Below are 54763 nucleotides of genomic sequence, written 5' to 3'. Positions count from 1 at the left end.
AGGCCGGCTTCGCGACCTCGCAGAAGGCCTATGAAGAGGCCGTCGGCCCGCTGTTCGAGACGCTCGACTGGATCGAGGAGCGGCTTTCGAGCCGGCGCTACCTGATGGGAGACCGGATCACCGAGGCCGACTGGCGGCTGTTCACCACGCTCATCCGGTTCGATCAGGTCTACGAGTGCCACTTCAAGTGCAACAAGCGCCGTATCGTCGACTATCCGTCGATCTGGGGCTACACGCGCGAACTCTACCAGTGGCCCGGCGTGGCGGACACGGTACATTTCGACCACATCAAGCGGCACTACTACTACAGTCACGACATGATCAATCCCGAGCGGATCATCCCGGTGGGGCCGGACCTCGACCTCATGGCGCCGCACGGCCGCGACCGGCTCGCCGCCGCCTGACCACGGCGCGCGCGTCCGGCCTCAGGCTCCGGGCGTGCTCTGCCCGTAATGCTCGACCATCGTGGCGAGATCGGCGGGCGGTGTCGCGCTCGGCAGGTAGGCGCAGGCATTCGCGCAGTGCCGGAAGATCGACCCGTCCGAGAAAAACGACGTGTTGGTCACGAAGATCACACGCGTGTCCGGCTGGCGGTAGCTCGCGAAATCGGCGACCGCCAGCGCGCTGCCGTCGTCGAGCACGAGATCGAGAACGATGATCTGGAAGTCGACCTCGTGCAGGAGCGCGGTCGCGGCGTTCTGAGACACCGCGAGATGCACCCGCGCACCCATCCTTTCGAGATGGCGCTGCCAGAGCGTCGCAAGCTCTTCACGGCTTTCGACAATCAGAACGTTCACTGCACCCTCCGCAGTCCGCGGTCCTTTCCGCATACTTCCCTTGTCAGATCGAGTTATAAATAAATGTTTAACGCTATCGTAAACTCTGTGAACAAAACGCAAACATAAGCGGGATCCCGCTTCTTGCGCCACCTTCCCGGGCTGATACTGTGCCCTCGACCATTGCGGAGGCTCCGATGCGCTTACCCCTTCTCCTTGCCGTTCTGGCCCTGCCGGGCGCCGCGCTGGCACAGGATGTGCCCTGTGGTGGCGACTTCCGGGATTTTATCGAAGGGCTCCGCGAAGAGGCCGTTTCGATGGGGCATGACCCGGCCGAGGTCGACCGGTTTCTCTCGGGCGCCGAAATCGACCGCAAGGTGCTGCAACGCGATCGCGGGCAGGGCATCTTCCAGACGCCGTTCATCGACTTCTCGCGCAAGCTCATCAGCCAGTATCGCCTCGACAAGGGGCGGGAGCTGGCCAATCGCTGGGACGAGGTCTTCGACCGGATCGAGCGGGACTACGGCATCGCCCGGGGGGTCTTGTTGGCGTTCTGGGCATTCGAGACCGACTACGGCGCCTACCAGGGAGATTTCAACACGCTGGACGCGCTGGTGACGCTGGCACACGATTGCCGGCGGCCCGAAATTTTCCGTCCGCAGATCTTTGCCGCGCTCGAACTCTACGAGCACGGGGACTTCGATCCGGACCGCACGACCGGGGCCTGGGCAGGCGAGATCGGCATGGTGCAAATGCTGCCGCGGGACATCCTCGAAAGCGGACTTGACGGCGATGGCGACGGGCATGTCCTGCTGAAGTCGTCCGCCCCGGATGCGCTCATGTCAGGGGCGAAGATGCTCTCGGGGCTGGGCTGGCGGCCCGGCGAGCCCTGGCTTCAGGAGGTCGTTCTGCCCGAGGATCTCGACCTGTCGCTGACCGGGCTCGAAACCGAGATGACCGTGGGCGAATGGGAACAGCTGGGCGTGAAGGGCCGCGAAGGGCGTCTCGACGATGCGCGGCTGCCGGCGTCGATCCTGTTGCCGCAGGGCAAGGGGGGGCCGGCGTTCATCGCCTATCCCAACTTTCGGGTCTACTTCGAGTGGAACCAGAGCTTCGTCTACGTGATGACCGCGGCCTATTTCGCTACGCGCCTCGAGGGGGCCCCGGTCTACGAGGCGGGAAACCCCGATCCCGGGCTCTCGGGCGAGCAGATGATGACCTTGCAGAAGGCGCTGCAGGACCGGGGCTACGACGTCGGCGGCATCGACGGCATCCTTGGTGCGGGCACTCGTGCGGCAGTGCGCGACATGCAGGCCAAGCTCGGGCTGCCGGCCGACGGCTGGCCCACGCAGGCGCTGCTCGATCGGCTCTGAGCCACCTTCGGGCTGGGCCGAAAAGTTTTCTGCGAAAACTTTTGCCGGGAAAATTCCTCTGCGAGGAATTTTCGCCGCCAGCGGCCGGGCTAGGTGTCGCACCATGAGCGATACAAGACCTTCCCGCCCGCAACCGGCCCCTGTCACCCGCCTCTTCGAAGGCGGAGCGGAGAGTCCGAACAACCCGACGCTGCCCGTGGTGATCCACCGGGACGTGCTTGCGGGTCGAACGCCGCAGGCCGTCTGCGCCGCGATGGAAGCGAATGGATGGGGCGGAACATGGGTGTGGACCGTCTTTGACTACCATCACTACCACCCCGACGCCCACGAGGCGCTGACCGTGGCATCGGGCGAGGCCCGGCTGCGGCTCGGTGGACCGGGCCCGGAAGGCGAGGACGTGGACGTTGCTGCAGGCGATTGCCTGATCCTCCCGGCGGGGACCGGTCACTGCCGCCTTTCGCAGAGCGACGATTTCCGCATATGCGGTGCCTATCCCCCGGGACAGCAAGACTTCACGACACGCCGGGCCGGCCCCGATGCCGGCCGCGATGCCTCGGTGATCGCGGCGGTGGCGTTGCCTGAAACGGACCCGATCTTCGGTAGGGACGGGCCGTTGCCCCGGCTTTGGGCAGAGGCGATCAGCCGGGGATGATCTCGAAGGTCGTCACGTCGACCATGCCCCGATCGGTGATCTTCAGCGCCGGGATCACCGGCAGGGCAAGGAAGGCGAGCTGCAGGAAGGGTTCCTCGAGCGTGACGCCCAGACCGCGTGCCGCCGCGCGCAGATCGACCAGCCGGTCGCGCACCGTCTCGAACGGCTCTAGGCTCATCAGCCCGGCCACGGGCAATGCCAGCTCGGCGAGGATCTCGCCGCCCTTTGCCACCACGAAGCCGCCCTCGAGCGCCTCGAGCCGGTTGGCCGCGAGCGCCATGTCGTCGTAGCCGACGCCGACACAGGCGATGTTGTGGTGGTCGTGGCAGACCGTCGATGCAATGGCCCCCGCCTGCAGTCCGAAGCCCTTCACGAAGCCGGTCGCGATGTTGCCGTTGCGGCCGTGACGCTCGACCACGGCGATGCGCACGAGGTCGCGCGTGCTGTCGGGGCGCTTGTCCCCGTCTTCGATCGCGATGCGCTCGTGCAGGTGATCGGTGAGGATCTGGCCCTCTCGGATGCCGATGACATCGGTCTCTTCGCGGTTGCCGGTGGCACGGAACTGAGAGGCAGTGATCCGCGGCGCCTGCACCGATCCGCGCCCGACCGGCGGGAGGGTCTCGCGCGCGGCAAAGGCGGCGTCATCGGCCCGCACACCGGCTGCCAGAACCAGCTGCGCATGGCACCCTTCAAGGCTGTCCACGGCCACGATGTCGGCCCGCTTGCCCGGCGCGATCATGCCGCGGTCCTTCAGGCCGAAGGCCTCGGCCGCCGACAGGGAAGCCGCACGGTAGGCGGCGAGCGGCGGCGTTCCCAGCGAGATCAGCGTGCGGATCATGTAGTCGAGATGCCCGTGCTCGGCGATGTCGAGCGGGTTGCGGTCATCGGTGCACAGGCACATGTAGGGCGCCGTGCGCTCGGTCAGCACCGGCTGCAGCGCGTGCAGGTCCTTCGAAACCGAGCCCTCGCGGATCAGCACCCGCATCCCCTTGCGCAGCTTCTCGAGCGCCTCCTCGGCGCTGGTGGCCTCGTGCTCGGTGCGGATGCCGGCGGCGACATAGGCGTTGAGATCCCGGCCCAGCAGCAGCGGGCAGTGCCCGTCGACATGGCCACCTTCGAACAGCCGCAGCTTCTTCATTGCCTCGGGGTCGCGATGGATCACGCCGGGGTAGTTCATGAATTCCGCCAGCCCGATGCCGGAGGGGTGCCCCATCAGCGGCGCGAGATCCTCGGCGAGAAGCTCGGCGCCCGCGGTCTCCATGTGGGTCGAGGGCACGCAGGAGGACAGCTGGACGCGGATGTCCATCACGGTGTGTTCGCTGGCCCGCTGGAAGTAGCGAATTCCCTCGGCGCCGATCACGTTGGCAATCTCGTGCGGGTCGCAGATCGCGGTGGTGACGCCGCGCGGCGTGACGCAGCGGTCGAATTCGAACGGCGTGACCAGCGAGCTTTCGATGTGCAGATGCGTGTCGATGAAGCCGGGCACGAGGATCAGGCCGCTCACGTCGATGACCTCTTTCCCCTCGTAGCTGTCGAGCGTCCCTACGATGGTGTCGCCGCAGACGGCGACATCGCCCTCGAGCAGATCGCCGGTCATCAGGTCGAGGATGCGCCCGCCGCGCAGCACGAGGTCCGCCGGAGCATCGCCGCGCCCCTGTGCGATGCGGGTTTCGAGATCGGCCATGCGCAGCCTCCTTGTGGGTGTCCTTGGCCGACTGTCGCACAGCGCGCCGGGGCAGGCGAGGGGCGAAGGTGTTGAAACGGCGCTGGTCTGGCGGCTTGGCGGCGGCCCGAGGTTCGGGCGCGCCAGGCTGACCGGAGGTGTCAGCCTTCGGCTGCTCCCCTACGGGCGTCGCTCGAGGAGCCGATCCCGCTGCGCGGGCCGCCCTGTGCCTCCACTCTCGCGACAAGGGCCTTGCGGCTCATGGCCCAGATCGGTTTCAGCGCGCGCAGGTCGTCAGGCGCGGGGAGGGTCTCGTGTTTCAGGCTGGCTTCGATCTTCAGCAGCGCGGAGCGCATCGCCCCGACCCCGAAGGTGCCGCAGGAGCCTGCGCAGCGATGTGCCCGCGCCGCGAGGTCGGGCGCGTCCGGTGCGGTCTCTGCAAGCGCGGCGATCTCGCGGTCCGTCTCCTGCAGGAAGCGTGCGAGCAAAGGCTGGGCGGCGCCATCGGGAAGCGCATCGAGAAACTGGTCCAGCAGGCGATCATCTAGCAGGGACAGGGGCGATGACCGCTGGTCGTTCGGCTGCGGTTTCGCTGGCGCAATTCCGGCGACACTTCGGGCAAGCGTGTCCCGCAGGCCCATGCGGTCGACGGGCTTTGTCAGGAAGGCCGTCATGCCCGCCTGACGAAAGGTCTCGCGTTCTTCTGGGAAGGCGTGGGCCGTGAGCGCGATGATGGGGGCGCGTGCGGACGGGCCGCCGCCACGGCGGATTGCGCGCGTGGCTTGCGTGCCGTCCATGACCGGCATGGAGATGTCCATGAGGATGACATCGAACCGCCGGGATGAGGCTTTTTGCACTCCCATCTGCCCGTTCTCGGCGATGGTGACGTGATGACCGTCGCGCTCCAGCATCCGCTGCACGATGAAGCGGTTGATCTCGTTGTCCTCGACGACCAGCACCTCCAGGGCCGAGATCGGCGGGACGGTTGCCGGGTGGGGCGGCGCTTCGGGCGCGACTTCAGCGGCCGGCGGCAGGGGCAGGCGGATCCAGAACAGGCTGCCTTGACCGGCTTCGCTCTCGGCGCCGATTTCGCCACCCATCAGCCGGGTGTAGCGGCGCGCGATGCCGAGACCCAGACCGGTGCCACCGGCTTCGCGCGCGTAGGAGGAATCGAGCGTCTCGAAATCCTCGAAAATCCGGTCGAGCTGCTCTTCCGCGATGCCGATTCCGCTGTCGATAACGCGAAATTCGATCATTTCCCCGGTGCCGGGAAGCTGCTCGACCTCGATCTCCACCTTGCCGTTTCGCGTGAACTTCAGCGCGTTACCCGTCAGATTGAGCAGAACCTGTCGCAGCCGCCGGGCATCGCCCTCGACCAGCGGACGTGGCGCGCCGCACCAGTGCCATGACAGCCGGTTGCCGTAGCTTTCGGCAAGAGGGATCGCCGTCGCGACCAGCCCGTCCAGCAGATCTCGCAGCGAGAAAGGCGCGGGGTCCAGCGCCAGCTTGCCGGCCTCGACCTTCGTGAGGTCGAGAACGTCGTTCACCAGATCCAGCAGAAGCTGGCCGGAGACCTGCATCCGGTCGAGAAGACCTGCCGGGGACGAGCCGAGGTCATGGTCTCGCAGAAGTTGCATCGTGCCCAGCAGTCCGTTCAGCGGAGTGCGCATCTCGTGGCTCATCACGGCGAGGAATTCCGATTTCGCGCGCTCTCCGGCAAGGGCGCGGTCGCGCGCCTCGGTCAGTTGCTGCTCGGCCTCCTTCCACGGCGTGATGTCGCGGATATAGGCCACGTAGAGCGGTTCCTCGGTCTCGGCCCGGTCGACGCTGAATTCCGCGGGAAAGCAGCGCCCGTCGCGGGCCTGGAGGGTGACCTCGAAATTGCGTTCCTCAGGGCGGGGGCGCCGGCGTTCCTCGGCGAAGGCGAAGACCGAGACAAGCGCGTGATCCGATGCCTCGGGCGGTGCGAAGAGATGGCGGGCGGGTCGTCCGCAGGCTTCGGCTCTCGTGTAGCCGAAGATGCGTTCGGCCGCAGCGTTGAAGGCGCGTATCTCGCCGGCCTCATCGGTGACGACGATGGCATTCGGCGAGGTCTCGACGATGGTGCGCAGCCGGACGCTCGTGCTTTCGACCTGGTCTGCGCGGTCGCGCGCCAGCCGGAAAAGTCGAAACAGGGTGACCGCCAGGAGGGTGAGCCCGAGAAACAGCGCCATCAGCACGGCCGCCATGTAGATCAGCAGCCGCGTGATCCCCTCCCGCCGCCGGTCCGAAAGCTCGGCGAAGCTGGAGAGGGCAGCCAGCGAGAACGCGCGAATATCCTTGCCGACCGTCTCCGTCTGTGCGGTCAGCATCGGCAGGGCCTCGGCCAGCGCGGCCTCGGGCCCGTCGATCAGCGGGGTGGTGGCGCCGAGAAAGTCCTGCACGCGGGTGTAGGGATTGGTGAACCCGGGCGTGTCGTCGAGCGCCCGGAACAGCCTGCCGTCGCGCAGGGTGACCATGCGGCTGTAGAAGATGTCGAAACGCAGCCGCACCGTGTCGAGCGCACTCGGGTCGGCCTCTGCCTGCTCGAGGGCCAGCTGGAACCTCAGGAACTCGACGTCGGCCTGTGCGAGGGTCCATTGCAGGTTGTCGGAATTCGCCGTCGAGAAGGCATCGATCTCGCGCTGGACCATCATGCCGAGCCAGATGACCAACCCGCCCCAGCACAGGAGGATCAGGCCACCGAGCGCACTTCGGGCGCGTGTCGTGCCGGTGAGGTGGCGCAGGGGCAGCAGGACGCTCATCGGACCATGCATCAGTCGAGCACGTCGATGCGGTCGAACTGCCAGATGCTGCGCGCATGGATATGGCAGGTTCGGACGGCGGGATCGGCATCATGGGGATACATGAGCCCGAGCGTGCCCTTGTCGCGCACCGACACGGCTGCGCGACGATCGTGATGGGCGATGACCGGCGCCTTCGCGGGCGCGTCGATGCAATGACCCGTCGCCCCGACTGCTTCGAGCAGGGAGCGCAGCGTCACTCCGGTGAGTTGCGGCGGCGTGCCCGTCCGGATCGTGCGGGTTTCGCTCTTCCGTTTCTCCAGCCTTTCGAGCCCGACACGGTCGAAAAGGGGGCGCGCGCCTTTGGTGACGTGCATGGTGCTGCCGCCGACGCTCTGTACACTCACGTTGGACGGGACGGAAAACTCCGTCGCCGTGCCAGATGGGTGGGGCTGGGCAAGCACGGCCAGCGTGCACAGAAGGGTCGGCAGGAATAGCATGGATCCGGTCCTCGGGGTGGGGCCAGATGTAAAATTCGCATCGCCGGCGGCCTCGGGTCACTCGCGCATGCGGACAGGGCGCGCACCCAAAGGGCGAGATCACGAGCGCGTTCGTAGTGCAGGGCTGGGGCATTGCGGCTTCCGGCGGTGTTGTCGATGCCCGGGGAATACCTGCCATCCGTTAACAAACTGGAGAGATCGGGCGGATAATCTGCCCTTCACGCTTCCAGGACCCGGGGGCAGCACCTGATTCGATTTCTTTCCGGTCGCATGCCGGGGGCGATGTGCAGACCGAAGCGCGCCTTGCGAAGGGAGACAGATGTGACGGCCATTTCGAACCCGCGCCAGGCAGCGGGCCGCCGCGGCGCACTGCGTATCCTGATCGCCGACGACCACGAGCTTCTGCGCGATACGCTCGAGCTGTTCCTGGCCTCCGAAGGCGACTTCGAGACAGTCACCGTCGCCAGCTACTCCGAGGCGGAACAGCTCGTCGCGTCGGGCGAGCGGTTCGATCTCGTGTTGCTGGACTATTCCATGCCGGGAATGAACGCGCTCGAGGGGTTCGAACGAATGAGCGCCCTCGAGGGCGCGAAGCGTGTGGCCATCATCTCGGGCACGGCCAGCCGCGAGGTTGCCGAGCGGGTGCTGGCCACCGGCGCGGCGGGCTTCCTGCCCAAGACGCTCTCGGCGAAGTCTCTCGTGAACGCGGTGCGCTTCATGGCGATGGGCGAGCAATATGCGCCGCTCGACTTCATGCGCAGCGATGACCCGGGGCACCGCAACCCGCTGGCGGAGCAGCTGTCACGCCGCGAACTGGAGGTGCTCGAGGGGCTGACGCGGGGCAAGTCCAACAAGGAGATCGCGCGTGACCTTCAGATCCGCGAGCCGACGGTGAAGCTGCACGTCAAGACGCTCTACCGGAAGATCAACGCCGCGAACCGCACGCATGCGGCGATCATCGCGAAGGAGGCCGGACTTTTCTGACACGCTGACCGATGCAAGGGGCGCGAGCCCCCCGGTGCATCGATCGGTCAGGTCAGTCGCCGGTCAGACCCATTTCGCCATCGGCGGCAGGCTCATAAGCACTGCGTTGGCGTCATGTCCGGTGGCGAGGCCGAACTTGGTGCCGCGGTCGTAGACGAGGTTGTACTCGGCATAGAGCCCGCGGTGCACGAGCTGTGCGTCCTTGTCGGCATCGGAAAAGGGCTGCACGCGCCGTTTCTCGACCAACGGCAGGTAGGCGGGCAGGAAGGCGCGGCCGATGTCCTGCGTCAGCGCGAAATCGGCCTCCCAGTCGCCGGTGTTGCGGTCATCCATGAAGATGCCGCCGACGCCGCGCGCCCGCTTGCGGTGGGGGATGTAGAAATACTCGTCTGCCCAGGCCTTGAGCTCAGGGTAGACCGTGGCCCCGTGCGGATCGAGCCAGGCCTTCTGGGTGTCGTGGAAATGCGCCGTGTCCTCGGCATACTCGATGCACGGGTTGAGGTCGGAGCCGCCGCCGAACCACCATGCGTTGGGGGTCCAGAACATCCGGGTGTTCATGTGCACGGCGGGCGCATGCGGGTTCTGCATGTGCGCGACCAGGCTGATGCCGCTCGCCCAGAAGCGCGGGTCGGTCTCGATGCCGGGAACGCCGCGCGCAGCCATGGATTTCTGCGCGGCCTCGCCCAGCGTGCCGTATACCGTCGAGACGTTCACGCCGACCTTCTCGAAGACGCGGCCGCCGCGCATCACGCTCATCAGGCCTCCGCCGGCGTCGCTGCCGTCCTCGGTGGAGCGTGTCGTCGGCGTGACTTCGAAACGCCCGGGCTCTGAAGCGGAGAAGGGGCCGGTGGCATGGGTGGCCTCGAGCCCCTCGAAGGCGGCCACGATCTCGTCGCGCAGGCTGCGGAACCAGTCCGAGGCCCGGGTCTTGCGGGCGTCGAAGTCGGTCGTCTCGGTCATGGTCGGGGCCTCCTGGTCTGCGACGGCCCCCGTGTTAGCCGAGGGACCGGCCGGGAGCAATCAGTGCGCCGGGGTCTGCACCGGGTCAAGCAGGGTGCGGCCGCCGTCGACGGTCAGGATCTGGCCGGTCATGAAGCCGGCCGCCTCGGACGCGAGGAACTGCACCGCTTCGGTCAGCGCGGCCGGCGAGGCGATATGGCTCAGCGGCGTGTTGTCCTCGATCTCCTTGCGGACGTTGGGCTCGTCCTTGAGGATGTCCTTGAGCTTTGCCGACATGACCGAGCCGAAACTGATGCCGTTCACGCGGATCCGGTGCGGCGCCATGGCGACCGCCATCGAGCGGGTCATCTGGTCGAGCGCGGCGCAGGAGACCGAATAGGCCATGAGCTGGGGCTGCGCCCGCCGCGCCGCGATGGACGACAGGTTGATGATCGAGCCAGCGGGCCGGTCGCCGGCGCTCTCGGCCTGCTTGATCATGCGTTTCGCGACGATCTGGCTCAGGCGCAGCGCCGGCATGAGGTTCTGCCCGATCAGCGTCTCGACGGTGCCGTCGTCGATGTCGAGCGGATCCGCGGGGATCATCTGCCGTGCCCCGTTCACCAGGATATCGACCCGGTCGAAGGAATCGATCGTGGCCGACAGCAGGTTCGCGAGCGTCAGCCGCTCACGCAGGTCGCCGGCGAAGTAGCGCATGTTGTTGTCGTCGTCCTGCTTGCCACATTCCTTGGCAAGCCGGTTTTCGTCCATGTCGGCGAACATCACGTTGGCGCCCTTGTTGGCGAAATGCCGGGCGATGGCGAGCCCTACGCCGTTGGCGGCGCCGGTGACGATGGCGGTCTTGCCTTCGATCGAATAGCTCATGCGGAGGATCCTGCGATCTGGCCCCGCTCAGGGGCGATGACGGCGTTCAGCGATGCGGACGCGTGGCGTGGAGGATCTTGAACCGACCATCACCGGCAATCTCGTCGCTGTTTCGGAAATGCGCCTCGAGCGCGGTTTCGTAGGGCAGGTGACGGTTGGCGACGAGCCAGAGCGCCCCCGAGGGTTTCAGCACCCGCCGCGCGGCAGCGATGAAGGCCCGTCCGAGCGCCGGGTCGGCCTTGCGCCCGACGTGGAAGGGCGGGTTCATCACCACGGCGTCGAGCAGCACGGGCGGCTGCCAGGTGGTCGCATCGGCCCAGTGGAACCGGGCGCGCGTGTCGTCGATGTTGCGGCGGGCGCAGTCGAGCGCGGTGGCGTCGGCCTCGACCAGGTGCAGGCTGGCGATCTTGTCGCGCTTCAGCAGGCCCATGGCGAGCCCGCCCCAGCCGGCACCCAGATCGGCCACGTCTCCGCCGACCTTGTCGGGCAGGGCGGCGAGCAGAGCTTCGGTCGCGGGGTCGGGCGCATCGGCCGAGAATACGCCGGGTGCAGTCCAGTGACCGTGGGCGTTGACCTCGGCGTGGCGCGTCCAGTCGGCGAAATCGGCCGTGGCGTCGATCCAGATCGTCTTGCCGTGCGCCTTCGAGACCTGCCCGAGCAGCGGGACGCGGCGCTTGATCGCCTTGATGATGGGCTCGATGCCGTCGGTCTTCTGTCCGTCGATCACGATGAGCCCGCCTGTCGCGGCTGCGCAGGCCTCGGCCACGCGCGCCTCGGCAAGGTCGCGGGCGCGCGGCAGGAAGACGATCGCGGCGGCGAAGGGGCCCTCGGGCGTGCGGGTGACGGAGACGCCGCGCCGCTCCCAGGCGTCGAAGTCGGGCTTGACGTGCTGCAGGACGACACAGCGGTCGAGCGGGAGCGCATCGGCGACCAGATCACCGGGCGCGCCCAGCAGCAGGATGCGCCCCTCTTCGGGCAGGGTCATCCCTGCCTCGGTTGCGAAACTCAGTCTGTCGGCTGTCATGGCAGGGCCGCCGGGGTGGGGCGGCTCACTCCTTTTCCATGGTACATTGGAGCGGGTGCTGGTGGCGGCGGGCGAAATCCATAACCTGCCCGACCTTGGTCTCGGCGATCTCGTGGCTGAAGACGCCGACCACGGCGACGCCCTTCTTGTGCACGGTCAGCATGATCTCGAACGCCTGCGCGTGGGACATGCCGAAGAACCGCTCGAGCACGTGAACGACAAATTCCATCGGGGTGTAGTCGTCGTTGAGCAGCAGAACCTTGTAGAGCGGCGGCCGCTTGGTCTTGGGCTTGGTCTGCAGGACCACATCGGCATCGCCCTCGCCACCCCCGGGAGAGGACGGCGTGTTCGCGAGGCGGATGGTGTTTTCCGTGATGGGTAGGGGCATCTCGGGCTCAAGGCGCTTTGCGGTTGAAGGTTTGAAGCGTCTATATAAAGCGGGGCGCCCCATGAGGAAAGGGGCGCAGAAGGGAGTCTTGCCTGTATGACCCGCAATTTGCAAACGATAGGTTTCGACGCGGACGACACGCTCTGGCACAACGAGCGGTTTTTCCAGCTCACGCAGGAGCGTTTCGCGGCGCTGCTGAAGGATCACGCAGAGGCGGATCACCTGGGCGAGCGGCTGCTCGAGGCCGAGAAGCGGAACATCGGTCACTACGGATTCGGTGTGAAGGGCTTCGTGCTCTCGATGATCGAGACCGCGATCGAGGTCACCGACGGCCGGGTTCCAGGAAGCGTGATCTCGGAGCTGCTGAAGGCGGGGCAGGACATGCTCAACCATCCCATCGAACTGTTGCCCCACGCGCGGGAGGCGGTGGAGACGCTCGCCGAGAAACATCATCTCGTGCTCATCACGAAAGGCGACCTTCTGCACCAGGAGCGCAAGCTCGCGCAATCCGGTCTGGGAGAGCTGTTCGACGCGGTCGAGATCGTCTCGGACAAGCAGGCGGACACCTATGCGCGTATCTTCGGGCGCACTCCGGGCGGCCCCGAAGCGGCGATGATGGTCGGAAATTCGCTGAAATCCGACGTCTGCCCGGCGCTTGAGGCAGGCAGCTGGGGCGTGCATGTGCCGCAGGATCTGCTCTGGTCGCTCGAGCACGCCGACGTGCCCGATCATCCGCGTTTCGTCGAACTTGGGGATCTCGGCACGCTGCCAGACCTTGTCTCACGCATCGGTTGAGTCGGGGTCGCGCAGGCTGGGTGTCGCAAATTTGCCGCAATCGCCGTTTTGGTGTGCCCGTTGACGCCTCGACGCAATATATGGGTTTGCCTGCCTTCGAAAAGGGCTGTAAATCAACAGATTGCAGTCTTTCCTTGAAGCACTTTCCGTGCTAGCTTGTCTGACAATCAAAAATGTTCACCGGCGAAAACAGTCGGGAACGCGAGGCAGACAGAAGGCGGATACCGTGAAGGAACGGCGTAGGCAGTGGCCGGGCCGAGCAGGCCTGTTGCACAGAAATATCCTGTATCTCGTTACAACGTTGTGTTTTCTCATCGCGATGCCGATGAGCGCGACCGCGGCCCCGTATGCGGCCATGGTTCTGGACGCCCGCTCGGGCGAAGTCCTCCATTCCGAGAATGCAAATACGCGGCTGCATCCGGCCTCGCTGACGAAGATGATGACGCTCTACATCACCTTCGAGGCGGTCCAGCACGGCGAGATCACCATGGACACGATGGTGACGGTGTCGCGCAACGCCGCATCCGAGCCGCCCTCGAAGCTGGGGCTGCGAGAAGGGCAGAAGATCAAGCTGCGCTACCTGGTGCGCGCGGCGGCGGTGAAGTCGGCCAACGATGCGGCCACCGCCATCGGCGAGGCGATCTCCGGGACCGAGATGGCCTTTGCAGCGCGCATGACCCGCACGGCCAAGGCGCTTGGCATGAACGCCACGACGTTCAAGAACGCCAACGGCCTGACCCAGTCGGGGCACCTCTCGACGGCGCACGACATGTCGCTGCTCGGGCGGCACATGGTCTACGACTACCCGCAGTATTATAACCTGTTTTCCCGGGTCTCGACCGACGCGGGGATGCGCGAGGTCTACAACACCAACCGCCGCTTCCTGAGATCCTACAAGGGCGCTGACGGCATCAAGACGGGCTACACCCGCGCCGCCGGTTTCAACCTTGTCGCCTCGGCCGAGCGCGGGCGCGAGCGGATCATCACCACGGTCTTCGGCGGCCGGTCGACCTCGACCCGCAACGCCAAGGTTGCCGAGCTGATGGATCTCGGCTTCAAGCGCGCCAAGACGAACGTCGCGCTGCGCAAGCCATCGATGCCGGCCTACCTCGGCAACCGGGGGCTGTCGGTGATGGTCGCGAAGAGCGCCGATCCCTCGCCCGAGGGGGCGCGTGGCAAGACCGTGCGTGTCGTCGCCGCGGCGGTCACACGCAGCCTGCGGCCGCAGGCGCGTCCGGGCACGGGCGAGGTCGATGTCGCGCCGCTGGTGGCCGAGATCGAGGGCGACATCGAGACGGTCCTTGCCCAGGTGCAGACCGCCGAAGAGACCGCCGTGGCCGAGGTGCCCGCGCCGCCGCAGGTCGCGGATGCGTCGAAGACCGCTCCGGACATGTCGATCAAGCCGATGCGTCGTCCGCAGCAGATCGTGCTGGCAACGGCTGCCGCCGCCGCTGTCGAGCCGATCGTCGAGACCACCGCCGAGGCCGCGCCGGCATCGCAGGAAGTGGTGACCCGCGTCTCCACCTCCGGTGGGCGTCACTGGGGCATCAACGTCGGTCGCTATCCCAGCCGCTACGCCGCCGAGAAGGTGCTGCTGAAGACCGCGCTGATGGAGACGACGACCCTCGATGGCTCGCTGCGCAAGGTGGTCAACCGCAGCAGCGGCTTCGATGCCAACTTCATGGGGCTGTCGCGCGAGACCGCGGACCTTGCCTGTCGCCGGCTCCAGGCCCGGCAGGTGACCTGCTTCATGATCGGGCCGGGCTGACACAGCCCGCGCCTTCGGAACGTGACCGGCCCGGAAGGGGACCGGCGTGCCTCACAGGATACTGGCCCTCGGAGATTTCCGGGGGCCTTTTCCTTTTGAAGGGGTCTTTCAGGAAGGGAAAACGGTATTCGCCGGGATGGCGAAACGCCGGAAATGACAAACCCCCGAAAGGCCGTCTGCCCCGGGGGTTGCCGTATCGTATATGGACGCTCGGGCGGCCGGAGCCGCGTCTTGCGTCGATGTGCCGGAAGGTCAGCTGCGTGACCGGCGGCGTCAGGTCTTAGAGGAGACCTTCGCGCTGGGCCTTCTTGCGCGCCAGCTTGCGGGCACGGCGGATGGCCTCGGCCTTTTCGCGCGCTTTCTTCTCGGACGGTTTCTCGAAATGTTGCCGGAGCTTCATTTCACGGAACACGCCTTCGCGCTGCAGCTTCTTCTTCAGGGCGCGGAGCGCCTGATCGACATTGTTGTCGCGAACACTGACCTGCATGTGGTTGTCACCACCTTTCTAGGTTTGAGTTGCAATGATTGCAGGAGGTGGCCGTATAGCAAGGCCGAACTAAATTGTCTAGGGTTCAGAAATAACTGAGTCGAAGGAGAGGCCCCATGACAGACGATACAGCTGGGCGCCTGCTGGATGCGGCGCTGAACCATGTCGCCTTCGACGGGTGGTCGGAAACGACCTTCCGCGCGGCGGTCAAGGATGCGGACGTGGACCCGGTGGTGGCACGCGGCCTGTTTCCCCGAGGGGCGGTCGACCTGGCCGTCGCGTTTCACAAGCGCGGCGACGACGCAATGGTCGAACGCCTGAAGGAACTCGAAGCAAACGACGAGGGCGGCCTGCGCTACCGCGACCGCATTGCGCGCGCGGTCCGCACCCGGATCGAGGTCGTGAAGGACCGCGAGGCGGTGCGCCGCGGCTCCACGCTGTTTACCCTGCCGCCCTATGCGCCGGATGGGGCCAAGCTCGTCTGGGGCACCGCCGACCGGATCTGGGAAACGCTCGGAGACACCGCGCGCGACGTGAACTGGTACACCAAGCGCGCCACGCTGAGCGGTGTCTACTCCTCGACGGTGCTCTACTGGCTGGGCGACGATTCGGTCGATCACCAGGCGACATGGGATTTCCTCGACCGACGGATCGAGGACGTGATGCGCTTCGAGAAGACCAAGGCCAAGATGCGTGAAAACCCTGTTCTCAAACGGGTTCTTGCCGGTCCCGAGAAGGTTCTGAGCAACATCCGTGCGCCGCGTTCGGTGCGCGAGAACGACCTGCCGGGCGGCTGGACCGCCCCGCGATAGAAACCAACAGGAAGACCACATGACCGACATGATGCGCGCCGTCGAGATCTCCGAACCCGGCGGCCCCGAAGTGCTGCGCCTGACCGAGCGCCCGGTGCCCGAGCCGGAGCACGGCGGCGTGGTGATCCGCGTGGCCTGGGCCGGGGTGAACCGTCCCGACGCCCTGCAGCGGGCCGGCAACTACGCGCCGCCGAAAGGAGCGAGCGACCTGCCGGGCCTCGAGGCCTCGGGCGAGGTCGTCGCGGTCGGCCCGGACGTCACGTGGCCTGCTGTCGGCGACGAGGTCTGCGCGCTGCTGCCCGGCGGCGGTTACGCGGAATACGTGGCGACGCCCGCCGCGCACTGCCTGCCGGTGCCGCGCGGGATGGGCCTGCGCGAGGCGGCCTGCCTGCCCGAGACCTTCTTCACCGTCTGGTCGAACGTCTTCGAGCGCGGCGGCCTGCAGGCCGGCGAGCGGTTCCTCGTGCATGGCGGCAGTTCGGGCATCGGCACCACGGCGATCCAGCTCGCCTCGGCCTTCGGGGCGCGTGTCTTCGCGACCGCCGGGTCGGCCGATAAATGTGCCGCCTGCGAATCACTCGGGGCCGAACGCGCGATCAACTACCGCGAGGAGGATTTCGTCGAGATCCTGCGCGGCGAGGGTGGTGCGCATCTGATCCTCGACATGGTGGGCGGCGATTACATCCCGCGCGACGTCAAGGCGCTGGCGGACGAGGGGCGGCTGGTGCAGATCGCCTTTCTGCAGGGCCCCAAGGTCGAGCTGAACTTCGCGCAGGTGATGATGCGCCGGCTGACGATCACCGGCTCGACGCTGCGGCCGCAGAGCGACCTTGCGAAGGGCCGGATCGCCGAGGCGCTGCGCGCACAGGTCTGGCCGCTGCTCGATGCGGGCCGGGTCGCGCCGGTGATGGACTCGGATTTCCCGCTCGCGGATGCCTCGAAGGCCCACGACCGGATGGAGAGCTCCGGGCACATCGGCAAGATCGTCCTCAAGGTCGCCTGAGCTTCCCCTGCTTTTCCCCGGCGGTCGCCGTGAGCGCCTGCCGGGCCAGAGGGTCCGCTGCCCCCTTGTGCTGATGTCCCCGGCGGCGCAGTCTCGGCGCCGAACAGGACTGCACGCAGAGGAGCGAGACATGGCCGACACGGCGCGAACGGTGATCATCGAGGAACACGGCGGGCCGGAGGTGCTCCGCGTCGTCGAGCGCGAGGTGGGCGAGCCGGGTCCGGGCGAGATCCGCATCCGGCACGAGGCCTGCGGGCTGAACTTCATCGACTGCTACCAGCGCTCGGGGCTCTACCCGATGCAGCTGCCGCAGGCGCTGGGGATGGAGGCCTCGGGCGTGGTCGAGGCCGTGGGCGAGGGCGTGACGCATCTCTCGGCCGGTGATCGCGCGGCTTATGCGGCGTTGCCGCCGGGTGCCTATTGCGAGGCGAGGGTGATGCCGGCCGCGCAGGTCTGCCGGCTTCCGGACGCAATTCCCTTCGACGAGGGCGCGGCGATGATGCTGAAAGGGCTGACGGTGCAGTATCTCTTCCACCGCACGACTCCGCTCAAGGCCGGCGACACCGTGCTCTTTCATGCCGCCGCCGGGGGCGTCGGGCTGATTGCCTGCCAATGGGCGAAGTCCGAGGGTATCCGGCTGATCGGCACCGCCGGGTCGGACGAGAAATGCGCGCTGGCGCTGGAGCATGGCGCCGACGCCTGCATCAACTATGCCACCGAGGACTGGGCCGCGCGGGTGCGCGAGCTGACCGACGGCGCGGGCGTCGACGTGGTGATGGATTCGGTCGGCAAGGCGACCTTCGAGGGTTCGCTCGACTGCCTGAAGCCGCTGGGCATGATGATTTCCTTCGGCAATGCCTCGGGGGCGGTCGAGGCGTTCAACCTCGGCATCCTCGGGCAGAAGGGCTCGCTCAAGGTGACGCGCCCGACCCTGTTCACCCACATCGCCGATCATGCCGCCTGCCAGGAGATGGCCGGGATGCTGTTCGGCAAGGTGGTGTCCGGGGACGTGAAGATCCGCATCGGCCAGCGCTTCCCGCTGGAAGAGGTTGCCGAGGCGCATCGCGCGCTCGAGGCGCGGCGCACCACCGGCCAGACCATCCTGACGTTGTCCTGACGCGGGCCTGATCCCGCGGTGCGCCCTTGCGGGCGCGCAGGGGAGCCCGGTGCCGCCTTGCGGCAGCCCCGGGCCGTGTGGGGGCTCTGCCCCCTTTGCGGCTGCGCCGCAGTCACCCCCGAGGGTATTTGCCGAACCGGAGAAGGGTCAGCCGCGCCACGCGAAGAAGCCGGGTCCGGCCTCGGCCAGCAGGGCCTGCGCGAGGTCGCGCCCCATGGCGGGTCCGTCGGCGGCGGGGCCGCTGCGTTCGCCGGCGTGGGCGGTGCGGCCGTCGGGCGAGAGGATTTCGCCGCGCAGGCGCATCTGCGTTCCGTCGAGCTCGGCGAGGCCGGCGATCGGGGTCTCGCAGGAGCCGTCGAGGGCGGCGAGGAAGGCGCGTTCGGCCGCGAGTTGGGTGGCGGTGGAGGCGTCGTGGATGGCAGCGAGCATCTCGGCGGCGCGGCTGTCGTCGGTGCGGCGCTCGATGCCGATGGCGCCCTGTGCGACGGCGGGCAGCATGTCGTCGGGCGACATGGCGGTCATCGGGATGTCGGTCATGTCCATGCGCCGGAGGCCGGCCATGGCGAGGAAGGTGGCGGCGGCGACGCCGTCCTCGAGCTTCTTCAGGCGCGTCTGCACGTTGCCGCGGAACTCGACGACCTGCAGGTCGGGCCGGCGGTTCAGCAGCTGGGCGCGGCGGCGCAGCGAAGAGGTGCCGACGACGGTGCCCTCGGGCAGGGCGTGCATGCCGGCGTGGCCGGGCGAGATGAAGGCGTCGCGCACGTCCTCGCGCGGCAGGTAGGTGTCGAGGATCAGCCCAGCGGGCTGTTCGGTCGGCATGTCCTTCATCGAGTGCACCGCGAGGTCGATGCCGCCCGAGGCGAGCCGTTCCTCGATCTCGCGGGTGAAGAGGCCCTTGTTGCCGATCTCCTTGAGCGGCCGGTCGGCGGCGATCATCGCCCGGTCGTCGCCGGTAGTGCGGATCACCACGACCTCGAAGGCCTCGGGGGCGAGGTCGAAGGCGGCGGCGAGCCGGTCGCGGGTCTCGTGGGCCTGGGCCAGCGCCAGCGGCGAACCGCGGGTGCCGATCCGGAGCGGCTGGGCGGGGGTCGGGAGCGTCAGGGTCATGGGCCTGAGCTTTATGTCGCGCGTTCGGCTGTGGCAATGGGGCGCGAATTGACATATTGCCGCCTGCGATACCGAATGTGGGAGGCCGCGACATGACGAAGACGATCCTGCGGGCGCTGGCGGGCGAAACGCTGCCCGTGCCGCCGATCTGGATGATGCGGCAGGCGGGACGCTACCTGCCGGAATACAAGGCCACGCGGGCCGAGGCGGGCGACTTCCTGTCGCTGTGCTACAACCCCGAGCTTGCCGCCGAGGTGACGATGCAGCCGATCCGGCGCTACGGCTTCGACGGGGCGATCCTCTTCGCCGACATCCTGCTGCTGCCGCAGGCGCTGGGGGCGGACCTGTGGTTCGTGACCGGCGAAGGGCCGCGGCTGTCGACGATCACCACCGACGCCGAGTTCGACAGGCTCGGGCGTGGTGAGATGATCCACGACACGCTGAACCCGATCTACGAGACGGTGCGGATCCTGAAGCGGTCGCTGCCGCAGGAGACGACGCTCATCGGCTTCGCCGGGGCGCCGTGGACGGTGGCGACCTACATGATCGCCGGGCGCGGCACCAAGGACCAGGGGCCGGCGCATGCGCTGAAGGCGGAGAACCGGCCGCTGTTCGAGAAGATCATCGAGCGGCTGACCGAGGGCACCATCGACTACCTCTCGAAGCAGGTCGAGGCAGGCGCCGAGGTGGTGAAGATCTTCGACAGCTGGGCGGGCTCGCTCTCGGGCGAGGATTTTCGCCGCTACGCGCTCGAGCCGGCGCGGATCATCACGCAGGAGCTCAAGGCGCGGCATCCGGGGCTGCCGGTGATCGTCTTCCCGCGGCAGGCGGGCGAGGGCTACATCGGGTTCCACGAGGCGACCGGCGCGGATTGCGTGGCGGTCGACGACAGCGTGACACCGGAGTGGGCGGCCGAGCACGTGCAGGTCAGCGGCTGCGTTCAGGGCAACCTTGCCTCGTCGCACATGGTGACCGGCGGGCAGGCGCTGATCGACGAGACCCGGCGGGTGGTGAAGGCGTTCTCGAAGGGGCCGCATATCTTCAACCTCGGTCACGGGATCACACCGGACGCCGACCCCGAGAACGTGCAGCTGATGATCGACACGGTGCGCGAAGGCGCCTGAGGTTCGGGTAGGGTGGGCATTATTGCCCAGCCTACGCGCCATTCAGTCGAAGAGGGTTGCCTGACCCGGTGCCTTGGGTGCCGGAAGGCCGAGGTGATCCCAGGCGCGCTGCGCCAGCATTCGCCCGCGCGGCGTGCGCTGGATCAGGCCCTGCTGCAGCAGGTAGGGCTCGATCACCTCCTCGATGGCGTCGCGGCTTTCCGAAAGCGCCGCCGAGATCGTCTCGATCCCCACCGGGCCGCCGGCGTAATGCTCGGCGATGAGCGTGAGATAGCGCCGGTCGGCGCCGTCGAGGCCAAGGCCGTCGACGCCGAGGCGGGTCAGCGCGCCGTCGGCCAGCGCTTGCGTGACCACCCCGTCGCCCTCAACCACAGCGAAATCGACGACCCGCCGCAGCAGCCGGCCGGCGATGCGCGGCGTGCCTCGGGCGCGGCGGGCGATCTCGCGGGCGCCTTCGGGGTCGGCGTGCACGCCGAGCTTGCCGGCGTTGCGGGTGATGATGCTGTCGAGCTCCTCGACGGTGTAGAACTGCAGGCGGGTCGGGATGCCGAAGCGGTCGCGCAGCGGCGTGGTCAGCAGGCCGAGCCGCGTGGTGGCGCCGACCAGCGTGAAGGGCTGCAGCTCGATGCGCACGGTGCGCGCCGCCGGGCCCTCGCCGATGACGAGGTCGAGCTCGTAGTCTTCCATCGCCGGGTAGAGGACCTCTTCGACGGCGGCGTTGAGCCGGTGGATCTCGTCGATGAAGAGCACATCGTTGCGCTCGAGGTTGGTGAGGATCGCGGCAAGGTCGCCGGCCTTGGCCAGCACCGGCCCCGAGGTCATGCGGAAGTTCACGCCGAGCTCGCGCGCCATGATCTGCGCCAGTGTCGTCTTGCCGAGGCCCGGGGGGCCGTGGAACAGCGTGTGGTCCATCGCCTCGCCGCGCTGGCGGGCGGACTGGATGAAGACCCGCAGGTTGGCGCGTGCCTCGGCCTGGCCGACGAAATCGTCGAGCATCTGCGGCCGCAGCGCGCGGTCACGGTCCTCGGGCATGGGCTCGGGGCGCAGGGTCGGGTCCGGTCCGGTCATGTCTCAGCCCTTTCGCATCAGCCCTTGGGCGCCAGCAGCCGCAGCGCGGCGCGGATCAGGTCGGAGGTCGTGCCCTCGGGTGCCTCGCCCGCGGCCTGCGCCACCGCCGAGGCCGCCTCACCCGGGGAATAGCCGAGATTGGTCAGCGCCGAAAGCGCCTCGCTCTGGGCCGGGGCGGCGCGGGGCGGTGCGGGTTGCGACGGGCGCGCCGGGGCGGGTGCGGGGGCGCCGTCGATCACCGCGTCGTCGCCGGACGTCAGGGTCGGGGCGCTGCCCATCGCGCCCATGGCCATGACCGTGGGCGCCTTGTCCTTGAGCTCGTTGACGACGCGTTGCGCGGTCTTCGGGCCGATGCCCTTGGCAGCCTTGATCGCGTTCCAGTCGCCGAGCGCGATGGCGCGGCTCACGCCGTCGGGGCCAAGCGCGCCGAGGATCGCCAGCGAGGCCTTGGCCCCCACCCCCTGCACCGACATCAGCAGGCGGTGCCATTCCTTTTCCACCAGCGTCGGGAAGCCGAAGAGCTGCAGCAGATCCTCGCGCACCAGCAGGTCGGTATAGAGCGCCGTGGCCTCGCCGGGGGGCGGCAGGGTCGACAGCACCCGGTCCGAGCAGTGGACGACGTAGCCGACGCCGCGGACGTCGATCAGCACGTGGTCGTCGGTCTTGTACTCGATGCGCCCGGCAATGCGTCCGATCATGCCCGTACCGTCGCCTGAGGCGCCTTGGTGTAATGGGCGTGGCAGATGGCGATGGCCAGCGCGTCGGCGGCGTCGGGTCCGGCGATCTCGACGCCGGGAAGCTGCATCTTCACCATGTGATCCACCTGTCGCTTGTCCGCGTGGCCGACGCCGACCACGGTCTTCTTGACCTTGTTCGGGGCGTATTCACCGATCGGCAGTCCGAATTGTGCCGGAACCAGCAAGGCGACGCCACGCGCCTGCCCGAGCTTCAGCGTGCCCACCGCGTCCTTGTTGACGAAGGTCTGTTCGATGGCGGCCTGGTCGGGGGCATGCTCGCGGAAGAGCGCCGTCAGCTGGCGGTGCAGCGACAGGAGGCGGTCGGCCAGCGAGCCTTCTCCCGATTCGCAGACGCCGTTGGCGATGTGCCGCAACCGGCTGCCCTGGGCGTCGATGAGACCCCATCCGAGTCGTCTGAGACCCGGATCGATGCCGAGAACCTTCATGCCTGCTGCCCCTGTTCTGGTTGTTTCAATCGAATTAGCACGAAAGGCGAACATCCGCAAAGCGGGAAGCGGGGCGGCGGAACGGGTGCTTGCGGTGCGGAATTGGGCTTCAGTGTCGTTTCGCGACAGCCGGGTCGTCGTTTGCGACATGAAAATGCACATTATTTGATCGTAAAATCGCGGGGCCTGATTGTCGATTGAGCCATGTGAAAACTGCATATGGACCATGCAATAATCGCCGTTGTCGCGTCAGATTTTGGCAACTAATTCCCGCATAGAAATTAGGCACTCTGAAAACTTCCGGACAAGGATACTGACCCATGTCGGCATATGACACCATCCGCCCCGAAAACGGTGCGGCCGGCCTGGCCGGTCGCATCGGAAACGTCTTCGTCTCTGGCTTCGGCGCAGCGCCCGAGCGCGGTGCGTCCGCCTCGTTCGTGATCGCATCGCAGATCAGCCGCTTCGTCTCGCAGGTGGCCGACGGCCTCATCGCGTGGAACGAGACCCGGCTCACCCGCAAGAGCCTGCAGGCCCTGACCGATCGCGAGCTCGAGGATATCGGGCTCACGCGCTTCCAGATCGAAGAGGTCGCCCGCGGCCGCTAAGCCCGCCGGACCCTTTGTCGTGAACGATCCGAGCCGCGCTGTCCCGAGGGACGCGCGGCTCTTTTCGTTCTGTTGCACGGTGAGGCCGGGCTGCGGGCGCGCGTTGCCAGATCAGCCAAAGAGGCCGTGGATCTGGGTCGCGAGCCACAGGCTCGCCGGATCCTGCCCCATGAGCCAGGCGCCGGCGCGCTCGACGGTGGTTCCGGATGCGAGATGGGCGATGCGCTGCGCGTAATCTTCTGGCCCGAGGTTGGCCACGAGAAGGGTCTTGAAGCCGACGAAGCCGGCGAGGATCATTGCCAGCGCCTTCACCGAGACGAAGGGCACGCGCTTGATGGGCCTGTGCTCGATCGTTCCGTTGCGGTTCAGCCTGGTGACATAGCCCTGAGCAAGGCGGCGATGCTTCATGCTCACCGCCCGCTGGCGCTTGTCGAAATCTTTAAGAGCCCGATCCATGGCGACCTCGTTAACCAAGGCCCCCACCCGATGGGATGATCTATGACCTCGAAATGAGGCGGAAATGGGGCGCTTGCCCCTAATTCACCCCAAATCGGTGTATCACTGCGCGGACTTGCGCAGCGTCAAGGTCACCCAGTCACCAATCTCTTCGCGGTGGGCGAGATTGATGCCATTGCGTGCATATACCTCGACGACCTCGTCGGCCTGGCGGGTCAGGATACCCGAAAGAATCGCGTAGCCGCCCTCGCCGAGATAGCGCGCCATGTCGGGCGCGAGGTCGATCAGCGGCTGCTTGAGGATGTTGGCGAAGACGAGATCGAAGGGCGCACGGCCAGAGACCTCGGGGTTGTCGAAGCCGGCGGATTCGACACAGGTCACCTTGCCGGTGAGGTCGTTGGCGCGGAGGTTCGCCTCGGCCACCTCGACGGCGACCTCGTCGATGTCGGAGGCGATGATCGCGTCGTTCCAGATCCGCGCGGCGCCCATGGCGAGCACCGCGGTGCCGCAGCCGATGTCGGCGACGTTGCGGCCGACGAAGCCGTCGGTTGCCAGCCGGTCGAGCGCCCGCAGGCAGCCCAGCGTGGTGCCGTGGTGGCCGGTCCCGAAGGCCATGGCGGCCTCGATCAGCAGCGGCTCGGCGCCCTCGGGGATCTTGTCGGCGTCGTGGCTGCCGTAGACGAAGAAGCGCCCGGCCTCGACCGGGGTCAGCTCGCGGCGCACCTTGTCGACCCAGTCCTGGTCGGGCACCTCGGAAACGACGAACTCCGGCGCATCGTAGGCCGCGGCGACGAGCGCGAGCTCGATGTCGTCGGGGGCCTCGACGAAGTAGCCGCCGACCTCCCAGGTGCCGGTGCCGTCCTCGATCTCGAAGACGCCGACGCCGGTGGGCGCGGGGTCGAGATCCTCGAGGGCCTCGCCGAGCGCCTCGGCGCGGTCCTTGTCGTCGAGTTTGGTGAAGGCGGTCCAGGTTCTGGGCATCGTGCGGTCTCCGGATGGGTTGGCGCCCGATAGCGCGTTTGGCGGGAGTTGGAAAGGGTGGCGCGGGGTCCGTGGGGGCTCTGCCCCCGCCGCGCGTGCCGCGCGCCTCCCCCGAGGGTATTTGAGAAACCGGAGAAGGGCCGGGCGTGGCGCGGGGGCCCGGGGTCTATTCCGCCGGGGCGGGGGCGAGGCGGGCGAAGACCGTCTCGTTGCCCGGCTCGGGGTGGCGCGGGATCAGCAGGGCGAGGCCGAGCGAGACCAGCGCCATGCCGGCGGCGAGCCCGAAGACCGCGCCGGGCGAGACCAGCCAGAGGTAGCCCAGCAGGAATGGCAGGAAGACCGCCGCGATGTGGTTGATGGTGAAGGCCACGGCGGCGGTGGGGCGATGTCGCCGGGGTCTGCGATCTTCTGGAAGTAGGTCTTGAGCGCCAGCGCGAGCGCGAAGAACACGTGGTCGATGACGTATAGGACCGAGGCGAGGAGCACGCCCCAGCCGAACCAGTAGAGGCCGCCGTAGAGGGTGAAGACGACGGTGAGGCCGACGTATTCGAAGATCAGCACGGGGCGTTCGCCGAAGCGGTGCACGGCGCGGCCGAGCATCGGGGCGGCGACGAGGTTCACCACGAGGTTGATCAGGAACAGGCCGGTGACCTCGTGGACGGCGAAGCCGAACCGCTCGACCATCATGAAGCCCGCGAAGACCACGAAGATCTGGCGCCGAGCGCCCGACATGAACTGCAACGCGTAGTAGAGCCAGTAGCGGCGGCGCAGGATGAAGCGCTTGCGCTGCGGGTTGGGGCTTTCGAACTGCGGAAAGGCGAGGGCGCAGTAGCCGGTGATGAGCAGCGTGAGCCCGCCGGAGACGAGGTAGACGGTGTTGTAGGAGAGGTCGAGCGCCTCCCATGTCATCACGATCAGCACGTAGGCCACGAGGGTTGCGGCGCTGGCCGCGGCGAGCAGCCAGCCCAGCGTCTGCGGCGCGCGGTCCTTGGGCAGCCATTGCAGCTGCAGGCTCTGGTTCATCGTCTCGTAGTAGTGGAAGCCGATCGAGCTGAGCATGGTCACGGTGAGCAGCCCGGCCATCGAGGGAAACCACGCGGTGACGGCGGTGGCCGCGCCCAGCAGCGCGAGCGCCGAGAGCGCCAGCACCTGCTCGCGCATGACCAGCAGCACGAGGATCACGCCGATGGCGAGGAAGCCGGGGATCTCGCGCACGGTGTGCAGCCAGCCGATGTCGGAGCCGTCGAACTGCGCCGCCTCGATGACGAAATTGTTGAGCAGCGCCGACCATGTCGCGAAGCTGAGCGGCATGGCGATCGCCATGAGAAACAGCAGCGTGACGGGGCGGCGCCAGAGGGGCAGGCTCGCGGCGGAGGCGATGGGGACGGGGCGGCTCATGCGCAAAGCCTTACGCGCATTCCGGGGACTTGGCGAGCGGCGTCGTGCGAGGGGCGCCCGCGCAGCTGGCGGAGATCAGGCGCCGGAGAAACGGTAGTCGACGTCGGCGAAACGGTCGCGCGGGAACACGTAGAGAAAGCGCAGCCCCTGCGGCCCGGCGACGGTGCCATGCTCGGCGTCGTCCGGGATGTAGAGCGCGACCTCGGGGGCGATGGGATGCGGGGTGCCGTCGATGGTGACGATGCCGGCCCCGGCAAGGCCGAAGTAGATCTCGGCCGGGCCGTGGCGGTGCGGCAGCAGCGTGCCCATCGGGCCGAACTCGGCGATGCCCATGACCATGCCGCGGGTGGGGGTGCGGTCGGCGCAGAACAGCGTCCGCCAGCGCACGCTGCCAAAGGCCGGATCCTCGCCGCCCTCGAGCGGGGTCTCGGCGGCATTCGCGAAAACGGCGAGCGACATGAGCGCGGCGATCTGCGGGGCATAGATCGGGTCGAAAGCACCGGTGGTGGTCATGGCGGGTCTCTTGGATGTCAGCCTGCGCGAGAGGGTGTGCGGCGCGGGTCCGCCTGTCGCGCCGGAAAGCGACGCGGATGTCGCGAAGCGGGCGCGGCTGATCTGAATCAAGGAAAACATATTCGCATGAGGGCATGAGTCCGCAACCGAAAGGAGCACGTGCCATGGATCTTATCGCGCTTGTCGAAGGGGTCGGGGAAAGCCCCGCCGCCGCCCTGTTCGGGCTGCTCACCGGGGTGGTCTTCGGGGTCGCCGCGCAGCGCTCGCGGTTCTGCCTGCGCGCGGCGGTGGTCGAGTTCGCCCGCGGCGCGATGCGAGACAAGGTGGCGGTCTGGCTGCTGACCTTCTCGACGGCGCTGGTCTGGGTGCAGGCGGCACAGCTCATGGGGGTGTTCGATGCCTCGAACGCGCGCATGATGGCGGTGCCCGGCAGCTGGTCGGGCGCGGTGATCGGCGGGCTGCTGTTCGGGGCCGGGATGGTGCTGGCCAACGGCTGCTCGGGACGGCTGCTGGTGCTCGCGGCGACCGGCAACCTGCGCTCGGTGATCTCGGGGCTGATCTTCGCTGTGGTGGCGCAGATGAGCCTGTCGGGCATCCTGTCGCCGCTGCGCGACCGGCTTGCCGGGCTCTGGATAACCTCGGGCGGGCGCAACATGGACCTGCTCGCCGCCGCGCATCTGCCGCGCGAGGCGGGGCTGGTGATCGGGCTGATCATCGCCGCCATCGCGCTCGAGCTTTCGCGGCGCAACCGCATCGGGGTCTCGCGGCTGGTCTTCGCCTCGGGCGTGGGCTTCGCCGTCGCTCTGGGCTGGGTGCTGACCTTCGCGCTGTCGAACGTGGCCTTCGACCCGGTGCAGGTCGAAAGCGCGACCTTCACCGGACCCTCTGCGCATACGCTGATGTTCTTCCTCGACCGCAACGCGGTGCTCGAGTTCGACGTGGGGCTGGTGCCGGGGGTCTTCCTCGGGGCGTTCCTCGCTGCCGCCTGGGGGTGCGAGCTGCGGGTTCAGGGCTTCGACGGCCCGAGCCCGCTGCGCAACGCCATGATCGGCGCGGCGCTCATGGGCTTCGGCGGCATGCTGGCCGGCGGCTGTGCCATCGGCGCGGGAGTCACCGGCGGGTCGATCTTCGCGGGCACCGCCTGGCTGGCGCTGTTCTGCATGTGGATCGGCGGCATGACCATGGAGTTGCTCATGGGCGGCCGCCGGCAGTGCGCGACGGCCTGAGGCGGGCCTCCGGTCAGGGGCGCAGCCGCCAGCCGGTGCGGAAGATCCACCAGATCACCGCGAGGCAGAGCAGGGTGAAGCCGCCGATTGCCAGCAGGCTCAGGCCCACCGGCACGTCGGCCATGTCGAAGAACGCCCAGCGGAAGCCCGAGATCAGGTAGACCACCGGGTTGAAGAGCGTGATCGTCTGCCACGCGGGCGGCAACATCGAGATCGAGTAGAACGACCCGCCGAGGAAGACGAGCGGCGTCACCACCAGCAGCGGCACGAGCTGGAGCTGCTCGAAGTTGCCGGCCCAGAGGCCGAGGATGAAGCCCAGCAGCGCGAAGCTCACGCAGGTGAGCAGCAGGAAGACGACCATCGCCAGCGGGTGCGCGATCTGCAGGTCGACGAAGAGCGACGAGGTGATCAGGATCACCGTGCCGATGAACAGCGCCTTGGTCGCGGCGGCGCCGACGTAGCCGATGACGATCTCGAGGAAATTCAGCGGTGCCGAGAGAAGCTCGTAGACGGTGCCGATGAACTTGGGGAAGTAGATCCCGAAGGAGGCGTTCGAGATCGCCTGCGTGATGACCGACAGCATCACCAGCCCGGGCACGATGAAGGCGCCGTAGCTCACGCCCTCGACCTGGTCGATGCGCGCGCCGATGGCGGTGCCGAAGACCACGAAGTAAAGCGAGGTCGAGATCACCGGAGAGATGAAGCTTTGCAGCAGGGTGCGGAAGAACCGCATCATCTCGAAGTGGTAGATCGCCCAGATGCCGCGCCAGTTCATGCCGCGTCCTCCTCTTCCTGCTGCGCGACGAGATCGACGAAGATGTCCTCGAGCGTGCTTTTCCGGGTGTCGACGTCACGGACCTGCAGCCCCGCGTCGCTCAGCTCGGACATCAGCCGGGCCAGTCCGGTGCGCTCGGCGGCGGTGTCGTAATCGTAGACCAGCACCCGGCCGTCGTCTTCTAGCCGGAGCTCGCGGTCGGCCAGCGCGGCGGGCACCGTATCGACCGGCTCCGAGAGCTCGATCCGCAATTCCTTGCGGCCGAGTCGCTTCATCAGGCTGGCCTTTTCCTCGACCAGCAGGATCTCCCCGCGGTTGATGACGCCGATGCGGTCGGCGATGGCCTCGGCCTCTTCGATGTAGTGGGTGGTCAGGATGATGGTGACGCCGCGCGCCTTGAGATCGGCGACGATCTCCCACATGTCGCGGCGCAGTTCGACGTCGACGCCCGCGGTGGGCTCGTCGAGGAACAGCACCTCGGGTTCGTGGCTCAGCGCCTTGGCGATCAGCACCCGGCGCTTCATGCCGCCCGAGAGCGCGCGCACCGGCGAGTTGCGCTTGTCCCAGAGCGACAGGCGGCGCAGGATGTCCTCGATCAGCGCGTCGTCCTTGGGCTTGCCGAACAGCCCGCGCGACAGGCGCACCGTGTTGATGACCTTCTCGAATGGCTCGAGGCTCACTTCCTGCGGCACCAGCCCGATGAGCTGCCGTGCCGCGCGGTAGTCGTGCACCACGTCGTGCCCGCCGACGGTCAGGCTGCCGCCGCCGGGCATCACCAGCCCGCAGATCGTCGAGATCAGCGTCGTCTTGCCGGCGCCGTTGGGGCCGAGTAGTGCGAGGATCTCGCCTTGCTCGATGTCGAGATCGACGCCGCGCAGCGCCTCGAACCCGTCGTCGTAGACCTTGCGGACGTCCCGCAGCTCGACCATTGCCATGGTGTGCGCCTCCCTCTGACTGTGGCGGCAACCTAGACCGGGGCACGCGAAACGCAACGTGCGATGGCGCAGACCGCCCTGTGCATCACGCCGGGGCTGGCGCGGTGCCGCGCTTCGGGCTAGGCCGATCTGCATGAGCGCGCTTTCCGACCGCCCGGGACTGGGCATCCTCTTCATCATCTTCGGCGTCACCGCGATCTCGGTGAACGACATGCTGATCAAGCTCTTGTCGGGGGCCTACCCGCTGCACGAGATCGTCGCCGTGCGTGCGGGCGTCGGGCTGGTGATCACGCTGATGCTGGTGCAGGTCGAGGGCGGCTTCCGCCTGCTGCGCACCACGACACCGATGCTGCACGTGGCGCGCGGGCTGATGGTGGTGCTTGCCAACATGACGTTCTACGCCGCCTTCGCGGTGCTGTCGCTGGCGCAGGTGACGGCGCTGTTCTTCGTGGCGCCGCTGTTCATCACCCTGCTGTCGATCCCGTTCCTCGGCGAGAAGGTCGGGCCGCTGCGGATCGGCGCGGTGCTCGTGGGGTTCCTTGGCGTGCTGGTGATGCAGCAGCCGTGGAAGGATGAGCTCGAGACCTCGCGGGCCGTGCTGCTGCTGCCGGTGATCGCCGCATTCTTCTACGCGGTGCTTCAGGTGATGACACGGCGGCTGGGGCTGACCACGCGGGCTTCGGCGATGGCGGTCTACCTTCAGGCGACCTTCCTGATCGTTGCCTTCTGCTTCTGGCTCGTGGCGGGCGACGGGCGCTATGCCGACCGGGTCGAAAGCGATGCGCTGCGGTTCCTCCTGCGCCCGTGGGTCTGGCCCGATCCGCGCGACCTTCTGGTGCTGCTCTGCCTCGGAACGCTGTCGGGCTTCGTGGGCTACGCGCTCAGCTCGGCCTACCGGCTGGCGGCGGCGGCGACCATCGCACCCTTCGAATACGTCGGCCTGCCTCTGGCGATTCTCTGGGGCTGGCTGATCTTCGGAGAATGGCCTGGGCCGAGCGTCTGGGCCGGGTGCGCGCTGATCGTGGGCGCCGGGCTCTTCGTCTTCCTGCGCGAGCAGCGCCGCCACGCCCCGGCACCGGGCCGGCGGCGACTCTGGGGGCGGCGCTAGGCCGGTTTCGGCTTCAATCCGACCGCCGGGACGGCCTATAACGGCGCCGCCGGAATCAAGGAGGCCACATGCAACCGTCGGAGATCGAGCCACTCTTCACCCGCGCTGACGGGACCTATCTCTGCGCCCGCTGGGGGCGGCCGATCGTGCCCATCGTCTTCGGCGTCGAGGACGCGACGCTGGGCGTGGTGAAGGGCGCCTTCGAGGCGGTCTGTGCCCTCTCGGGCCACAAGATGGCCGAGACCGACCCCGAGCTCGGCGCGAACGTCATGGTGTTCTTCTTCCGTGACTGGGCGGAGCTGCTGGAGGTGCCAGACCTCGGCCGGATGATCGACGGGCTCGAGCCGATGGTGTCCCGCCTGCAGGCGGAGGGGGCGAACCAGTATCGGGTGTTCCGCTTCGACGAGACCGGGGCGATCAAGGCGGCCTTCGTCTTCCTGCGCATGGACGCGGCGCTGTCGGCGCAGCCCGCCGAGGAACTGGCGCTGTCGCAGGTGGTGCAGGTCATGCTGCTGTGGGGCGAGCGCGCCTTTGCCGAACGCTCGCCGCTGGGCCGGCTCGAGGACGGGCGCGTGGTGCTGCGCCCGGACGTGGCGGCGCTGCTCGCGGCCGCCTACGATCCGGTCATGCCGCCGGTGGCGCAGGACGCGTCGCATGCGCTGCGGCTCTCGGCGCGGGTCGGGTCCGCCGGCTGACGGCGCCGGACCCAAAGAATTTTCCTCCGAAAATTCTTCCCCCCGTGTGAGACCGCGCGAAGATTTTTCGGACGAAAAATCTTGGTCGGTCGGCGCGATCAGGCGCCGACCATGCCCACGATCTCGTAGGTCTTGCGCAGGATGGGCGCCGCGATGTCGCGGGCGCGCTCGCTGCCGTCCTTGAGGATCCGGTCGATCTCCGCGGGCTCCTGCATCAGCCGCGCCATCTCGGAGGAGATCGGGGCGAGCTTCTCGACCGCGAGTTCGGCCAGCATCGGCTTGAACTCCGAGAACGCGCGTCCGCCGACCTCGCGCATGACAGCCTCGGTGCTCTGCTCGGACAGGGCCGCGTAGATGTTCACAAGGTTGCGCGCCTCGGGCCGCTCGGCGAGGCCCGTCGCCTCGGAGGGCAGCGGCTCGGGGTCGGTCTTGGCCTTGCGGATCTTCTTGGCGATGGCGTCGGCGTCGTCGGTCATGTTGATGCGGCTGGCGTCCGACGGGTCGGACTTCGACATCTTCTTGGTGCCATCGCGCAGGCTCATGACGCGGGTGGCGGCACCTTCGATCACCGGGTCGGTCATCGGGAAGAACTCGACGCCGTAGTCGTGGTTGAACTTGGCGGCGATGTCGCGGGTCAACTCGACGTGCTGCTTCTGGTCCTCGCCCACGGGCACCTGGGTGGCGTGGTAGACGAGGATGTCTGCCGCCATCAGCGCCGGGTAGGCGTAGAGGCCCAGCGAGGCCTTCTCGGCGTTCTTGCCGGCCTTGTCCTTGAACTGGGTCATCCGGTTCATCCAGCCGACGCGGGCGACGCAGTTGAAGATCCACGCAAGCTGCGCGTGTTCCGGCACCTGGCTCTGGTTGAAGAGGATCGACTTCGTCGGGTCGAGCCCGGCGGCGAGGTAGCCGGCGGTCAGCTCGCGGGTCTGCCGGCGCAGCGCCTCGGGATCCTGCCAGACGGTGATCGCGTGCATGTCGACGACACAGTAGATCGTCTCGATGCCGCTTCCCTGCATGTCCACGAAGCGCTTCATCGCGCCGAGATAGTTGCCGAGCGTCAGGCCTCCGGACGGCTGGATGCCGGAAAAGACGCGCGGGGTGAAGGCGGTGTTGCTCTGGGCCGCCTCGGACATGGGCCATACTCCGTCTGGAAATTCGGGTGGCGCTGGCTTACCCATGCCCCGGCATGCCGTCAAGAAAGAGCCCGGTCCCATGGTGCATCCGCATAACGAGCCCCCTCTCAATCCCATGCCGCCCGTCGTCATGGCGCTGTTCATCGTCATCGTCGGCGTCGAGGCGGTCTTTTCGCTCGGCGCCTACGGCGTCGTCGGCGGTCCGGGCGCCGTCGGGTGGCGTCTCGAGGCGATGGAGCGCTTCGCCTTCTTCGCGCCGGTGCTGGGCTGGATGTTCGAAACCGGGCAGTTCCCTGCCAACCATCTCGTGCGGTTCCTGAGCTATCCCTTCGTGCATGCGACCTTCACCCACGCGATCTTTGCAGGGGTGATGCTGCTGGCGATGGGCAAGATGGTGGCCGAGGCGCTGGGGTCGGTGCGGACGCTGGCGATCTTCGCGGCGTCCTCGGTGGGCGGGGCGCTGGCCTACGGGCTGCTGCTCGACACGCAGATGCCGCTGATCGGGGCCTTTCCGCCGGTCTACGGGCTGATCGGGGGCTTCACCTACCTGCTCTGGTTGCGTCTGGGGCAGGTCGGAGCGCAACAGCTGCGGGCATTCTCGCTGATCGGGATGCTGCTCGCGATCCAGCTGGTGTTCGGTCTTGTCTTCGGTGGCAGCCTCGACTGGGTCGCCGATCTCGCCGGTTTCGTCACCGGCTTTGGCCTCACAGTGGTGCTCGTGCCCGGCGGCTGGACGCGCCTGCTGGCGCGGTTCCGGCGCCAGTAGTCCGGCCCGCGCCGGCGTCTCTCGGCCTGCTCAGAACATGTCGGCAGGCAGCACCGGGACGAGGCGCGAGAATTTCTTTCCGGTGGCGTTCGGGTAGGGCAGGGCAAAGCCTTCGCGTTCTTCGGGGGGCACGGCCGCATTGGCCAGAGCCGCCTGCCGCCAGGTCCGCGCCTGCGTCGTGCTTCCGGCGCCGAGCCGCGGACCGAGCCAGATCTTCGCCAGCCGCTCGCGCAACGCCTTGACGTCCTCTGGCGAGCGGAACTGCACGGAGGCTTCCGTGTCCCAGCGCAGCGACCGGCCGTTGAGGTTGGCGGAGCCTACCATCCCGACGCGGTCGTCGACGAGGGTCACCTTGGAGTGGACGTAGATCGGGCCGGAGCGGAGCACGTCGGCGGCGCCTTCCTCGGCCTGCTCCGACTGTCCGGGCGAGATCATCGCGAGGTTCTCGTAGTAGGCCTTGGCAAGCCGTTCGGCGGCCTCGACCTGCAGGGCGTGGCCGTGGCGCGCATCCCAGCCGACGTCGCTGTCGAACAACACCCGCTCGGCGGCGGGCGGCAGGATGATCACGAGTTGCAGGTCGGGCTGTCGTTCGGCGGCGCGGACCAGCGCGTCGACGATCGGCCGGTGCCGCAGGAACTGCGTCTCGATGTAGATGTGATGGCGCGCTTCGCCGATCATCGCGATGAGGGCTTTTTCATGCTCCCGCACTGCTGCCTTCGGCGCAAGCCGGGCCGGGCCGTGCATGGGGGCGGACATCGTGCGCACGAGCTTCAGGTTGCCCGACGTCTGCGGGCGGACGTCCGTGCTCATGTGCTCCGGTGTCTCGGTCAACGGTGCCGTGCCGGATTCGATCGAGGCGTTCCAGGTATCGGAAAAGTGCACACGCAGGGCGGCGGAGAAATCCGGATCGTCTACCTGCATCGCGACGTCATGCCAGGTCTCTTCGGGCGCACGCTCGTGATCCGGCGTGTCCCAGCGCCGCTCGTTGATGTCGAGCCCGCCGATGATGCAGCGTTCATTGTCGACGACGGCGAACTTCTGGTGGATGGTCACCGGCCGCAGGGTGATCGGCCCCTTCAGCATCGCACGCTGGACCGGCGTCAGCAGGGTGCCGTCTTCCGAGCGCAGCTTGCGCAGCACCCGCATGATCCGTCCGCGCATCAGCATCCGCCAGAGCGGCCCCGCCATCTGGCCGTGCGGCGCGCAGATGATCTGCACGTCCCCTCGCAGCGCCTCGGCGAAGCCGCTGGCCGAGGCCCATGCGAGCCGGTGCAGGTCGGACGTGAAGACCGGGTCGAAGTCAGAGATCACCAGTCGGATGCGCACTCCGCGCGCCGCGGTGTCGGCGAGAAGATCGGACCATGTCTCGAGGCCCTTCTCGCGCAGTTCGGGGCTGCGCAGCCGGGTCTTCGGTTCGAAGATGCGGAAGGACATCACCAGTTCCTCGCGCGCCGAGGCGGCAAGGCGCTCGAGGGCGGGAAAGCCCTCGGCGGCGGTGATGAGCGAGGTCAGCGTCATTGCGTTTTGTCCCTGCTGCGTCGGCGCCTTAGGGCGTCCCTGAAATCAGACAGACGAAAGGCGCCGACCGCGTGACCGATCAGCCCGTAGGAAGCCATGCCCACGAACAGCAGCAGCACGAGAGCCGGGTAGCGCCAGTAGTCCATGCCGAGGAACGGCGAGAGTGCCCACTGGGTTCCCGCTAGAATGACGCCCATGAGCCCCGAGGCCGCGCAGATTCGCCAGATCCGGCGGCGGAACCGGTCGTCGAAACGCGCCGATGTGCCGATGCGGCGGGCACCGACGGCGAGCAGCACGACCATTGCCCAGCCGGCGGCGGTGGTGGCGAGCGCCGGCGCGAGCCAGCCCAGCACGGGCACCAGCCCCACGGCAAGCACGGCGTTCACGACCATCGCCCAGACCGCGTAGCGGAACGGCGTGCGCGTGTCCTCGCGGGCGAAGAACAGTGGTTGCAGCACCTTCTGCAGCACGAAGGCCGGCAGCCCGAGGCCGTAGACCGCCACCGCGAGCGCGATGGCGGCGCTGTCGCTGGCGCTGGTGGCGCCGCGCTCGAACAGCACCGAGACCATCGGCAACGGAATCACCACCAGCGCCACGGCGGCGGGCACGGTCAGCGCCAGCGCCATTTCTCCGGCGCGTGAAAAGGCGTGGCGGGCGCCCGCGTCGTCCTCGGCCTTGAGCCGGCGCGACAGGTCGGGCAGCAGCACGATGCCCACCGCGATGCCGACCACGCCGAGCGGCAGCTGGTAGAGCCGGTCGGCGGCGTAGAGCCAGCCCACCGCCTTGTCGAACTGCGAGGCGACCTGCTGGCCGACCAGCAGGTTGATCTGCATGACACCACCCGCCAGCGCGGCCGGCACGGCGACGCGCACCAGCCGGCGCATGTCCGGCGTCAGCCGGGGCGTTCCGGGACGAACCCGGATACCGGCGCGCTCGGCGGCCACCCAGACCAGCGCCAGCTGCGCCACCCCCGCGAGCGGGATGGTCCAGACCAGCCATAGGATCACGTCTCCGCCGAGCCATGCGCCAACCGCCATGGCGATGATCACGAAGATGTTGAGCAGCACCGGCGCGGCAGCGGCGGCGGCGAAATAGCCGGTCGCGTTCAGCGCGCCCGAGAACAGAGCCGCCAGCGAGATGAACAGGATGTAGGGGAAGATGATACGCCCGTAGGCCACGGTCAGCGGGAAGCGGTCGTCGCCGACGAAGCCCTCGGCGGTGGCCCAGACCAGCGCCGGCATGAACACCAGCGCCAGCGCGCTGAGGATCATCAGCACGAAGGCCAGCCCGTTAAGCGCGTCGCGGGCAAAGCCCAGCGGGTCTTCATCGCCCTCGTATTTCTTGGAGAAAATCGGCACGAAGGCGGCGTTGAAGGCGCCCTCGGCGAAGAACCGGCGGAACATGTTCGGCAGCCGGAAGGCGGCGACGAAGGCGTCCATCAGTGGTCCCGGGCCGATGAAGGCGAGGATCAGGATTTCGCGCGTGACGCCGAGCACGCGGCTCGCAAGCGTCCAGAACCCGACGGTGAGAACACCGGAAATCAGGCGGATCGGTTTCATGTCTGCTCGGCCCCTTCGTGCCCTGCGGCCCGCGCAGGACTAGCCGATTGCCAAGGCCATAGAAAGGGCGGATGCCGCGAGGATCGCTTGCCGTGTCCCGGTGCAATCGTCACACTGCCCGGCAACGATAAGACAACGAACGAGGAGGCAGGCAGATGCATCTCACACGGCGGGCAATGATGACGGGCATGGCAGGCGGGGCGGCGGCGATGCTGCTTTCGGGCTGCGGCGGCAGGGGCGCGGTAAGCACGCCCACGGGCGGGTTGCCGCCCGATCTCCGGCCGCAGCCCAACGCGGGCTATGACGCCTGGGTGGCGTCGTTCCGGGGGCGGGCGCTGTCCGGCGGGATCAGCGCGCAGACGCTCGATTCGGCCTTCCGCTCGGCGGGCTTCCTGCCCGGCGTGGTCGAGCGCGACCGCAGCCAGACCGAGTTCACCCGCACGCTCGAGGATTATTTCGCGATCACCGCCTCCGAGCAGAAGGTGTCGGACGGCCGCGCGAAGCTGCGGCAGCACATGGCGCTCCTGCGCGAGATCGAGGCGCGCTACGGTGTGCCGCCGCATGTGGTCGCCGCGGTCTGGGGCATGGAAAGCAACTACGGCACCCGGCGGGGCGAGATCCCGGTGATCTCGGCCGTGTCGACGCTGGCATACGACGGCCGGCGCGGCAGCTTCTTCGAGAAGCAGCTGATGGCGGCGCTGCGCATTCTCGAACGCGGCGACACCACGCCGTCGCGGCTGACCGGCAGCTGGGCCGGGGCGATGGGGCACACGCAGTTCATTCCCACGACCTACCAGGCGCACGCGGTTGATTTCCGCGGTGACGGCCGGCGCGACATCTGGTCGGAGGATCCCACCGACGGGCTTGCCTCGACCGCCAACTACCTCGCCGAAAGCGGCTGGCGTCAGGGTGAGCCCTGGGGGCTCGAGGTGCGGCTGCCGCAGGGGTTCAGCAGCGGGCTCACCGGGCGCGGCACGCGGCGCGGAGCCTCGGACTGGGCGGCGCTGGGCGTGCGCGCGGCCTCGGGCGGGTCGCTGCCGTCGGCGGGCGCGGGCTCGATCCTCGCCCCCGAGGGCACCGGCGGGCCGGCGTTCCTGGTGTTCCGCAATTTCAACGTGATCCTGCGCTACAACAACGCCGAGAAATACGGGCTCGCGGTCGGGCACCTTTCGGACCGGCTTGCCGGGGCGGGGCCGCTGCGCGGCGATTTCCCGCCCGATGCCTATGGCTTCACCATCGACGAGCGCAAGGAACTGCAGACGCGGCTGACCGGCGCCGGCTTCGACGCGGGCAAGCCCGACGGCGTCTTCGGCTCGAAGACCGAGGACGCGATCCGTGGCTACCAGGCGCGGGCGGGCATGGCGGTGACTGGCGAGCCGTCCCGCGCACTGCTCGTGCAATTGCGCCGCGGCTGAGCGCGCGGCGCCTCAGCTCAGCATGAACGGGTCGGCGGCATCCGGATCGAGGATGTCGTCGGCCGCTTGCCCCTCGTCCAGCAGGTCGGCCTCGTCGACCATGAGCGGGTCCTTGGGCGCCTCTTCCAGGGCAAGCGTCGGCATCACCTGCGTTTCGCCGGAGGCGACCGTGTCGTCGGTCCAGACCGTGTCGCCCTGGGTAATGGTCACGCCGGTGATCTCGCCCACCAGCTCGGACTTGCCGCCGTCGGTCGAGTCGCCGAGCAGGTTCGACGTGCGGTCGGTGTCGGAGGGCACGACGCCGTCGCCCTCGGCCACCTGCACCCCGTCCTTGTCGATATACATGAAACCGGTCTCGTCGACGCCGACGGTCCAGGTCGCGGTCTCGCCCTCGACGAGCGCGCCCTCGGCGACGATGTAGTTCGTCGTGCCGCCCTGGGTGATCTCGAAATACATGGCGTCGCTCGGGCCGAGCTGGCCAAAGGCGATGCGGTCCTCGCCCTCATCGCCGAACTCGAAGACGGTCTGCGCCTTGCCCTCGTCGAGGTCGGTGAAGGTCACCGTGGCCTCGAACTCGAAGGCGCCGTCGATCTGCGGCAGGTCCGGGCCCGTGGTGCCGCCGGTGTCCCCGGTGCCGCCCGTGTCGCCGGTGCCATCGGTGCCATCGGTCCAGACGGTATCGCCCTGCGTGATTGTCACGTCGCTGATCTCGCCCACGAGGTCGGAGCCCGTGCCGGTGCCGGCCTCGCCCAGCAGGTTCGACGTGCGGTCTGTATCCGAGGGCACGATGCCGTCGCCCTCGGCCACCTGTTCGCCGTCCTTGTCGATATACATGAGGCCATCATCGTCGACGCCGACCGTCCAGACCGCCGTCTCGCCCTCGACGAGCACGTCCTCGGCGACGATGTAGCTGGTCTCGCCGCCCTGGGTGATCTCGAAATACACCGCGCTGCTGGGGCCGAGCTGGCCGAAGGTTATGCTGTCCTCGCCCGCGCCGCCGAACTCGAAGACCCGTTGCCCGGGCGCCGCGTCGAGGTCGGTGAAGGTCACGGTGGCCTCGAACTCGAAGGCCCCGTCGATCTGTGGCAGGTCGGCGCCCGTGGTGCCGCCGGTGTCGCCGCCGCCGGTATCGCCCGTGCCCCCGGTGGTGCCGTCGCTCCAGACAGTATCGCCCTGGGTGATCGAGACCCCGGCGATGTCGCCGTCGAGCGACGCCACCGCGGCGTTGCTCGAACTGCCCAGCAGGTTCGACGTGCGGTCGACGTCCGAGGGCACGACGCCGTCTCCTTCGGCGACCTGCACGCCGTCCTTCTCGATGTACATGAAGCCGGTCTCGTCGACGCCGACGGTCCATACGGCGGTTTCGCCTTCGACGAGCACGTCCTCGGCGACGATGTAGCTGGTCTCGCCGCCCTGGTTGATCTCGAAGTAGACCGCGCTGGCGGGGCCGAGCTGGCCGAAGGAGATGCTGTCCTCGCCCTGCGCGCCGAATTCGAAGATGCGCTGGCTGACCCCGGCCGCGAGATCGTTGAAGGTCACGGTGGCCTCGAACTCGAAGGCACCGTCGATCTGGGGCAGGTCGCTGCCGGTGGTGCCACCGGTATCACCACCGCCGGTGTCTCCGCCTCCGGTGTCGCCTCCACCCGTGCCGCCGCCGGTGTCGCCGGCGGCGGGAATTCCGATGGCCACGAGCTGCTCGGGGCTCGACAGCTCTGCGACCGACACGCCGAGCAGGGTGATCGCCTCGCCGCCCGGAAAGGTCAGGACGGCGTCGCCCGTGCCGTCGCCGTTGCTGTCGGTCACGGTCACGTCGTCGGTATCGACCGGCAGGCCGTCGGGGCCCGTCAGCGCGGAGACGTCGAGCCGGTCGTTGGTCGCGTAGGTGCCGTCACCAAGCAACGTGGGCAGCTCGAAGCCGTCCACCGTGTCGATCCCGCCGAGATCGGCAAGCGCCACGGTGTCGTCGCCGGCGCCCAGCAGCACGGTCTCGACGGCGTCGTAGCTCAGGGTCGAGACGCCGTCGCTGACGGTGCCGACGCCCGCGAACCCCGAGGTCATGTCGACGTAGAGATCGTCGGTCACCGCCGAGAGATCGAGCAGGTCGCCGTTCACCTCGTCCACCTGCTCGGCGTCGACGGTATCGTTGCCGAAGCCGTTCTCGATGTGGAAGGTGTCGTCGCCGTAGCCGCCCCAGAGGTAGTCGTCCCCCGCTCCGCTCCAGAGGGCGTCGTTGCCTTAGGAGCCGCGCATCCAGTCGTCTCCGTCGCCGCCGATGAGCGTGTCGTTGCCCTCGTTGCCCTCGAGATGGTCGTCGTCGGCGCCGCCCTCGATGTAGTCGTTGCCGAATTCGCCGTAGATCGAATCGCGACCGGCGCCGCCGGTCATGCTGTCACCGCCCTCGTTGCCGTAGACCAGATCGTCGCCGTCGCCACCGGCAATGGTGTCGTCGCCGGTGCCGCCGCGCACGGTGTCGTGGCCGTGGCCGCCGGTGATGCTGTCGTCACCGCCTGCGCCAAGCAGGCTGTCGTCGCCACCGGCGCCCTCGAGGGTGTCGGCCGTGTCGCGCCCTTGCAGCGTGTCGTCGCCCGCGCCGCCCGAGATCATCTCGAAGTAGCTGTAGTCGGTGGGGTCGCCGAGGTAGACGTTGGCCCAGCCCGAGGCCGAGCTTTCGCCGATGGTGTAAAGCTCGGTGCCGTTCGAGAGCACCAGGAAGGCACCGTCGGGGGAGAATTCCACGGTGTAGCTTTCGGGAAGGCCGGAGAAGTCGAGGATGTGCCCCTCCGAGGACTCGCTCAGGCCGTTCCAGAACCCGGCGTCATTCCAGTTGTCGGTGGTGACGAAATAGGTGGCCATGACGGTCCATCCTCCCATGCGGCGAATGCGGGCAGGCATGGGCCTGCCCCCGGATCGGACTGGTTCTGCGCCGCGAATCCGGGGTTGGGAAGACGATTTCGCGTCAAAATTGTGGTGAATGGTTAATGAACGCGCCGCCCTCTGCGGGGGCGGCGCGCGGCAGGCCGGTCAGGTCTTGAAGATCCGGTAGATCGCCGGGATCACCAGTACCGTCAGCACGGTCGAGGACAGCAACCCGAATAGCAGCGAGATCGCGAGTCCCTGGAAGATCGGGTCGGCAAGAATCACCGCCGCGCCGATCATCGCCGCGATGGCGGTGAGCAGGATCGGCTTGAAGCGGGTGGCCCCGGCCTCGATCAGCACGTCGACGCTCACCTTGCCCCCGGGGTCGGCGTGGCGGATGAAGTCGACCAGCAGGATCGAGTTACGCACGATGATCCCGGCAAGCGCGATGAAGCCGATCATCGAGGTGGCCGAGAACGGCGCGCCGAACAGCCAGTGCCCCAGCATGATGCCGAGGAAGGTGAGCGGCACCGGTGTCAGGATCACCAGCGGCAGGCGGAACGAGCCGAACTGCGCCACGACAAGGATGTAGATCCCCAGCAGCGCCACGCCGAAGGCGGCACCCATGTCGCGGAAGGTGACCCATGTCACCTCCCATTCGCCGTCCCACAGCAGGGTCACATGCTCGGTGCTCTCGGGCTGGCCATGCAGCGAGACCTCGGGCTTTGTGCCCTCGGCCCAGTCCATCGCGTCGAGCCTGTCGGCCACCGCGAGCATGCCGTAGAGCGGCGCCTCGTAGGCGCCCGCGAGCTCGCCCATCACCATGATGACGTCGTAGCCGTTGTGCCGGAAGATCGGGTAGGAGCCCTCTTCGCGCGACAGGGTCACCACGTCGCCCAGTTCGACCACGCCGCGCCCGCCGGGCAGGGCGTTGGCCGGCACCGGCGTCGACAGCGCCTCGGAGTCGAGCACCCGCTCGGACCTGTCGCGGGCGATGACGATGGGCAGGGGGCGCCGGCCCTCGCCGCGGTGCGAATAGCCGACCGTGGTGCTGCCGTTGAGCAGCCGCAGGGTCTGCAGCGCGTCGGATTCCTGCACCTGGAAGAAATCCAGTTCCGAGGGATCCAGAACCGCGCGCAGGCGTGGCGGCCTCTCGCCGTAGTTGTCGTCTACGTCGACCACGTAGGGCACATCCTCGAAGGCTGTTCGGATCTTCTCGGCGGCCGTGCGGCGGGTCTCGGCGTCGGGGCCGTAGACCTCGGCCAGCAGGGTCGAGATCACCGGCGGACCCGGCGGCGGTTCGACCACCTTGAGAACGGCACCGTCGGGGACCTCGAGCGTGGCGAGCTTCTCGCGCAGTTCGAGCGCGATGTCGTGGCTGGTGCGCTCGCGCTCGGCCTTGGGCAGCAGGTTGAGCTGCACGTCACCCATCTCGGGGTTCCGGCGCAGGTAGTAGTGCCGCACCAGCCCGTTGAAGTTGAACGCCGAGGCCGCGCCCGCGTGGGTCTGCGCCGAGATCACCTCGGGCAGTTCCATGGCGATGCGGGCGGCATCCTGCGCGACCGCGTCCGTTGCCTCGACCGAGGCGCCCTCGGGCAGGTCGATCATCACCGACAGCTCGGACTTGTTGTCGAAGGGCAGCAGCTTGACGGTGACGTCCCGCGTGTAGAGCGCACCGAGCGAGCCGAAGCTCAGAACGATGACGACCAGCAGGAAGATCCACGACACCGACTTCCGCGCGAGGATCGGTCGCGCGAACCGGGCGTAGACCCGGCCCATCGGGCTGAAGTGCTTGTGCTCGCCGTAGGTGTCCTCGTCGCCATGGTCCGAGACGTCGGATTTGCCGGCGATCCGCAGCATCAGCCACGGCGTGATGATGACCGCGACGAAGAACGAGAAGATCATCGCCGCCGAGGCGTTGGCCGGGATGGGCGACATGTAGGGGCCCATGAGCCCGCTCACGAAGAGCATCGGCAGCAGCGCGACCACCACGGTCAGCGTCGCGACGATGGTGGGGTTGCCGACCTCTGCCACGGCCTCGATGGCGGCGGTGGCGCGCGGTTTGCCGGGGTGCAGCGCCCAGTGCCGCGAGATGTTCTCGATCACAACGATGGCGTCGTCGACGAGGATGCCGATGGAGAAGATCAGCGCGAACAGCGACACCCGGTTCAGCGTGTAGCCCATGAAGTTGGCGGCGAAGAGCGTGAGCAGGATCGTCACCGGGATGACGATGGCAACCACCACGGCCTCGCGCCAGCCGATGGTGAAAAGCACCAGCGCCACGATCGACACGGTGGCAAGCGCGAGATGGAAGAGCAGCTCGTTGGCCTTTTCGTCGGCGGTCTCGCCGTAGTCGCGGGTCACCTCGACATGCACCGAGTCGGGGATGATCGAGCCCTCCATCTCCTCGACCTGGTGCAGGATCGTCTCGGCCACCACCACGGCGTTCGATCCGGCGCGCTTGGCCACGGCGAGCGACACCGCCGGGCTGCGGACGATCTCGCCGTCTGCGCGGATCAGCGTGGCGACGTGATGCTCGTCGAGGTCGCTGACCATGCCGACATCGGCCACGTCGCGGACGTAGACCGTGCGCCCGTCGCGGGCGGTCAGCTCGAGGTTGCCGATCTCCTCCGGGGTGGTCAGCGTCTCGCCGATGACGAAGCCCAGTTGCTCGCCGCCTTCGCGCAGCGTGCCCGCGGGCGCGGCGGTGTTGGCGCCCTGCACCTTGCCGGCAAGCTGCTGCAGCGTCACGCCGTAGAGCGCCAGCCGCTCGGGGTCGGGCGAAATCCGCAGCGCCTCGTCGGTGGCGCCGATGATGTAGGTGAGGCCCACGTCCGGGGTGCGCGCCAGCCGCACCTCGACCTCGCGCGCGATGCGGGTGAGGTCGGCGGCGCCGATGGCCTCCTGTCCCGGTTCGGGCGAGAAGGTCAGCGTCACGATGGCGACGTCGTTGATCCCGCGCCCGACCACCAGCGGCTCGGGGATGCCCACCGGGATGCGGTCGAGGTTCGACATGATCTTGTCGCGCACCCGCAGGATGGCGGTGTCCGCGCTCACGCCCACCTTGAAGCGGGCGGTGACCATCGCCTGGTCGTCGCGGGTGTCGGAGTAGACGTGCTCGACCTCGTCGATGCCCTTCACGATGGTTTCGAGCGGTTCGGTCACGAGCTTCACGGCGTCCTGCGCCTTGAGCCCGTCGGCCTGCACGTGGATGTCGACCAGCGGCACCGAGATCTGCGGCTCCTCCTCGCGGGGCAGGGAGACCAGCGCGATCATCCCCACCGCCAGCGAGGCGAGCAGGAAGAGCGGCGTCAGCGGCGAGCGGATGAAGGCCTGCGTCAGGCGCCCGGCAAGGCCGAGGGCGCCTTCGGGTTTCGGGTCGTCACTCATCGCCGGTCACCACCATGTCGCCGGGTTCGAGCCCGGTCAGGATCTCGCGAAAGGTGCCGCCCCCGCGCGTGACGGTCTCGCCGGGAACGACGACGCGCTCGCGCGGGCCGTCGGGGGTCTCGACCGTGACGAAATCCAGCCCGCCGGCGCGGCTCAGCGCGTTTTCGGGCACCAGCAGGGCCTCGCGCTCGCCCACCGGCAGGCGCACCGGCACCCGGCGGCCGATGAAGCGCGCATCGAGCCCCGCGACCTCGACGTCCGCCTGCAGGCGGCCGCCCTCGATCAGCGGGTAGAGCTTGACCAGCGTGCCCGTCTTCTCGCCGCCCGTCGTGGTGATGACCAGTTCGTCACCCTCGGACAGGTCGCCCGCGTGACGCTCGGGGACGTTCAGCCGCAGGTAGGTGCCGCCGCCGCCGATCTGTGCGACCGTCTCGCCCATGGTGACGACCGAGCCGCGCGACACCGGCACCGACAGCACGACGCCCTCCTCGGGGGCGAGCACATCGCCCTCGGAGACCTGCTGTTCGACCACGAGCCGCTGCGAGCGGATGTTGGAGATGTTCGAGGTGATGACCTCGACGTCGGTGCGCAGCTGCTCGAGCCGCTGGGTGGTGATGACGCCGCGCTCCTGCAGGGCTTCGCCACGGGCGAGCTCGGACTGGGCGGTCTCGAGTTGTGCCTGCGCCGACTCGAGTTGCGCGTCGAAGGAATCAAGCTGGTATTGCAGCTTGTCGTCCTCCACCCGTGCGAGCGTCTGGCCGGCGCTGACGCGGTCGCCCTCGGTGACGTCGAGCGCCACGATGGTGCCGCCGATCCGGGCACGCGCCGGGATCTCGACGCGAGTTTCGACCTGCCCGAAGACGGACTTCCAGGCGGTGACGGGCTGCGGGGTGATCTCGGTCGTCTCGGCGTGCAGGGCCGGGGCGAGGAGCAGGGCGCAAAGGGCAATCAGGGCGCGCATCGGAACCTCTTCTGTTCGGCGGGCAGAATGAGCCCGCGACATGTCCTGCCCTACATATAAAATAAAGTGAATATGTAAAGCTCGGAAGGATACATTCCGAGTGTTGCGTATCATCGCGATGAAGGAAAGCGACACATGCCGGAAATCGCGTGGATTTCCGGGGCGCGGTCGGTTTGCCGCAGGCTTCGTGGGGTAGGGTGGCGGGCGCTCAGCCCTGCCGGGCTTTCTTGGCGCGGCGCAGCAGCATGTCGCGCTTCATCTTGCTGAGATGGTCGAAATACATCCGGCCGTTCAGGTGGTCGACCTGATGCTGCACCGAGGTCGCCCAGAGCCCGACGAAATCGCGCTCCTCGGTCTCGCCGTCCGCGTTCAGGAAGCGCACGGTGACCGCCCGGGGGCGCTCGATCCGTGCCCAGACGCCGGGCAGGTTGGGGCTTGCCTCGTCATGGGCGCGCAGCTTGACGCTGGCGTGCAGGATCTCGGGATTGGCCATGCGCACCGCCTGGCCGCGCTCTTCCGAGGCATCCACCACAGCGAGCCGCAGCATGACGCCGATCTGCGGCGCGCCGAGGCCGACGCCGGGCATCGCCTCCATCGTGTCGATCATGTCGTCCCAGATCGCGCGCACCTCGTCGGTGATCGCCTCGACCGGGGCGGCGGGCGTACGCAGGCGCTTGTCGGGCCAGGGGATGCAGGGCCGGGCGGTCATCGCTGGGCGTCGTATTCGTCGCGCAGGGCGCGGGCGTCGTCGGGCGACAGCCGGTCGAAATGCACCAGCCCGTCGAGGTGGTCGTACTCGTGCTGCGCGATGATCGCCTCGGCGCCCTCGAAGGTGCGCTCCTGCGCGGTGCCCGTCAGGTCGGTGTAGGCCATGGTCACTGTGGTCGCGCGCGTCACCTCGGCGGTAACGCCGGGGATCGACAGGCAGCCCTCGGGGCCGCGCGCGGTCTCGCTGGAGACCGACACGATGCGCGGGTTGATGCAGACCACGGGCGTCATGTCGCCCTCCTTCCAGCCGGCATCCATCACGAAGACCCGCTGCAGGACGCCGACCTGCGGCGCCGCGAGACCGCGCCCGGGCGCGTCATACATGGTCTCGAACATGTCGGTGACCAGCGTCTCGATCGCGGCCACGTCCTCGACCCGGTCGCAGGGGGTGGCGAGGCGCGGATCGGGCCAGCGCAGGATCTCGCGGACGCTCACGCCCGGGCCCGTTCGCGCTTGAGCTTCTGCATCTTGCGCGTGATCATCTGGCGCTTGAGCGGCTTGAGATAGTCGATGAACAGCTTGCCGTCGAGATGGTCGATCTCGTGCTGCACGCAGGTCGCCCAGAGCCCGTCGAAGGTCTCGGTCCGCAGCTTGCCGTCGCGGTCGAGCCATTCCACGTCGACCACCTTGGGGCGTTCGACCTCGGCATACTGGTCGGGGATCGACAGGCAGCCTTCCTCGTAGACGTTGCGCTCGTCCGAGCCCGCAAGGACCCGCGGGTTGAACATCACCAGCGGGCGCGCCTCTTCGCCCTGGTCGTTCTTGGCGCAGTCGAGCACGATCAGCCGGTCGAGCACGCCGACCTGCGGCGCTGCCAGCCCGATACCGGGCGCGTCGTACATGGTCTCGAGCATGTCGTCGGCCAGCACGCGCAGCTCGTCCGACAGGTCGGGCACCGGCGCGCAGGCCTTTTTCAGCCGCGGATCGGGGTGGATGAGAATGGGGCGCTTCATGCGCTTCATCTAGGCAATCGCGCGTGAACGCGCAAGGCGGAGGCCTTGCACTCGGGCACGAAGAAGCTAGCGTCACGCGCAATGAGTGAGCAAGGAATTCCCGAAATGAACGATCTTTTCAACACGCCGATCGACCGGCGTGGCAGCGGGTCCGCGAAATGGGACCTGATGGACAAGCTTTTCGGTGTCGACCCGGTGGACGGGCTGGCGATGTGGACCGCGGATTCGGACTACCCGACCGCGCCATGCGTCATCGAGGCGGTGCAGGCCGAAGTGGACCGCGGCATCTTCGGCTACTTCTCGGACACCCCGCGCTACACCGGCGCGGTGAAATGGTGGATGGCGAACCGTCACGACTGGGAGATCGAGGAGGACTGGATCGTGCCCACGCACGGTCTTGGCAACGGCGTCGCCCTGTGCGTCGACGTGTGGACGCAGCCCGACGATCACGTGGTGATCTTCTCGCCGGTCTACCACGAGTTCGCAGCCAAGGTGCGCCGGGCGGGGCGCACCGTCACCGAGTGCCCGCTGAAGCGCGAGGGCGATGTCTACCAGCTGGACCTCGAGGACGCGCAGGCGCGGCTGACCGGCAAGGAAACCATGCTGATCTGGTGCTCGCCTCAGAACCCGACGGGCCGGGTCTGGAGCCCCGACGAACTGCGGGCGGTCGCGGATTTCGCCGAGCGCAACGGGATGATGCTGCTCTCCGACGAAGTGCACCATGACCTGATCTACCCCGGAAACCGCTTCGTGGCGATGGACGTGGCGGCGCCGGATGTGCGGCCACGGCTGGTGGTGCTGACGGCAGCATCCAAGACCTTCAACCTCGCGGGCCAGCGCGTGGGAGCCCTGATCATTCCCGACCCGGGGCTGCGCGCGGCGATGGAGGCGCGCATCAACGCGCTCGACAGCAAGCCCAACGCGCTTGGCTTCATCATGTCTGCCGCCGCCTACTCGCCCGAGGGCGCGGCGTGGGTCGACGCGCAGGTCGAGCACCTCATCGGCAACCGGGCAGTCTTCGACGAGGCGGTGAATGCCATCCCGGGAGTCCGCTCCCTGCCGTTGCAGGGCACCTATCTGGCCTGGGTCGATTTCTCGGGCACCGGCATGAGCTTCGACGAGTTCAACGCCCGGATCCGCGACGAGGCCAAGATTGCCGCGAGCCCCGGGCCGTCCTTCGGCACGGGCGGCGAGACCTGCATGCGGATCAACCTCGCCACCACTCGCGGGATCGTTTCCGAGGCCGGGGCACGGCTGCAGCGGGCCTTCGCCGATCTTCAGTGAGGGGGAGGGGCTCTGCCCCTCTTGCTCCGGCAGGGCCGGAGCAATTCACCCCGAGGGTATTTGAGGAACCGGAGAAGGGGCGGGCGCCGCGCGCGGCGTCGCTAGTTGCGCGGCGGGCGGCCCTTGTAGATCGGGATCTGCCAGCCGAAGGCGAGGGTGCCGCCGCGCAGCACGAAGGTGATGAGCGCGCAGATCAGGGCGGCGCCGGCCGGGGTCATGCCGGTGGCATGAGCGGCGAGCAGCGCGCCGGCACCACCGAGCGCGCAGGTGGCGTAGGGCTCGCCCTGTTTCAGCAGCAGCGGCACCTCGTTGGCCACCACGTCGCGCATGAGGCCGCCGAGGCTGCCGGTCATCACGCCCATGACGAGGATCACCGGCCAGCTCGCGCCGGCTTCGAGCGCGATGCCGGCGCCGGCGGCCACGGCCACCGAGAGGGCGGCCGCGTCGAGCCAGAGGATCGCCCGGTAGCGGCTTTCCAGCAGATGCGCGGTGAAGAACACCAGCAGCGCCGCGGCGCAGGCGACGCCGAGGTAGGTGGGGTCGCCGATCCAGAGCACGGTGCGGTCGAGCAGCAGGTCGCGCATGGTGCCGCCGCCGAGCGCGGTGAGGCAGGCGAGGAAGGCGAAGCCCACCACGTCGAGCTGGGCCCGGCTGGCGACCAGCGCGCCGGTCAGCGCGAAGATCAGCACCGAGGCGTAGTCGAGCAGGGCAAGCGGGCCGAGGCCCGCCTCGGCGGCGATCACTTGCCGTTGCCGGGCTTGAAGGGGGCCATGCCGGCGCGGGCGAGCTCGTCGGCGCGTTCGTTCTCGGGGTGGCCGGCGTGGCCCTTGACCCATTCCCAGGTCACGTCGTGGGTGTGCTGCGCGGCATCGAGACGTTGCCAGAGCTCGGCGTTCTTCACCGGCTTCTTCGCGGCGGTCTTCCATCCGTTGCGCTTCCAGCCGTGGATCCAGCCCGTGACGCCGTTCTTCACGTAGGCGCTGTCGGTGATGATGGTGATCCGCGACGGCCGGGTGAGCGATTCCAGCGCGTTGATCGCGGCCAGCAGCTCCATCCGGTTGTTGGTGGTCTGCGGCTCGCCGCCCTTGAGCTCGCGCTCTTTCTTGACGGCGTCGCCGTCCATGGCGCGCATGAGAACGCCCCAGCCGCCGGGGCCGGGATTTCCGGAGCAGGCTCCGTCGGTATAGGCAAAGAGATCAGGCATGGGCGCTGACGCTTATCCATTGCGAGGTGGTGCCGTCAAGCCCGCGGCTCTCGCCCCGGGTCACCTGCGCGACCTCGAGCCGGGCCGCGCCGAGCAGGGCGCGCAGCTCGTCCTCGGTGTAGTAGGTGTAGAAGCGGCCGAGACGGTCGCGGCTTTCGCCCGTTCCCTCCTTGAGGGTTAGCCCCAGCAGGCCGCCGGGTTTCAGCGCGCGGGCGATGGCGGCGAGGTGGAGAGGCATGGCGGCGCGCGGCGCGTGCAGCAGGCTGAAGCTGGCCCAGATGCCGTCGTAGGCGGCGCGGGCCTCGAGGTCGTCGAAGCTGGCCTGACGGGCGGAGACGCCGGGACGGGCGGCGGCGAGCGCCACCATCTCGGGCGAGGCGTCGCAGGCGTCGACGATCATGCCGGCCGCCGCCATGTGGCCCGCGTCGCGGCCGGGGCCGCAGCCGAGATCGAGCACCCGCGCGCCCTTGGTCAGCGCCGCGAGGAAGGCGCGCAGGGTGGCATGAGGCGCGTCCGGGGCCAGCGCATCGTAGTCGCGGGCGCGGGCGGCGTAGACCTTCAGCGTCTCGGGATCGGTCACAGCAGGGTTCCGGCAAGCAGGCAGGCGACCACGGCGAGGGTCATCGGCAGGCGCAGCCGCATCCACCAGTCGGGTGCGAGGCGCCAGCGCCAGAACTGCCAGTCGAGCGCCAGCAGGCCGAGGTAGCCGAACACGAGGTTCATGCCGGCCGAGACCGGCCCGCCGCCGGCCATGAAGAAGGCCCAGAGCGCCGGGATCACCGAGAGCGCGTAGCAGACCGGCGCCTGCCGCTCGGGGGCGCGGGTGGCGAAGCCCCAGAGCACGCCGGACATGAAGGCGAGGATCACGGTGCCGTAGGCAAGTTGCACGTAGGGGCCGACGAAGCGGCCGCCGAGGGTCTCGTAGGCGAAGGCGTAGACCGGGTCGGAGACCAGCGTGAGCAGCCCCCAGAGAAACGGCAGCAGACCGGCGAGCGCCAGCAGCAGCGGAGCGCGGGGAATGCCGCCGGTCATGAGCCGGCCTCTGCCAGCTGCTTGGGTGCCGCGATGTGTTCGGCCATCAGCCGTCCTCCTCCTGCCGCGAGGCCAGCGCGGGCCCGGTGCGGAAATAACTCACGTCGTTGGTGAATATCGACTCGGGAACGAGCCGGATCAAGCGTCCGTCCGGGTCATCGATGCGGGCGATCTCGTCGATGAACCAGCGGTTCCAGGTCTCGTCGGGGCCGAGGTAGCGCCGCAGCAGTCGGCGGAAGAGCACGGGGTCCATCGACGTGATCCCGGCGCGACCGCGCAGGCCGAGGTGACGCAGAAGGCCGCGGCGGTTGTCGTAGTCGACGATCTCGACCGCGACGCGCGGGTCCGCCGTGATCCGGGCGACCGAGCTGCCCTCGCGGTTGCCGAGCATCGACAGGGTCGTGCCGTCCCAGTCGAACCAGACCGGGGCGCTGCGCGGGGCGCCATCGGCGGCCACGGTGGCGAGAGTCGCCATCAGCGGCAGGCGGAGCACCTCTTCGGGGTCGAAGGGGCGGGGCATGGGGCGCAGGATGACAGCATTCGCGCCGCGTGGCGAGACCGCGCGGCGCGATGCGGAGTGCTCAGGCGGGTTCGCGCAGCACGCGGGGCACCTTGAACTCGACGTTCTCCTCGGCGGTCTCGACCATCTGCACCTGCACGTCGTAGCGGGCGCGGAAAGCGTCAATGACCTCGTCGATCAGCACCTCGGGGGCCGAAGCCCCGGCGGTGACGCCGACCGAGCCGATGCCCTCGAGCGCGCGCCAGTCGATGTTCTCGGCCCGCTGGACAAGCTGCGCGTAGCCGCAGCCGGCCTTGCGGGCGACCTCGACCAGCCGCTTGGAGTTCGACGAGTTGGGCGCGCCCACCACCAGCAGCGCGTCGCAGTCCGGGGCGATGGCCTTCACGGCCTCCTGCCGGTTGGTGGTGGCGTAGCAGATGTCTTCCTTGTGCGGACCGATGATCGCCGGGAAACGCGCCTTCAGCGCCGCGACGATGTCGACGGTGTCGTCGACCGACAGCGTGGTCTGGGTCACGAAGGCAAGGCGCTCGGGGTCGCGCACCTCGACGTGGGCCACGTCGTCGACCGTCTCGACCAGCAGCACCTCGCCATCGGGAAGCTGGCCCATGGTGCCGATCGTCTCGGGGTGGCCGGCGTGGCCGATCATGACCATCTGCAGGCCGTTCTCGTGGTGGCGGGCCGCCTCGATGTGGACCTTGGAGACCAGCGGGCAGGTGGCATCGACATAGACCATCTCGCGCTGGGCGGCCTCGGCGGGCACGGCCTTGGGCACGCCGTGGGCCGAGAAGATCACCGGGCGGTCCGGCGGGCATTCCTCGAGCTCTTCGACGAAGATGGCGCCCTTGTCGCGCAGCCCGTCGACCACGAACTTGTTGTGCACGATTTCGTGGCGCACGTAGACCGGGGCGCCCCATTTCTCGAGCGCCATCTCGACGATCTTGATGGCCCGGTCGACGCCGGCGCAGAACCCGCGCGGCGCGGCAAGGTAGAGGGTGAGGGGGGCTTTGGTCATTCGCGTCTCCTGCATGGGGCCAGAGGTAAGGGTTCGGCGCCGCCGGGTCCAGAGGGCGAAGCTGATCGAAGCGTGACTTGATCGCGTCGCGGGATACAGGGAAAGTTGAAGCCGGAAACGGATAGGGGGCGTGATGAAGGCGTTGCTTTGGGCACTCGGTGCGATGGCTGCAATGGGGCAGGGGCCGGCGCTGGCGCAGATGGCGGCGGAGCCGGTCCCCGGACTTTTCCCCTACCGCGACGCCGAGCGGGTCGAGCGCGGCGCGGCGCTCTACGCCGAGAATTGCGCCAGTTGTCACGGCGCCGACCTCGCCGGCGCCCCCGACTGGAAGACACGCGATGCCGATGGCTACCTGCCGGCCCCGCCCCACGACGAGACCGGACACACCTGGCACCACGCCGACGCACAGCTGCTCGAGATCGTGATGCATGGCACCGAGGCGCTGGTGGGCGGTGACTACAAATCGAACATGTCAGGCTTCGCCGACGTGCTGAGCCGCGACGAGATCGTCGACATCATGGCCTACATCAAGAGCACCTGGCCGGCCGAGGTCGTGCGGATTCACAACGAGATCAACGCGCGCGCCGCGGCGTTCCCGGACTGACCGCTAGAGCGAGCCCCCCGAGGCCGCCACCGTGGCCCAGGCCAGTACGATGTAGCGTCCGGTCTTGGCGATGGTCACGAGCACGAGGAACACCAGCCAGTGGGTGCGCATGATGCCGGCGACCACGGTGAAGGCGTCTCCGAACGGCGCCCAGCTCAGCAGCAGGGTCCAGACGCCCCAGCGGGCATAGGCGCGCTGCGCACGGTCGAGTTGCGCCTCGCTCGCGGGAAACCAGCGATGATGACGGAACCGTTCGACCCAGAGGCCGAGGACATAATTGACCGCCGCACCGAGCGTGTTGCCAACGCTCGCCACCAGGACGAGCAGCCAGATCGGCGAGATGTCGCGAAGCTGGAGCCCGACGAAGACAAGCTCCGACTGGAACGGCAGGATCGTGGCGGCGCCAAAGGCCGCGAGGAAGAGGCCGCCTAGCGCGGCGGCCTCAGAAAGCATGACGCGGGAGCCTCATCCCCATGACGGCTCCGCGACGTCTCAGCGCCCGTTGCTCGCGACCTCGAAGTTGCGTTCCGCCTGCTGTTCGCGGGGCGGGCGGCCGATGACTTCGCGCAGCTCGTCGAGTTCGATGAAGTTGTCGGCCTGGCGGCGCAGCTCGTCGGCGATCATCGGCGGCTGGCTGCGGATGGTCGAGACCACCGAGACCCGCACGCCCTGCCGCTGCAGGCTTTCCACCAGCGGACGGAAGTCGCCGTCGCCCGAGAACAGCACGATGTGATCGACGCGCGGGGCAAGCTCCATGGCATCGACGGTAAGCTCGATGTCCATGTTGCCCTTGACCTTGCGACGACCCTGGCTGTCCGTGTACTCCTTGGCAGGCTTGGTCACCATGGTGAAGCCGTTGTAGTGGAGCCAGTCGACCAGCGGACGGATGGGGGAATATTCGTCGTTTTCGAGCAGCGCGGTGTAGTAGAATGCGCGCACCATCTTGCCTCGGCGCACGAATTCCTGGCGGAGGAGTTTATAGTCGATGTCGAACCCGAGCGCCTTCGCGGCGGCATACAGGTTCGACCCGTCTATGAACAGCGCCAGCCGTTCATCCTTGTAAAACATAAAATGTCCTTTCAGCAATTCGCCGCGCGCGAGAGTCCGTGAGTGCAAAAAATAGCGCGACGGGATACCAGAGATTAATGCTTAAGCCCGCGTGTTCAACCCGGGAAACATGAGGAGGATGGTAGCTCAACGGTGCTTTCCGAACAAGAAATCATGATCGCGCTCGGTGCGAACCTGCCCTTGCATGACAGTCCCCCGACCGCGACGCTGCAGGCCGCGCTCGATGCCCTCGCCGATCGTGGGCTGGAGGTGCTGCGGGTCAGCCGATTCTATGCAACGCCCTGTTTTCCTGCGGGCGCCGGGCCGGATTACGTGAACGGCTGCGCGGTGCTGGATGGTCCGGGTGACCCACGCGAGGTGCTGGCCGTGCTGCATGCGGTCGAGGCCGACTACGGTCGCGCGCGGGTGCAGCGGTGGGGCAGCCGGACGCTCGATCTCGACCTTCTGGCGGTGGGGGAGCAGGTGCTTCCCGACGTTGCGTCACAAGCCGCGTGGCGTGCGCTCGCGCCCGAGGAGCAGGTTCGGCGCACGCCCGACGAGCTGATTCTGCCGCACCCGCGTCTTCAGGACCGCGCTTTCGTGCTTGTTCCGCTCGCGGATGTGGCGCCCGACTGGCGCCACCCCCTGCTTGGCCGCACGGTGGCTGAACTCTGTGCCGCGCTACCGGCAGAAGCGCGCGCCGAGGTCAAGCCTTTATGAGCGAATCGCGCTTGTATTCCGGCTTGGTGCACGCTAGACATCACCTTTCTGACGGCTAACCGATAGGTGACACGCACATGGCCCGCGTTACGGTAGAAGATTGCGTCGACAAGGTCCCCAACCGCTTCGAGCTGGTGATGCTCGCAGCGCACCGCGCCCGCGAAATCTCGTCCGGGAGCACGCTGACCGTGGACCGCGACAACGACAAGAACCCGGTCGTCGCCCTTCGCGAAATCGCCGAGGAAACCCAGTCGGCCGATGAGCTGCGCGAGCGCCTGATCGAGTCCCACCAGACCCAGATCGAGGTGGACGAGCCCGAGGACGACAGCATGGCGCTTCTCATGGGTGCCGAGCAGGACAAGCCGGCAGAAGACGACATGTCGGAAGAAAAACTCCTGCGCGCCCTGATGGAAGCACAGGGAGAGAGCTGAGGCTCGCCATTTTGCGGGCCAGTAAGGATGGGCGCCCATGATCGCGGCGGAAGATCTTGTTGCGCTGGTCCGCAACTACAACCCGAAGACGAACGAGACGCTGATCCGCGCGGCCTATGATTTCGGCCGCGCGATGCACGAGGGGCAGACGCGCCAGTCTGGCGAGCCCTATTTCACGCACCCCGTTGCCGTCGCCGCGATCCTGACCGAGCAGCAGCTCGACGACGCGACGATCATCACCGCGCTCCTGCACGACACGATCGAGGACACCCGCGCCTCCTACACCGACATCGCCGAGCGGTTCGGCACCGATGTCGCGGAACTCGTGGACGGGGTGACCAAGCTCACCAACCTCCAGCTTTCCAGCTCCGAGACCAAGCAGGCCGAGAACTTCCGCAAGCTGTTCATGGCGATGTCCAAGGACCTGCGGGTGATCCTCGTGAAGCTGGCCGACCGCCTGCACAACATGCGCACCATCAAGGCGATGC

Annotated in this window: 57 protein-coding genes and 1 pseudogene (2 of these 58 running past the window's edge); 21 read left to right on the top strand and 37 right to left on the bottom strand. The window is 68.0% G+C overall.

The features are described 5' to 3' along the window. Window positions 1–404 carry the end of a glutathione S-transferase family protein gene (locus D6860_RS06430; RefSeq protein WP_017467803.1) on the top strand. The gene continues 583 nt to the left of window position 1, outside the view, so only the last 404 of its 987 coding nucleotides appear in the window; its start codon lies beyond the left edge, outside the window; the stop codon is at window positions 402–404. A gap of 21 nt (window positions 405–425) precedes the next feature. Here D6860_RS06430 and D6860_RS06425 read toward each other — a convergent pair whose 3' ends face one another. Further along, the gene (locus D6860_RS06425) at window positions 426–797 is read right to left on the bottom strand and encodes a response regulator transcription factor (RefSeq protein WP_017467802.1); all 372 of its coding nucleotides are present in this window, start codon (window positions 795–797) and stop codon (window positions 426–428) included. A 176-nt stretch (window positions 798–973) separates the two neighbouring features. On the opposite strand from D6860_RS06425, the gene D6860_RS06420 reads away from it, so the two are divergent. Beyond that, window positions 974–2149 (top strand): lytic murein transglycosylase, encoded by a 1176-nt coding sequence (locus tag D6860_RS06420; protein WP_076622631.1) that lies wholly within the window; start codon window positions 974–976, stop codon window positions 2147–2149. Between the two features lie 103 nt (window positions 2150–2252). Further along, window positions 2253–2801, top strand: a complete 549-nt coding sequence (locus tag D6860_RS06415; RefSeq protein ID WP_076622630.1) for a cupin domain-containing protein — start codon at window positions 2253–2255, stop codon at window positions 2799–2801. Here the strand turns inward: D6860_RS06415 and ade are convergent. The 3 genes from ade to D6860_RS06400 form a co-directional block, all read right to left on the bottom strand. Continuing rightward, window positions 2788–4485: an adenine deaminase gene (gene ade, locus D6860_RS06410; RefSeq protein ID WP_076622629.1), complete on the bottom strand. Its 1698-nt coding sequence runs from the start codon at window positions 4483–4485 to the stop codon at window positions 2788–2790. The two genes, D6860_RS06415 and ade, sit on opposite strands and share 14 nt — an antisense overlap. 140 nt (window positions 4486–4625) lie before the next feature. Then, window positions 4626–7247: a hybrid sensor histidine kinase/response regulator gene (locus D6860_RS06405; RefSeq protein ID WP_076622628.1), complete on the bottom strand. Its 2622-nt coding sequence runs from the start codon at window positions 7245–7247 to the stop codon at window positions 4626–4628. A gap of 11 nt (window positions 7248–7258) precedes the next feature. Further along, window positions 7259–7726 carry a hypothetical protein gene (locus D6860_RS06400; RefSeq protein ID WP_076622627.1) on the bottom strand — a complete coding sequence of 156 codons (468 nt, stop codon included), beginning with the start codon at window positions 7724–7726 and terminating at the stop codon, window positions 7259–7261. A 369-nt stretch (window positions 7727–8095) separates the two neighbouring features. On the opposite strand from D6860_RS06400, the gene D6860_RS06395 reads away from it, so the two are divergent. Continuing rightward, window positions 8096–8710: a response regulator transcription factor gene (locus D6860_RS06395; protein ID WP_076625266.1), complete on the top strand. Its 615-nt coding sequence runs from the start codon at window positions 8096–8098 to the stop codon at window positions 8708–8710. A gap of 63 nt (window positions 8711–8773) precedes the next feature. Here D6860_RS06395 and hemF read toward each other — a convergent pair whose 3' ends face one another. From hemF to clpS, 4 genes are read right to left on the bottom strand one after another with little or no spacing between them, the layout of a single operon-like run. Continuing rightward, window positions 8774–9670: an oxygen-dependent coproporphyrinogen oxidase gene (hemF, locus tag D6860_RS06390; protein ID WP_076622626.1), complete on the bottom strand. Its 897-nt coding sequence runs from the start codon at window positions 9668–9670 to the stop codon at window positions 8774–8776. Between the two features lie 60 nt (window positions 9671–9730). Then, a complete protein-coding gene (locus D6860_RS06385) occupies window positions 9731–10531 on the bottom strand; it encodes an SDR family NAD(P)-dependent oxidoreductase (protein ID WP_017467427.1) in 801 nt (266 codons plus the stop codon). 46 nt (window positions 10532–10577) lie between these two features. Next, window positions 10578–11555 (bottom strand): class I SAM-dependent methyltransferase, encoded by a 978-nt coding sequence (locus D6860_RS06380; protein WP_076622625.1) that lies wholly within the window; start codon window positions 11553–11555, stop codon window positions 10578–10580. A gap of 25 nt (window positions 11556–11580) precedes the next feature. Then, window positions 11581–11943, bottom strand: coding sequence for an ATP-dependent Clp protease adapter ClpS (gene clpS, locus D6860_RS06375; RefSeq protein WP_017469756.1), 363 nt, complete (start codon window positions 11941–11943; stop codon window positions 11581–11583). Window positions 11944–12039: 96 nt separating this feature from the next. On the opposite strand from clpS, the gene D6860_RS06370 reads away from it, so the two are divergent. After that, a complete protein-coding gene (locus tag D6860_RS06370; protein WP_076622624.1) occupies window positions 12040–12738 on the top strand; it encodes an HAD family hydrolase in 699 nt (232 codons plus the stop codon). 325 nt (window positions 12739–13063) lie between these two features. Further along, window positions 13064–14506 (top strand): D-alanyl-D-alanine carboxypeptidase family protein, encoded by a 1443-nt coding sequence (locus D6860_RS06365; RefSeq protein WP_083697921.1) that lies wholly within the window; start codon window positions 13064–13066, stop codon window positions 14504–14506. Between the two features lie 280 nt (window positions 14507–14786). Here the strand turns inward: D6860_RS06365 and rpsU are convergent, their stop codons facing one another. Next, window positions 14787–14993: a 30S ribosomal protein S21 gene (gene rpsU, locus D6860_RS06360; RefSeq protein WP_007818122.1), complete on the bottom strand. Its 207-nt coding sequence runs from the start codon at window positions 14991–14993 to the stop codon at window positions 14787–14789. A 116-nt stretch (window positions 14994–15109) separates the two neighbouring features. Here rpsU and D6860_RS06355 point away from each other — a divergent pair, with 116 nt between their 5' ends. The 3 genes from D6860_RS06355 to D6860_RS06345 all read left to right on the top strand — a co-directional run bounded on the left by D6860_RS06355 (window position 15110) and on the right by D6860_RS06345 (window position 17925). Next, window positions 15110–15805, top strand: a complete 696-nt coding sequence (locus tag D6860_RS06355) for a COQ9 family protein (RefSeq protein WP_017468639.1) — start codon at window positions 15110–15112, stop codon at window positions 15803–15805. Between the two features lie 19 nt (window positions 15806–15824). Then, window positions 15825–16808, top strand: a complete 984-nt coding sequence (locus D6860_RS06350; RefSeq protein WP_076622622.1) for an NAD(P)H-quinone oxidoreductase — start codon at window positions 15825–15827, stop codon at window positions 16806–16808. 130 nt (window positions 16809–16938) lie between these two features. Continuing rightward, entirely contained in the window at window positions 16939–17925 is a 987-nt protein-coding gene (locus D6860_RS06345) for a quinone oxidoreductase family protein (RefSeq protein ID WP_076622621.1), read from the top strand. A gap of 147 nt (window positions 17926–18072) precedes the next feature. Here the strand turns inward: D6860_RS06345 and hemC are convergent, their stop codons facing one another. Further along, window positions 18073–19032, bottom strand: coding sequence for a hydroxymethylbilane synthase (gene hemC, locus D6860_RS06340; RefSeq protein WP_076622620.1), 960 nt, complete (start codon window positions 19030–19032; stop codon window positions 18073–18075). 92 nt (window positions 19033–19124) lie between these two features. On the opposite strand from hemC, the gene hemE reads away from it, so the two are divergent. Next, window positions 19125–20156 (top strand): uroporphyrinogen decarboxylase, encoded by a 1032-nt coding sequence (gene hemE / locus D6860_RS06335; protein WP_076622619.1) that lies wholly within the window; start codon window positions 19125–19127, stop codon window positions 20154–20156. A gap of 42 nt (window positions 20157–20198) precedes the next feature. On the opposite strand, the gene ruvB is transcribed toward hemE, so the two are convergent. Genes ruvB through ruvC form a run of 3 tightly spaced genes read right to left on the bottom strand, consistent with a single transcriptional unit; the run spans window position 20199 to window position 22407 of the window. Further along, a complete protein-coding gene (gene ruvB, locus D6860_RS06330; RefSeq protein ID WP_076622618.1) occupies window positions 20199–21224 on the bottom strand; it encodes a Holliday junction branch migration DNA helicase RuvB in 1026 nt (341 codons plus the stop codon). A 17-nt stretch (window positions 21225–21241) separates the two neighbouring features. After that, window positions 21242–21922 (bottom strand): Holliday junction branch migration protein RuvA, encoded by a 681-nt coding sequence (gene ruvA, locus D6860_RS06325; RefSeq protein ID WP_076622617.1) that lies wholly within the window; start codon window positions 21920–21922, stop codon window positions 21242–21244. Continuing rightward, window positions 21919–22407 (bottom strand): crossover junction endodeoxyribonuclease RuvC, encoded by a 489-nt coding sequence (gene ruvC / locus D6860_RS06320; protein ID WP_017469014.1) that lies wholly within the window; start codon window positions 22405–22407, stop codon window positions 21919–21921. The genes ruvA and ruvC overlap by 4 nt, the downstream gene beginning before the upstream one ends. A gap of 320 nt (window positions 22408–22727) precedes the next feature. Between ruvC and D6860_RS06315 the strand changes: the two genes are divergently transcribed. Continuing rightward, window positions 22728–23015, top strand: a complete 288-nt coding sequence (locus D6860_RS06315; protein WP_017469013.1) for a DUF1127 domain-containing protein — start codon at window positions 22728–22730, stop codon at window positions 23013–23015. A 111-nt stretch (window positions 23016–23126) separates the two neighbouring features. Here the strand turns inward: D6860_RS06315 and D6860_RS06310 are convergent, their stop codons facing one another. From D6860_RS06310 to D6860_RS06295, 4 genes and pseudogenes are all read right to left on the bottom strand, one after another. Then, window positions 23127–23471 (bottom strand): hypothetical protein, encoded by a 345-nt coding sequence (locus D6860_RS06310; protein WP_076622616.1) that lies wholly within the window; start codon window positions 23469–23471, stop codon window positions 23127–23129. A gap of 102 nt (window positions 23472–23573) precedes the next feature. Further along, window positions 23574–24452 (bottom strand): 50S ribosomal protein L11 methyltransferase, encoded by an 879-nt coding sequence (locus D6860_RS06305; protein WP_076622615.1) that lies wholly within the window; start codon window positions 24450–24452, stop codon window positions 23574–23576. A 166-nt stretch (window positions 24453–24618) separates the two neighbouring features. After that, window positions 24619–25850: pseudogene (locus D6860_RS06300) on the bottom strand (MFS transporter). 75 nt (window positions 25851–25925) lie between these two features. After that, window positions 25926–26363, bottom strand: coding sequence for a cupin domain-containing protein (locus tag D6860_RS06295; RefSeq protein WP_017468368.1), 438 nt, complete (start codon window positions 26361–26363; stop codon window positions 25926–25928). A gap of 164 nt (window positions 26364–26527) precedes the next feature. On the opposite strand from D6860_RS06295, the gene D6860_RS06290 reads away from it, so the two are divergent. Continuing rightward, on the top strand, window positions 26528–27589 hold the full coding sequence (locus D6860_RS06290) for a YeeE/YedE family protein (protein WP_017468367.1): 1062 nt from the start codon (window positions 26528–26530) through the stop codon (window positions 27587–27589). A gap of 13 nt (window positions 27590–27602) precedes the next feature. Here D6860_RS06290 and D6860_RS06285 read toward each other — a convergent pair whose 3' ends face one another. Beyond that, window positions 27603–28364 carry an ABC transporter permease gene (locus D6860_RS06285; RefSeq protein ID WP_076622614.1) on the bottom strand — a complete coding sequence of 254 codons (762 nt, stop codon included), beginning with the start codon at window positions 28362–28364 and terminating at the stop codon, window positions 27603–27605. Continuing rightward, the gene (locus D6860_RS06280; protein WP_017467951.1) at window positions 28361–29299 is read right to left on the bottom strand and encodes an ABC transporter ATP-binding protein; all 939 of its coding nucleotides are present in this window, start codon (window positions 29297–29299) and stop codon (window positions 28361–28363) included. Before D6860_RS06280 ends, D6860_RS06285 begins: the two co-directional genes overlap by 4 nt. A gap of 133 nt (window positions 29300–29432) precedes the next feature. Between D6860_RS06280 and D6860_RS06275 the strand changes: the two genes are divergently transcribed. Both D6860_RS06275 and D6860_RS06270 read left to right on the top strand, forming a co-directional pair. Continuing rightward, window positions 29433–30407 (top strand): DMT family transporter, encoded by a 975-nt coding sequence (locus D6860_RS06275; protein WP_076622613.1) that lies wholly within the window; start codon window positions 29433–29435, stop codon window positions 30405–30407. Between the two features lie 68 nt (window positions 30408–30475). Beyond that, complete coding sequence (locus tag D6860_RS06270; protein ID WP_076622612.1) at window positions 30476–31102, top strand: hypothetical protein; 627 nt, start codon at window positions 30476–30478, stop codon at window positions 31100–31102. A 98-nt stretch (window positions 31103–31200) separates the two neighbouring features. Here D6860_RS06270 and trpS read toward each other — a convergent pair whose 3' ends face one another. After that, a complete protein-coding gene (gene trpS, locus D6860_RS06265) occupies window positions 31201–32235 on the bottom strand; it encodes a tryptophan--tRNA ligase (RefSeq protein WP_076622611.1) in 1035 nt (344 codons plus the stop codon). Between the two features lie 79 nt (window positions 32236–32314). On the opposite strand from trpS, the gene D6860_RS06260 reads away from it, so the two are divergent. Further along, on the top strand, window positions 32315–33001 hold the full coding sequence (locus D6860_RS06260; RefSeq protein ID WP_076622610.1) for a rhomboid family intramembrane serine protease: 687 nt from the start codon (window positions 32315–32317) through the stop codon (window positions 32999–33001). 30 nt (window positions 33002–33031) lie between these two features. Here D6860_RS06260 and D6860_RS06255 read toward each other — a convergent pair whose 3' ends face one another. Then, window positions 33032–34519, bottom strand: coding sequence for a phospholipase D family protein (locus D6860_RS06255; protein WP_076622609.1), 1488 nt, complete (start codon window positions 34517–34519; stop codon window positions 33032–33034). Continuing rightward, on the bottom strand, window positions 34516–36078 hold the full coding sequence (gene murJ / locus D6860_RS06250) for a murein biosynthesis integral membrane protein MurJ (protein ID WP_076622608.1): 1563 nt from the start codon (window positions 36076–36078) through the stop codon (window positions 34516–34518). The genes D6860_RS06255 and murJ overlap by 4 nt, the downstream gene beginning before the upstream one ends. A 155-nt stretch (window positions 36079–36233) precedes the next feature. Here murJ and D6860_RS06245 point away from each other — a divergent pair, with 155 nt between their 5' ends. Further along, the gene (locus D6860_RS06245) at window positions 36234–37493 is read left to right on the top strand and encodes a lytic murein transglycosylase (RefSeq protein WP_076622607.1); all 1260 of its coding nucleotides are present in this window, start codon (window positions 36234–36236) and stop codon (window positions 37491–37493) included. Window positions 37494–37505: 12 nt separating this feature from the next. Here the strand turns inward: D6860_RS06245 and D6860_RS06240 are convergent, their stop codons facing one another. The 7 genes from D6860_RS06240 to def (D6860_RS06210) all read right to left on the bottom strand — a co-directional run bounded on the left by D6860_RS06240 (window position 37506) and on the right by def (D6860_RS06210) (window position 46421). Continuing rightward, on the bottom strand, window positions 37506–39605 hold the full coding sequence (locus D6860_RS06240; RefSeq protein ID WP_128549224.1) for a hypothetical protein: 2100 nt from the start codon (window positions 39603–39605) through the stop codon (window positions 37506–37508). 123 nt (window positions 39606–39728) lie between these two features. Further along, window positions 39729–40346 carry a calcium-binding protein gene (locus D6860_RS06235; RefSeq protein WP_076622605.1) on the bottom strand — a complete coding sequence of 206 codons (618 nt, stop codon included), beginning with the start codon at window positions 40344–40346 and terminating at the stop codon, window positions 39729–39731. Between the two features lie 168 nt (window positions 40347–40514). Next, window positions 40515–43739 (bottom strand): efflux RND transporter permease subunit, encoded by a 3225-nt coding sequence (locus D6860_RS06230; RefSeq protein WP_076622604.1) that lies wholly within the window; start codon window positions 43737–43739, stop codon window positions 40515–40517. Continuing rightward, window positions 43732–44700 carry an efflux RND transporter periplasmic adaptor subunit gene (locus D6860_RS06225; RefSeq protein ID WP_017468235.1) on the bottom strand — a complete coding sequence of 323 codons (969 nt, stop codon included), beginning with the start codon at window positions 44698–44700 and terminating at the stop codon, window positions 43732–43734. The genes D6860_RS06230 and D6860_RS06225 overlap by 8 nt, the downstream gene beginning before the upstream one ends. A 208-nt stretch (window positions 44701–44908) precedes the next feature. After that, window positions 44909–45409 carry a peptide deformylase gene (gene def, locus D6860_RS06220; protein WP_017468234.1) on the bottom strand — a complete coding sequence of 167 codons (501 nt, stop codon included), beginning with the start codon at window positions 45407–45409 and terminating at the stop codon, window positions 44909–44911. Then, complete coding sequence (gene def, locus D6860_RS06215; protein WP_076622603.1) at window positions 45406–45903, bottom strand: peptide deformylase; 498 nt, start codon at window positions 45901–45903, stop codon at window positions 45406–45408. Before def (D6860_RS06215) ends, def (D6860_RS06220) begins: the two co-directional genes overlap by 4 nt. Next, complete coding sequence (def, locus tag D6860_RS06210) at window positions 45900–46421, bottom strand: peptide deformylase (RefSeq protein WP_076622602.1); 522 nt, start codon at window positions 46419–46421, stop codon at window positions 45900–45902. Before def (D6860_RS06210) ends, def (D6860_RS06215) begins: the two co-directional genes overlap by 4 nt. A 105-nt stretch (window positions 46422–46526) precedes the next feature. Between def (D6860_RS06210) and D6860_RS06205 the strand changes: the two genes are divergently transcribed. Next, on the top strand, window positions 46527–47705 hold the full coding sequence (locus D6860_RS06205) for a MalY/PatB family protein (protein ID WP_076622601.1): 1179 nt from the start codon (window positions 46527–46529) through the stop codon (window positions 47703–47705). Between the two features lie 101 nt (window positions 47706–47806). Here D6860_RS06205 and D6860_RS06200 read toward each other — a convergent pair whose 3' ends face one another. The 6 genes from D6860_RS06200 to ispH all read right to left on the bottom strand — a co-directional run bounded on the left by D6860_RS06200 (window position 47807) and on the right by ispH (window position 51473). After that, window positions 47807–48448, bottom strand: coding sequence for a trimeric intracellular cation channel family protein (locus D6860_RS06200; RefSeq protein ID WP_229743258.1), 642 nt, complete (start codon window positions 48446–48448; stop codon window positions 47807–47809). After that, entirely contained in the window at window positions 48445–48909 is a 465-nt protein-coding gene (rnhA, locus tag D6860_RS06195) for a ribonuclease HI (protein WP_076622600.1), read from the bottom strand. The genes D6860_RS06200 and rnhA overlap by 4 nt, the downstream gene beginning before the upstream one ends. Continuing rightward, window positions 48902–49489, bottom strand: a complete 588-nt coding sequence (locus D6860_RS06190; protein ID WP_076622599.1) for a class I SAM-dependent DNA methyltransferase — start codon at window positions 49487–49489, stop codon at window positions 48902–48904. Before D6860_RS06190 ends, rnhA begins: the two co-directional genes overlap by 8 nt. Beyond that, on the bottom strand, window positions 49486–49941 hold the full coding sequence (locus tag D6860_RS06185; RefSeq protein WP_076622598.1) for a DUF3429 domain-containing protein: 456 nt from the start codon (window positions 49939–49941) through the stop codon (window positions 49486–49488). Before D6860_RS06185 ends, D6860_RS06190 begins: the two co-directional genes overlap by 4 nt. 46 nt (window positions 49942–49987) lie before the next feature. Then, window positions 49988–50461, bottom strand: a complete 474-nt coding sequence (locus D6860_RS06180; RefSeq protein ID WP_076622597.1) for a pyridoxamine 5'-phosphate oxidase family protein — start codon at window positions 50459–50461, stop codon at window positions 49988–49990. A 61-nt stretch (window positions 50462–50522) separates the two neighbouring features. Then, complete coding sequence (ispH, locus tag D6860_RS06175; RefSeq protein WP_076622596.1) at window positions 50523–51473, bottom strand: 4-hydroxy-3-methylbut-2-enyl diphosphate reductase; 951 nt, start codon at window positions 51471–51473, stop codon at window positions 50523–50525. Window positions 51474–51606: 133 nt separating this feature from the next. On the opposite strand from ispH, the gene D6860_RS06170 reads away from it, so the two are divergent. Then, a complete protein-coding gene (locus tag D6860_RS06170) occupies window positions 51607–52077 on the top strand; it encodes a c-type cytochrome (protein ID WP_076622595.1) in 471 nt (156 codons plus the stop codon). A 3-nt stretch (window positions 52078–52080) separates the two neighbouring features. Here the strand turns inward: D6860_RS06170 and D6860_RS06165 are convergent, their stop codons facing one another. Further along, window positions 52081–52530, bottom strand: coding sequence for a YqaA family protein (locus D6860_RS06165; RefSeq protein ID WP_076622594.1), 450 nt, complete (start codon window positions 52528–52530; stop codon window positions 52081–52083). Between the two features lie 39 nt (window positions 52531–52569). Beyond that, window positions 52570–53145, bottom strand: coding sequence for a LabA-like NYN domain-containing protein (locus D6860_RS06160; RefSeq protein WP_076622593.1), 576 nt, complete (start codon window positions 53143–53145; stop codon window positions 52570–52572). 153 nt (window positions 53146–53298) lie between these two features. Here D6860_RS06160 and folK point away from each other — a divergent pair, with 153 nt between their 5' ends. The 3 genes from folK to D6860_RS06145 form a co-directional block, all read left to right on the top strand. Beyond that, window positions 53299–53844 (top strand): 2-amino-4-hydroxy-6-hydroxymethyldihydropteridine diphosphokinase, encoded by a 546-nt coding sequence (gene folK / locus D6860_RS06155; RefSeq protein WP_076622592.1) that lies wholly within the window; start codon window positions 53299–53301, stop codon window positions 53842–53844. Between the two features lie 77 nt (window positions 53845–53921). After that, a complete protein-coding gene (gene rpoZ / locus D6860_RS06150; RefSeq protein ID WP_017468418.1) occupies window positions 53922–54275 on the top strand; it encodes a DNA-directed RNA polymerase subunit omega in 354 nt (117 codons plus the stop codon). Between the two features lie 37 nt (window positions 54276–54312). Continuing rightward, window positions 54313–54763, top strand: the 5' end (the start) of a protein-coding gene (locus D6860_RS06145) for a RelA/SpoT family protein (protein WP_076622591.1). The gene runs 1688 nt beyond the window's last position; only the first 451 of its 2139 coding nucleotides appear in the window; it begins with the start codon at window positions 54313–54315; its stop codon lies off the right edge, out of view.

Source organism: Salipiger sp. D13 (assembly GCF_003703915.1).
Taxonomy (GTDB): Bacteria; Pseudomonadota; Alphaproteobacteria; order Rhodobacterales; family Rhodobacteraceae; genus Salipiger; species Salipiger profundus.
The sequence above is the reverse complement of the archived record's forward strand: the minus strand, read 5'-3'. Positions and strand labels throughout refer to the sequence as shown.

Coding starts and splice junctions, on each gene's coding strand:
- D6860_RS06420 (WP_076622631.1), top strand. CDS start 974: ATGCGCTTACCCCTTCTCCTTGCCGTTCTGGCCCTGCCGGGCGCCGCG.
- D6860_RS06415 (WP_076622630.1), top strand. CDS start 2,253: ATGAGCGATACAAGACCTTCCCGCCCGCAACCGGCCCCTGTCACCCGC.
- ade (WP_076622629.1), bottom strand. CDS start 4,485: ATGGCCGATCTCGAAACCCGCATCGCACAGGGGCGCGGCGATGCTCCG.
- D6860_RS06405 (WP_076622628.1), bottom strand. CDS start 7,247: ATGAGCGTCCTGCTGCCCCTGCGCCACCTCACCGGCACGACACGCGCC.
- D6860_RS06400 (WP_076622627.1), bottom strand. CDS start 7,726: ATGCTATTCCTGCCGACCCTTCTGTGCACGCTGGCCGTGCTTGCCCAG.
- hemF (WP_076622626.1), bottom strand. CDS start 9,670: ATGACCGAGACGACCGACTTCGACGCCCGCAAGACCCGGGCCTCGGAC.
- D6860_RS06385 (WP_017467427.1), bottom strand. CDS start 10,531: ATGAGCTATTCGATCGAAGGCAAGACCGCCATCGTCACCGGCGCCGCC.
- D6860_RS06380 (WP_076622625.1), bottom strand. CDS start 11,555: ATGACAGCCGACAGACTGAGTTTCGCAACCGAGGCAGGGATGACCCTG.
- clpS (WP_017469756.1), bottom strand. CDS start 11,943: ATGCCCCTACCCATCACGGAAAACACCATCCGCCTCGCGAACACGCCG.
- D6860_RS06370 (WP_076622624.1), top strand. CDS start 12,040: ATGACCCGCAATTTGCAAACGATAGGTTTCGACGCGGACGACACGCTC.
- D6860_RS06365 (WP_083697921.1), top strand. CDS start 13,064: ATGAGCGCGACCGCGGCCCCGTATGCGGCCATGGTTCTGGACGCCCGC.
- rpsU (WP_007818122.1), bottom strand. CDS start 14,993: ATGCAGGTCAGTGTTCGCGACAACAATGTCGATCAGGCGCTCCGCGCC.
- D6860_RS06355 (WP_017468639.1), top strand. CDS start 15,110: ATGACAGACGATACAGCTGGGCGCCTGCTGGATGCGGCGCTGAACCAT.
- D6860_RS06350 (WP_076622622.1), top strand. CDS start 15,825: ATGACCGACATGATGCGCGCCGTCGAGATCTCCGAACCCGGCGGCCCC.
- D6860_RS06345 (WP_076622621.1), top strand. CDS start 16,939: ATGGCCGACACGGCGCGAACGGTGATCATCGAGGAACACGGCGGGCCG.
- hemC (WP_076622620.1), bottom strand. CDS start 19,032: ATGACCCTGACGCTCCCGACCCCCGCCCAGCCGCTCCGGATCGGCACC.
- hemE (WP_076622619.1), top strand. CDS start 19,125: ATGACGAAGACGATCCTGCGGGCGCTGGCGGGCGAAACGCTGCCCGTG.
- ruvB (WP_076622618.1), bottom strand. CDS start 21,224: ATGACCGGACCGGACCCGACCCTGCGCCCCGAGCCCATGCCCGAGGAC.
- ruvA (WP_076622617.1), bottom strand. CDS start 21,922: ATGATCGGACGCATTGCCGGGCGCATCGAGTACAAGACCGACGACCAC.
- ruvC (WP_017469014.1), bottom strand. CDS start 22,407: ATGAAGGTTCTCGGCATCGATCCGGGTCTCAGACGACTCGGATGGGGT.
- D6860_RS06315 (WP_017469013.1), top strand. CDS start 22,728: ATGTCGGCATATGACACCATCCGCCCCGAAAACGGTGCGGCCGGCCTG.
- D6860_RS06310 (WP_076622616.1), bottom strand. CDS start 23,471: ATGGATCGGGCTCTTAAAGATTTCGACAAGCGCCAGCGGGCGGTGAGC.
- D6860_RS06305 (WP_076622615.1), bottom strand. CDS start 24,452: ATGCCCAGAACCTGGACCGCCTTCACCAAACTCGACGACAAGGACCGC.
- D6860_RS06295 (WP_017468368.1), bottom strand. CDS start 26,363: ATGACCACCACCGGTGCTTTCGACCCGATCTATGCCCCGCAGATCGCC.
- D6860_RS06290 (WP_017468367.1), top strand. CDS start 26,528: ATGGATCTTATCGCGCTTGTCGAAGGGGTCGGGGAAAGCCCCGCCGCC.
- D6860_RS06285 (WP_076622614.1), bottom strand. CDS start 28,364: ATGAACTGGCGCGGCATCTGGGCGATCTACCACTTCGAGATGATGCGG.
- D6860_RS06280 (WP_017467951.1), bottom strand. CDS start 29,299: ATGGCAATGGTCGAGCTGCGGGACGTCCGCAAGGTCTACGACGACGGG.
- D6860_RS06275 (WP_076622613.1), top strand. CDS start 29,433: ATGAGCGCGCTTTCCGACCGCCCGGGACTGGGCATCCTCTTCATCATC.
- D6860_RS06270 (WP_076622612.1), top strand. CDS start 30,476: ATGCAACCGTCGGAGATCGAGCCACTCTTCACCCGCGCTGACGGGACC.
- trpS (WP_076622611.1), bottom strand. CDS start 32,235: ATGTCCGAGGCGGCCCAGAGCAACACCGCCTTCACCCCGCGCGTCTTT.
- D6860_RS06260 (WP_076622610.1), top strand. CDS start 32,315: ATGGTGCATCCGCATAACGAGCCCCCTCTCAATCCCATGCCGCCCGTC.
- D6860_RS06255 (WP_076622609.1), bottom strand. CDS start 34,519: ATGACGCTGACCTCGCTCATCACCGCCGCCGAGGGCTTTCCCGCCCTC.
- murJ (WP_076622608.1), bottom strand. CDS start 36,078: ATGAAACCGATCCGCCTGATTTCCGGTGTTCTCACCGTCGGGTTCTGG.
- D6860_RS06245 (WP_076622607.1), top strand. CDS start 36,234: ATGCATCTCACACGGCGGGCAATGATGACGGGCATGGCAGGCGGGGCG.
- D6860_RS06235 (WP_076622605.1), bottom strand. CDS start 40,346: ATGGCCACCTATTTCGTCACCACCGACAACTGGAATGACGCCGGGTTC.
- D6860_RS06230 (WP_076622604.1), bottom strand. CDS start 43,739: ATGAGTGACGACCCGAAACCCGAAGGCGCCCTCGGCCTTGCCGGGCGC.
- D6860_RS06225 (WP_017468235.1), bottom strand. CDS start 44,700: ATGCGCGCCCTGATTGCCCTTTGCGCCCTGCTCCTCGCCCCGGCCCTG.
- def (WP_017468234.1), bottom strand. CDS start 45,409: ATGACCGCCCGGCCCTGCATCCCCTGGCCCGACAAGCGCCTGCGTACG.
- def (WP_076622602.1), bottom strand. CDS start 46,421: ATGAAGCGCCCCATTCTCATCCACCCCGATCCGCGGCTGAAAAAGGCC.
- D6860_RS06205 (WP_076622601.1), top strand. CDS start 46,527: ATGAACGATCTTTTCAACACGCCGATCGACCGGCGTGGCAGCGGGTCC.
- rnhA (WP_076622600.1), bottom strand. CDS start 48,909: ATGCCTGATCTCTTTGCCTATACCGACGGAGCCTGCTCCGGAAATCCC.
- D6860_RS06185 (WP_076622598.1), bottom strand. CDS start 49,941: ATGACCGGCGGCATTCCCCGCGCTCCGCTGCTGCTGGCGCTCGCCGGT.
- D6860_RS06180 (WP_076622597.1), bottom strand. CDS start 50,461: ATGCCCCGCCCCTTCGACCCCGAAGAGGTGCTCCGCCTGCCGCTGATG.
- ispH (WP_076622596.1), bottom strand. CDS start 51,473: ATGACCAAAGCCCCCCTCACCCTCTACCTTGCCGCGCCGCGCGGGTTC.
- D6860_RS06170 (WP_076622595.1), top strand. CDS start 51,607: ATGAAGGCGTTGCTTTGGGCACTCGGTGCGATGGCTGCAATGGGGCAG.
- D6860_RS06165 (WP_076622594.1), bottom strand. CDS start 52,530: ATGCTTTCTGAGGCCGCCGCGCTAGGCGGCCTCTTCCTCGCGGCCTTT.
- D6860_RS06160 (WP_076622593.1), bottom strand. CDS start 53,145: ATGTTTTACAAGGATGAACGGCTGGCGCTGTTCATAGACGGGTCGAAC.
- folK (WP_076622592.1), top strand. CDS start 53,299: ATGATCGCGCTCGGTGCGAACCTGCCCTTGCATGACAGTCCCCCGACC.
- rpoZ (WP_017468418.1), top strand. CDS start 53,922: ATGGCCCGCGTTACGGTAGAAGATTGCGTCGACAAGGTCCCCAACCGC.